Raw genomic sequence first — 57,030 nt, forward strand, 5'->3', positions numbered from 1 at the left:
CACAATCCTCGCTATGTCGTCGCAGAAACAGATCCCATATTGCGGGGATTGAAACCATTCTCTCATTGTGCAGGCGCAGAGAGAGCAAGAATGTCGCAGAAACAGATCCCATATTGCGGGGATTGAAACTGAAGAGGAGGAAGAATAATGCTATTAGGTATATTTGGCGTCGCAGAAACAGATCCCATATTGCGGGGATTGAAACACACTGTCTCTTGTCATCTATCCGCCCCCTATCAACGCGTCGCAGAAACAGATCCCATATTGCGGGGATTAAGTCATGGCTGGACGAGTGGATGTGGTTGGTCCCCTCCCCGTCCACACATTGGGCGCCTCATTACCATATGGATGCTGGGTCAGCTGGTTTGCGGCTTATTAGCTGGTGTCCGTCCTGCGTCGGCCTTACGAGTTCATTGATGGCCTTCTATGCGTGCTTGGCGTCCCATGTGTCCGACTTGGAGTAACGCTCTGAAACTATAACTGCGGACGCGCTCGTTCTCGTTACCGGCTTTGTGATCTGGGGATGGCATGGTTCGATACTGCAGACACGCTGGTTCTTTTGACGAGAGGATTACAAGGGGAGGACGACGTGCCTGGAGTGCAAGTAAGGCGGCTTCCGGTGTCTGTATTAGCGTTAGTCAGACAATGCGTTCGTCGAACCGAAGAGCGATGCCGTCATCAATGTTCGGGGTCATGTCGGGTACGGCCGGCTGATGAGGGATTACGGGTGGGGCCCTCAGGAGTAGAAGATGCGATATCAGTACGGCGCGCGGCTTCTTCAGCAGGGCCCCCGTTCAGTGAGTCTGCCGCACAATTCAGGTCTAGGTCCTGTTCTGTGCAAACCTTAATACTGAAGTGCCTGACAACAAGCCTGGGTTGCGGTACATGGGAACCTACATAGAGGAGATATACACCCCATATGGGCCGGATGAGGTACGGGCACGCCTCAACAGGTGGAAAGACGCTGAAGGCAAGGGATTCAAGCTTGTCCGGTCGGACGCCCGTATGATTGAGATCAAACACAGGACAATCCACTTCATACTCACACTGTTTGATAGCAAGGTCCGTGTGGAGGCTTGGGTAGGGGATCTTACGAAATACTCGATATCACCAAGTGCTCTAGTCGGAGGAATGGCTAGGAGAAGGGGATGGAGATATTATCAGACCCTGAAGTCAGTTCTCTCTGCTGGAGTGGAGCCCGGGTCGCTCATGTGACACACCTGTGTTCTTGGTCCTTCACCACACAGCCGCCCCCGTCGCGCTAGCACTGCAGAGCCAGTTCATAGGCCATCTCCTCAAGACTCTTCATCACACCTGCGTCTACGAGTCCCCTTTCGAGCGGCTTCCTCCCGAGACACTCTCAGTCTTCTTCGGTCGCAGAAGCACATCCCATATTGCGGGGATTGGAACCCAGAGATTCGGGTCGTGGATGGTGGTATCTCATGTGAGTCGCAGAAGCACATCCCATATTGCGGGGATTGAGACATGGCTGAACCGTGGGTGTTGTTGGTCCCCTCCCCGTCCACACGTTGGGCGCCTCATTGCCATGTAGGTGCTGGGTCAGCTGGTCTGTGGCTTATCAGCTGGCGTCCGTTCTGCACTGGCCTCACGATTTCATTGATGGCCTTCTATGTGTGTCTGGCGTTTCATGTGTCCGACTTGGAGTAGCGCTCCTAAGCTGGAACTGCGGGCGCGCTTGTTCTCGTCACCGGCCTTGTGACTTGGGGATGGCATGGTCCGATACTGAAGACAGGTTTCGGGCGGCCGCCAGCCTGCCTTGCCTTGTCACGCAGAGATAGGATGGTCCGATGCTGCGGACAGATTGGTTCTTTAGGCGAGAGGATTACCAGCGGGTGAGGACGACGTGCTTGCAGAGTGACAGGTGGATTGTCAGGTCGCTCAAGTTTCGAGAATTGGCGCGGAGGTCATACGAAGAAGGCAGTCATGATTTTGCAAGCTTCTTCGCTCAGCAGGCTGTCGAGTTCTATGTGAAAGGTCTTCTGATTCGACGGATTGGGGCGAAGGTGTATTCCCACTCGCTTGTGGTGCTGATTGACACTCTTGCGGAGTCGGGTGTTTCTGTGCCGTCGTCGGTGAGGGACTGCATTGAGAGGCTTGGGGAGCACTACATACAGGCTCGCTATCCGGATGCACGGATGACGGACTATAGTCAGTCGGAAGCCAGAGAAGCTCTTCGATGCATGGAGGTGACATTGGATTTCCTTGCCACGGTTGGTTAGGTCGCTCGTCGAGAGGGAAGGGCGGCTCACCGAAGGTTTCGAGGACTTTGTGTGCAGTCTTGGTAAGACGCCGGGGATAAGGTCAGCGGCGGTGCTCTATGGCTCTCGGGCTGATGGTACCGCTAGTCTGCTGAGTGACTTTGACTTGTTGTGGATAGTTGAAGGTGAACCCGACCGTGACGCTATCCGGAGAGAGGCAGTTCGGCGCGGTGTTGACCTCTTCTTGGTCACCGTCAGCGAGCTGAATAACGCACTTGAGAATCACAACAGCATAGTCTTGGATGCGCTGACTCGCGGCCGGGTCCTGTTTGACACATTGGACATGATACCATCTCTCAAGGAGCAGGTCCGACGACTGATTGAGGCGCATGGACTTGTAAGGACCGAGGTTGGATGGACCAGCGTTATTCGCCAGTGATGCTGTCTGAATGCCTACTGCGTGTTGATCACCCCAATGGTGCCACAGGCGATGATGGTGAACCGCACTTGAGGCTGCAATGTCCGCTCACCATGACACTCTTTGTCCTTGGGTCATGCATCTCGTGCTCGAATCTGCTGAGCACATCAGCCAGTCACGCGGTCTTTGGAGTCGTGTCTGTCTCCAGCCTCACTTGCGAGTCTTCCTGAAATTGTGTGTGAGTGCCATCTTCTCAAGAAGAAACGGATGAGTGTCGCTTATAGCCTCTTGCAGCAGAGAGAGGAATGCAATGTGGCGCATTCTTCGACCTGACTCATCGAGGGTCTGGAAAAACCCCGAGGTGACTAGGCGTCTCTCTCGCTACAGCGGAATCATAAACGGTCGGTATTATGCCAAGTATCTCTTGACACGGGGCGTTCCTGTTTCAATCGATCTGGACACGTCGGAAGGGGAGCTCTGGGTGGAACACGACAGGCTTTCGCGGGACTTCAGAAGCGTTCTGTCCGCGGCCGACAGTGCAGGCTCGAACACATCCCCGCTCGAGACCGAAGAGCCGAGCTTTCTGTCGCTCAAATCCGAGCTTGCCCGGAGAATCCTGAGTTCCTGTCACTTCTGCGAGCGCAAGTGTGGAACAGACCGGACGCGCGACGAGAGGGGTTGGTGCAAGCTGGGCGAGGATTCCCGCGTGTCTTCCGCTTTCCTCCACACAGGCGAGGAGGCCCCCCTCATACCCAGCGGTACCATCTTCTTCGCCTCATGTTGCTTCGGCTGCGTCTTCTGCCAAAACGCGGACATCTCTACCAACCCGCGGTCGGGGCGCCTCGTCACCCCCGCCCAGCTGGCCGAAGTTGCCGAGTCGTTGCACGCCGAGGGCGCCATCAACATCAACTATGTTGGCGGCGACCCAATACCCAACACCCATACGATTCTGGCCTCCATGCTCCATCAGCGCGCGAACGTCACGCAGCTATGGAATTCCAACCTCTACTGCTCGGAGGACACCATGCGCATGTTAGGGGAGGTGATTGACGTGTGGCTTCCGGACTTCAAGTACGGGAACGATGAGTGTGCCGAGCGTCTTTCGGGTGTGAAGAGATACTTCGAGGTCGTCTCAAGGAACCACCTGTTGGCATATCAGTCAGGCGAGGTCATCATCCGACACCTAGTCATGCCTAACCACATCGAGTGCTGCACGTTCCCCATACTAGAGTGGGTGGCGAAGAACATGCCTGAGTGCATGGTGAACATCATGGGCCAGTACCGACCTGAACACAGAGTCCTGTCCCGCTCAAGGGACTACCCTGACATTGCGCGGCGCGTCAGCAGCGAGGAGATGAGAATGGCCTACGAGCGTGCTACCGAGTTGGGTGTCTGCTGGGAACCGGTCAGTTAAAACACAAGCTGTTCGCGTCCGGGTACATCTCTGGTCCCCGTAAGTGAGGACTGACTCACCATCACCGCACGGCGATGTGAGACCTGCAGTCTCTCTTCAATCAGTCTCAGTCCCATCACATGAGGTCTCCTTCTGCGGTCTGTTCTTATACTTGAGAGAGGGCCATCTTGCTAGTATGTTTCAATTCTCGCAATACTCGTGATCCTGCCAGAGGCCGGTCACGGTACAGGCCAAATGGCCGCGGCTGGTGGCTAGTCCAGAAGCGCCAACCAATCTACCTGATCTCCCAGTATGAACAGGTGCCGTTACGCATCTTCGTGTCCCGGTGGTAGTCACACCAGACATAGCTGGACGAGACCATGGTGCCATCGGGTTTCCTTGACCTTGCATGAGCACATTCACCACATACTTTCGCCATGTCTATCCCACGTATGCAGTTTTCCTGGTGTCATATGAATCTTCCATGTTTCATTATCACGAGTCCCAGCCTAGTGGAGCACAATTCGCAATGTTCTAATGCACAGGTCTGCTCTCCTCATCTGACCAATCATGTGCCTAGCAGTGCCCGGACTCGTGGCATCACTTGACGGAGACTTCGCAGAGGTGGACTTTGGGGGAGTCAAGAAGCGGGTCTGTGTTGCGCTTCTTCCGGATGTCAGGGAGGGCGAGTACGTCATAGTCCACACGGGATATGCGATTGAGAAGCTTCGGCGCGACGAGGCGGAGAAGACACTGGAGCTGTTCAGACAGATGGCCGAGATGACAGACGAACCTCCGTCTGACAATCAAGACTGACCGTGGTCATGGGACTTCGAATGAGCCATCTGGTCGCAGAAACATCCCATATTGCGAAAACTGAAACGGTGGCAGGCGTACTACCGAGCTCCCGTGTGTATCGACCAACCAATCTCTAGGAATGCCTGGATTGGTCAGCCTTTTTACCACCGAAGGTAACGTATTGCTGCCAGAGAATGTGATCCACGATGCTTCAGGATATTGAGGCAGCCCGAAGGAGAAATGAGAAGAGCCTTCGCGCAGCACTTGAGCGTCTGTTAGCTTACTTCAGACAGTTAGGAGCAGAGCGTGTGGTCCTCTTTGGCTCTCTGGCAAGTGGGAAGGTGAATGAGTGGAGCGATATCGACCTGCTGGTGGTGATGCCTTCGGACAGACCGGGGAAGGAATGGCGCAGGACCATCAGTGGAGAGGTGGAGCGACCGGTAGCTCTCGACCTGCTCGTATTCACCAGTTCAGAGTTGGACGAGAATCTCCCTGCGAGTTCCTTGCTCAGAGAAATCATGGCAAATGGAGTTGTGCTCTATGAGAAATGACATCAGCGAGGCTGCCAGATGGCTGGCACAGGCTGAGGACGAACTCCGCGACGCTCGTCTTCTTGCGGATCAGTGTCGGTTCTATCTGGCTCTGTATCTGTCCCAACAGAGCGCTGAGAGGGCATTGAAGGCGTTTCTTTACAGCAGGGGTATTGGACCTCTCCTGACGCATTCTGTCGCACTGCTCATCGAAACCGCAGCGCAACTCGATAGTGCATTCAGCAGAGTTGCGAGGGCGAAGCGTCTCGACGACTACTACATCCCAACACGCTATCCAAACGGACTGCCCGGAGGCATCCCCTCCCGCTACTTCGATGATGCCGAGGAGGTAGAGGAGGCAATTGGAATGAGCGAGAGCATTATGGCACTGGTCAAGGAGCGGACCGAAGAGTCCAGCCATTAACTCTGGTAAAATGAAGTGTCCCATTGTCATATGCGCGAGTACGCGGTACTCTCCAGTGGTGCACTTGATTGAGCAACGTTTTTGAGGACTCGTCCTGACGACCATGTCCACCGAGATGGTCGAGACACTGGAGTCCGTGATGAGAGAGATACGGTCTCGCATCAATGTGGAGGACGATGCCGTAGCAGTCCCTACGGCCGAGATTGAGGCTCTGAAACGGCACACAGTAGTAGTCATGCCTGCCGGTGGCAAGGGAGATCGGATTCGCTCCGAGACTCAGAATGAGGGCATCAACAAGGTCATGATCTGCGTCGGGGGTGGTCAGAGCATGATTGAGCGGACTGTGTGCGAGTACTCTGCCGCTGGTGTCCGACACTTCGTGGTCCTCACAGGATTCTTGGCAGACAAGGTCGAAGCACATCTTGGAGATGGTTCACGGTTTGGTGTGGAGATCAAGTACTCATCAGACCCTGACGGACGCAAGGTAGGAAATGCAGGAGCGATACTCAATGCGCTCAACAACGGGACAATTGACAGCAGGATGACAGCAATAGTCCACAATCCTGACGACATGATTGTGGGACTGAAGCGACCATGTGCCGATGTCTTTCTTGAGGGACATCTCAGGGCTAGGAAAAGGGGATGCATAGCCACCTTTATTGTCGTACCAGCGACTCCCTACTCATACTCGGGCATGATAATCCAAAAGGGACGCATAACAGACATCGTCAAGTACCCGATGATTGCAGTCCCGGCTCACACTGGTATCACGGTGTTCGACCCTCCGGTCTACGACTACTTCCGTCGGCTCGTGTCGCTCGAGGTGGAGTCGTCATTTGAGAACGTGGTCGCGCCAGCGATTGCCAGAGATGGACTGCTCTATGCTCTTAACATCCCACCAGAGAGCTGGATTCCAGTCAACGACCGGAAGGGAATCGAGGCGGCCAGAAGAGCCCTTGGATGCGCGTAAGTGTCTGCCTGTCGTCGCTAGCAAGATGTAGCTCTCCGATACTCTTAACTCTCCCTGTGCCGGCGGGTGAGAAAGTCGCCCATGCGGGGTCAACCAAAGATGCGGACCGTAATCATCCCCACCATCAATGAAGAAGAGAACATTGGTCGGATTATTGAGGCGGTCTATCGGTACATGGGTGATGAAGTGGCGGTACTGGTCATTGACGACAATAGCAGCGACGGCACACATGCTTTAGTTCAGTCCGCAGCAGTCCGGCATCCTCTGGTGCGTCTGGTTGTGCGAAGGAATGAGAGAGGTCTCGGGACGGCGATAAGAAGAGGAGCTCAGGAGGCGGCCGAAGGGCCAGTCGTGGTAATGGATGCAGACTTCTCCCACGATGTGACGAAGCTCCCGATGCTCTTTGCCGGAATTGAAGAGGGCTACGACGTCGTGGTTGGGTCGAGGTATATGCCGGGTGGCAAGACCGTGGGATGGCCTGCTCACAGGATTCTTGTCAGCCGGGGTGCGATGCTCATTGCGAAACTACTTCTCGGTGCGCCACTGAAGGACTCTATGAGCAACTATGCTGCATTCAGGTCCGGCAAGATTCTTGTCCGTGGGGTCCATCACTCTGGTTACAAGTACCTGCTTGAGGTGCTCGCAACCGTGCCCGGTCTGCGCGTAAAGGAAGTGCCCATAGTCTTTAGAGACCGTACACGCGGAAGTAGCAAACTCGGAGGCAAGACGATTCTGCTGTATCTGTCACTGGTGTTAAAGCTGTTCGCACGCAAACAGAGAGTGCATGTCCGGTTGTCCTGAAATGAGATGGTCACCAATGAGTGTGAAGTTGAACAGACATGTCCTTGTGGCAGACTGCCTGATTGTCCTGTCGCTGACTATGAATATCGCTCTGATTCTACTCATGCGCTTCTTTGGCTCTCTCATGTACCAGTTCTTTCTGGTATTCTATGCATGGGCCGCAGTCTACATCCTCTTCATTGCAGCCCTCATCAACAGGCAACGCTTTCCTGCCAATACTGCCACCTGGCCACGGTTCATAGTGTGTGTCGCTATAGTGTCGGTCGTCGCGACTAGACTGGTGTTCATAGGGATGGAGCACCAGATCTCTCTGGATGCGAGGTGGTACATGGACTTCGGTATGTTCATGAGGACAGGCAATGTGCCTTACTTCGACTTCTACTTTCCATACCCTCCTGTCTTCGCCTACGTGATACTTGTCACCACAACCCTATGGAACAGTGTGATGGCTTTTCGACTCCTTGCAACTGGTATGGATGTCATTGTTGCACTCCTACTGACTCGTATTGCTCGTCACCATGTGGGGCCTTCTTGGTCTCTCGTCGTAGCGCTCGCATACGCGTTCCTTCCAATGTCAATCATCGAGTCTGGATGGAACGGTCACTTCGAACCGCTGGTGAATGTATTCGTCCTCTCTTCGGTCTGGTTCATCATGAACGGACGCTATCGTTGGGCAGGTGTGTCGATTGGGGTTGCGGTCGCGACGAAGTTCTACCCTGCCTTTCTGTATCCGATACTCCTCTTTCGAAGTCCCAGCCGGACAGAGAAGATACAATTGACAGTCTGCGCATTGGTATCCGGGTTGCTGTCACTCATACCGGTGCTGGTAGTGCACTTGGTCTGGCCGGGTCCATCGTCGGTGAACGGCTCCTCCAGCACTGGTCAGTTGCCCACCCCCATGATGACCCTTATTAGAACGCTAACAGGGCTCCTGTCTTCCTCTGGGCTAGTCAATGCTCTTGCCATACTCTTGATAGCGGCCATGTCCATCATGATGTTCAGGGAGATGCAGACCGATGACGATGAGGGCAGGAATAGGCGGTTCAACTGGACCGCCCTTGCACTTGGTGCACTCTTGATCATTCTCGGACTGGCCGCGGCCATATACCCGCTCAGCTTGGAGTCTCGCATGGTCTACTGGCGATATCCCGCGGATGTGGGCATCGTACGGGGAATCACAACCGTATCCTTGGGCAGTCTAGTCGCTCATGAGGCCTATCAGAACCTTCGAAATCGGTCTTCTAGACCTGTCTCACGGGAGTCCATGTTCTTCTTGGCGTGTGGTACCATACTACTGCTTGCCTCAATGTTGCGCGATGTCTTCTACGGATGGTATCTGCTGTGGTCACTTCCTCTGTTCCTAGTCCTGAAGAACCGGAAGCTTGGCCTGACCCTTGTCTTGTGTCTGCTCTTGGTCTATCCTTGCTTCACCCATGACAACTTTGCAGGATTGGGTTTCGACGAGCCACGCATCTGGAGCGACGACCCTGTAAGCTCCTATGGATGGACCGGGAACGTGTCAGGCGTTCCATCCCTTAACACCAGCCTAGTGACATATGGTGTGCTCACGACCAACGACACGACTCGCTTCTGGTTCGACACAACTTCCTTGAAGTCCAGTGAAGTGGAGAATCTCTCGATAGAACTCGTCAGGCAGGTCCAGATACCTCTCGATGTCACAACCGAGTTCGTTGCGCTCATAGCAGCAAGCTGGAACCCTACCTTTGGGCCATGCTCGTTTCTGACTCTCAACTACACCGGGACTGATGGCACGGGAAAGGCAGTCAACGGTTCCATAATCTCAACAACGAACATATTTACAAACCTGACACACATCCTGTGGCGTCATGCCTTTGTGGCTGATTATCCTAGTCTGGTCAATGGCACAATAACCGAGTTGCGGTTGGTGATGCATCCTCAGAAGGCAGTGGGTGCCAGCTACTCTATCGACTTCTTCTATACGACCACCGGCGGACCTCTCAGCCCCGTCTTCTTCGTTTCTGCACCGATGCTATTGGCAGCCAGCTTGGTCGCCTATGTGGTTCTCAGACGGGAGTTCAACATTGGCCTGGGTCCTGAACACGGTTGAGTCTTGTATAGACTAGCACACATACGGTTCTATGAGGCCCGGACGCCCGTGGACACAGGGTGCAGGTTGCAATCGAACACACACTGAACGCTGCACAGGCTTATATTGCCGCCTTCCTGAGGTCTCGCTGGTTTTCGCGTTGAATCCAAGAGAGACCTCACGTCTTAGTCGTGTGCTCGTCTTTGCTGAACATTTCCCACCATTCTTGGGGTCTGACCGTACGGTGTTCGAACTGTCAAGCCGTCTTGCGGACAGGGGTATCAGGGTCCACTATGTGACTACTCAGCCCCTACGGTATCTCCTCGGAGCTAGGCCTCCTGATTGGTCGTACAAGGAGAACTGGACCAAGGGGCCACCAAAGATACACAGACTGATAAGCGCAGAGTATCTTCTTGTGGGTCCACGGGTGGAGCGGCTGTGGCGTCGATTCGTTCCGCTCGCTTATCTCCTGACCGTCGTCTTGTTCATAATGAGGTCTCTATGGACTGCTGCCCACTTCAAGCCAGATGTCATGATAGGAGTGCATGCTACGCCCATCGTCGGTCTTGTTGCAGCGGCTACCTCCCGCATGACGATGTGCCCGCTGCTCATGGGCTGCCCTGACTGGATGACCGCTTACGCTGCGGGACTGAAAAGCAGCAGTATTAGTTCGATTGGTCCTGTGTTTCTTCAGAAGATTGAGACTGCCCTCTATCGCGTGTCTGACCGGGTGTTTGCATCGACACATTTCCTGAAGAGATTACTAGTAAGCCATGGAGTGCGTGGGTCGCGAATCACTGTCATTCCGAATGGTGTCGACACAACCATCTTTCATCCTGAAGTGGACACCTCGGCAGTCCGTGAAAAGTACCGTTTACATGATACGTGTGTGGTTCTATTTGCAGGTCATCTAGAAATATGGGCCGGTCTGTCTCTGATAATCGACTTGGCCCAGAGACTCGATCACGAGGGTATGAGGGCTACCATCCTCCTTGTCGGCACTGGTGACTATGTTTCAGACCTCTTCGCCAAGCTTGTGAAACAGAACCTCGGCCACATGGTAATCCACGCAGGCCTTCAGCCCTATTCGAGTATGCCCGCTTTCGTAGCTGCCTCTGACATCGCACTGTGCATTTTTCCTGATACACCTCTCTCACATGCTGCTTCACCTCTCAAGCTCTTCGAGTACATGGGGGGCGGTAAGGCCATTGTTGCAACCCGGGTGGCGGGGACTCAGGAGGTGGTGGATGACACGCATGCAGTCCTCGTTCCTCCCCGGTCAATCTCGGCAGTCTGCGATGCCGTGGTCCGCCTCTGTGGTGACCCGCGGCTGAGGACTGAACTGGGGTCGCGGGCGAGAGCTCTTGCAATTGAGAGGCATGACTGGAACCATCTCTCCCATCTTTTCATGAGGGAATGCGAGAGAGTGCTAAGACATTGAGAGACCTTTTGTGTAGGAGGCCGCGTCAATGCCATCTGCGATGTTACTGAGGGTTGCAATACTGTCTCCGCTTCCTCCGCAGAAGACTGGAGAGTCGCCTTACACCGAGCGGTTGATCCGAAGTCTGCTCGAAACAGAACGAGTCCGCATTCTTGCCATAGCTGGGCCAGACACATATGGGTTGCAGGACAACTCGGGACGCCTTGAGAGCGCTCTGGTCTGGCGTGGCCAAGACATCTTCTATCCAATACGGTTGCTCGGACTGCTAAAGCGTTGGCGTCCACACCTTCTGCATGTGCAGTTCGGGCCGCATGGTCAGGTCTACGGCGGCATGTACGGCGAGTGGATGCTGTTTCTGCTCCTTCTCTGCAGGTTGATCGGCATACCCACGACAATGACCCTTCACAGCACATTCATGCCGAATCAGGTGCTGAGTCGCATGAGTGTGTCCCACGGCAAGGGGGTAGTTGCACGCTTGGCGGTAATCCTATTCAGGATGTATATGCGTCTTCTTGATTGGAGCACCTCTTCAATCCAGCTCAGCACTGCCAAGATCGACTCGACACTCAGAAGGAGGTTCATTCAGGAGTTTGGACTGGCGCAAGAAAAGGTGTTGGAGATTCCTCATCCATGCAGAACAGATGTGACACCCATGGAGAGAGATGAGGCGCTCAAGAGCCTGCTACTGTCCGGCCGGGACGTGATTCTTGTCTTTGGCTTCATTCGGAGAGGGAAGGGCATCGAGGTCGCAATTCGTGCCATGCCCGCTGTGGCGCGTGCTCACCCCAATGCGCTTCTGCTCATCGCGGGCTCTGCGATTGACATGGACGGACAGAAATACCTCGTGCAACTGAAAGCACTGGTTCGTGAGCTGCATCTTGAGACTCATGTTCGTTTCGACACTCTCTTCATCCCTGAGGAGTCTGTGCGTGCCTACTTCTGCGGATCTCAGGTCTTACTGCTGCCCTATGTCGAGAGTGTTGGTGCTAGCGGACCAATGCACAACCAGGCGGCGTTTGGGGTCCCAATGGTTGCCTCGGACGCCGGATTGCACATGTCCGAGTCTCTAGGCGGAAACATCATCCTATTCAGGACTGGGGACTCGGATGACTTGGCCAGCAAGCTGATCTCCGCTCTAGATTGCAGGACGCATACGATAGAACTGGGGCGAAGAATCAGAGCGTATGCCCTTCGTGAGGGATGGGATGTGGCCGCGAGAAGAACACTGAGCAACTATGCGAAGACACTGCCTCTCTTGAAGTCGATCCGATGAGATGTCTGTGGTTAGGGCAGGTTCAAAAGTCCCTCCTGCTCTGTCTGTGCTGATAAGCAGTTTGTTGGGATGAGAATGCAGTCGACCGCTGTCATAGCACGAGGCACAACTCTGCTTCTCGTCCAGTCGCTCTTCTCTGGCTCTTTCAGACTCGTCAATGTCATGCTGTTGACACGTCTTCTGCCACAGACGGAAGTAGGTCGCATCGCAGTGCTGGCCATCATCTATGGCTATATGCAATTCATGGGGGCGGCCGGGCTCAATCATGCAATGCCTCGTTTCGTGCCCGAACTGGAGAAGGCTGGCGGCAGAGCCCTTCGTTCGCTCTTCGCTGCTTCAGTCTTGGTGATAGTCTTCGCATCAGCGCTGCTACTGGTCGCATTCTCCGCTCTCTCTCCTGCTCTGGTGTCCAGCGGCCTGCTTGATTCAAACCTGGTTTTTCTTCTGTATTGTATCGCGCCGCTGTCTTCGCTGGGTGTCTTCTCCGACTCCTTCCTGCTTGCAAGGTATTCCGTCAGACCTCTGGCGATAGGACGGCTAGTCTTCGACACGATGCGGATGGCTCTCACCGTTATCTTGGTAATCCTTGGCATGGGAGTGGTCGGCGTGCTCCTCGGTTGGTTGGCGGCTGAGTTGTCGGGCCTTGCGGTATTCGTTCCATTCAGCCTGCGGTCGCTACCTTCCAACGAAGGCATACTGAGACTGCGTCCTGTGCTCGCCTTTGCTCTGCCAAGCCTACTCTTTCAGACAATAGACGTCACCATACAGAACACGGACCGCATGGTTCTGCTTCAACTCACAGACCTTGCCTCTCTTGGAGTCTACGACGTGATACTGGGTATGCTCTTCATGCTCAGTTTTGTTGCTCTGTCTCTATCCGTTTCTCTCTATCCCGTCTTGACACGACTCGAGATTGGCAACACCGCTGGGATGCATGAGGCCCCTGTTGTCTCTGCTCCTGCCAGTCTCCTGATACGATATGTGCTGCTCATTCTCCTGCCAGTTTCCATAGTCCTCTCCATGAACGCAGAACGGACCCTGAGTCTAGTCTTTGGCACAAGCTACTCGTCCTTTCCCGGTGCTTCGCTCTCCTTCGGACTGGTGGTTGTGTTCTACTCTCTGTGGGGCGTGACATATGCTCTCCACACCATCTTGAGGTCAATGGACGAGTCTCACTTCTTCTGGTCGGTCGGTCTAGCGGTCATTGGGGTCGAACTACTTGTCTGCTGGTCGCTCGTACAGTGGCTAGGTCTGCTGGGTGCTGCCGTTACAAGGTGTGTCTATATCTCCATCTTGTTGTCAACGGCCCTCACCAGGCTCAAGAGACGGGGTGTGGCTCTCCAGGGACGGCTTGGTACCACAGTGTCACGTGTTGTGCCCGCATCACTGGTAGCGGGGGCGGCATTCTATGTTCTCTCTCCTGACACCCTGCTATCCGCTGCACTGACACTCTCGCTTGCCCTTCTTCTATGCTATGCACTACTCATACTTACCAAAGAGCCCATCCCCCTTGACTTTGTCATTGCACGTCACATACTGCCCAAGAAACTTCACCGTTTCTTGAATTACATTGAAACCAGACAGTGCTAGATTCTCACGGCGTCCTGTCGAGTACAAATCTGTGGCTTCGCTTGATGCATCAACTGGTTTATAATCCGAGCACTATCAACGAGTGGACTACTTGGGGCAGAAAGCACAATGACTGAACTGAGCGAGACCCTCAGAAGTGACTACGAGGAATCTCGCGTGTTTGTCACGGGAGCCTCGGGCTTCGTCGGAGCCTACCTGATTGACCATCTGATTGGACTGGGTGCCCATGTCTACGGGCTTGACCGCAGAAAGTCCCGCGGAACTGACATTGCAAGACGAGTTATGGGTTCGGGGTCCGACCAACTACGCTTTGTAACAGGCGACCTGACAGACATCTCAAGTCTCGCTTCAGCAATTGATCAGTCCGAACCTGATTACGTCTTCCACTTGGGCGCGCAGTCGTTTGTGCCGGAGTCGTTCATCAATCCGATTGTCACACTTGATGTAAATGCGATGGGAACTGCCAATCTGCTTGAGGCCATTCGTCAGAAGGCTGTGTCCCCTACGGTGGTGTTTGCTGGCTCAAGTGAAGAGTACGGTCTTGTCTTCTTCTCTGAGAAACAGTGCCAGCAAGTCACCAAGAAGTACGGCGAGGTGTTTCCGCCCCCAACCACCATCCCAGAGGTTCCCATTCAAGAGACGAACCCTCTCCGTCCAATATCCCCATATGCAGTCAGCAAGGTCGCGTCAGACCACCTGATGCGCAACTACCATGTCACCTACGGTCTGAGAACCGTTGTGAGCCGCGCCTTCAACCACGAAGGCGCTGGACGGGGCGACCAGTTCGTCACCTCATCAATAACGAAACAGGTCGTCAGTATTCTCTATAACGAGACAAGAGTTATTCGGATTGGAGATGTCACATCGTTCAGAGACTGGAGTCACGTTCTGGACATCATCTTCGGCTACTTGACACTCGGCGCAAGAGGAAAGCCGGGTGCAGTCTACAATCAGGGTTCTGAACGAACGAATTCCGTCTTGTCCTATCTGCTCCTGTCACTCTAGATGGTCCAGCTGAAACCGGTCTCGTTGAGACCTATTAGCGGAGATGGTCAGATTCAGAACCCTTCGTCCATGGAAACTGTACGATACTGCGGGCTGGATATGCAACAGACAGCAGTGGACCAAATGATTCTGGATGGGAGTTTCTCTATTGGGCTTGAGAATCACGGACTCGAGATTCAGACTCCAAAGGGTGTTGTCAGGGTTGAGTTCTGTCCCGAGTTATTCCGACCATCCGATGTGCCAATGCTACTCTCTTGCACATCGAGAATCCAGGAACTGGGTTACAGGACACACCACAGCCTGAGAAACATAATCCGTGACCAGGTCAACTACTACCTTGACCGCAAGAATCGGGCACCCTCGGCTGACTGGGCTTGCTATCGTTGACTCCTTCGCGAGCTGTCCTGTGTCGGCTTCTGGCAGCTGACATCCACAATGCCAACACTGTACTGGCGGAACTGCTCGCAGTCCAGCTGAGATTCTCTGCTTCCAGAGATGACTTGAATCGACACTCTCAATCCTAACCCCTTTCCCAGATGGATATCGACTCTATCAGCGTGTAACCGCCGGGGCTTCCCTCAATCTTTATGCGGATGTCTCCAATTGTTACACTGCCGACACTGCAATAGTAGACTTGGTCCTCGAGTCTCATGGCGCATCTGAGGAGTTCTCCCCTGTCGTCCCAGAGCTCGACAGATGTCACTCTTGATGAGATGTTCATGAGCTGCATGAGAATGAATCCTGTACCGATTGACATACCCAGCCCCCCTTCTCCAATCCAGTGTGTGTTTGTGTAGTCAGACTGGGTTCCAATCTGAAGCTGAGGGGTTCCATTGACATTGACGATGCTTCCGCCATTGCTGGCCGTCCATCCCTGAGCAAGCATGTCGATTGTTGAAACTCTGGCATAGGTGGCCGAAGTGAATTCGAAGAGCCGAACTCTCTTCCCTGTTTCCGCGTCTTGGGATGTGGCAACGAGCGTCAGTGACAGTAGAGGATCTGTCATCGTCTTGTCTTTGATAGAACGAAGAGCGGACATGTTGAGCAGGACTGTTGAACCAACCGGCATCCAATCGTAGTACAGCCACTCAAGAGTCCGCCATTGCATAACCGCATAACTGTCGATGAGCAGGTATCTTGCATTGTATTGTTGTTGAAGATGTGCGATGACCTGCGCGGCCTCATGGTCTGGTAGCCCTTGTTTCTCGAAGCCAAACGTCACCGCTTCTCTGCCCGTAACCCACGAGAACTCCCTTGCTCTCTCGACTAAGAATCTGTCACCATCTGTTGGTACTCCTCGAATCATGTTGTTGAGACTGTGCCATCCGTATCGGTGCTCAATCATGACAAGGTCTATTCCTGCCGGAATTGGCACGCAGGAGGGCACAAAACTGAGTGCCAGAATTGATAGGATGATTGCAGATCCGAGCTTGGTCCTGTGACGTGGCAGCCGCTTCATCTCGCGAAGCGTCAGTTCTTGCAGGAACTGGTGAAGCACCAGTCCGAACGGCGCAGAGCCCAGACAGAACATGAATACGATGAAGAGAAAGAAACGGGAGTCGGAGTACAGGTAGTAGTATTGCAGACTGCCCGTGATGCTAGACAGCACTGTCATTGTTCCAGCAGATGTCAGCAAGCCCGCAAGTAGCAGCACAGCTGTAGTGCGTCTCAGTGTTGGCACAGTAAGCGCTACTGCTGCGCCCAATATCACAAAGAAACCTGTGTGAAAGAGCAATAAGAAGACGAACTGTGGGGCAACGTCCAGTGGTGAGGTGTTGAGGACGTTGATGAGTTGACCCACTCCGGGTGAATGGTTTCCAGTGGCCTGTGCGCAGTTTCTCAGGTATGCTGGCCATTGCCAAGCTACTGATGAAATGAGTATCCCTCCCAGGAATGCGATGAGTCCTCCAAAGTCATTGCAATCCAGTGCGTTCTTCCTCCTGAGAACGAGCAGTGACACGAAGAGCATGGACCAGCAGGTGATGAATACTGTAGTGATGGGCTGAAGCACACGGACGGTCAGCACGACCATCATGCACACCTGTAGCAATGCTCCGTTCTGTCTGCTCAGTCCTGCAAAGTACCAGATCAGCAGTGGAAAGATTAGACAGAGGATATAGAAGGTCGTGTACCAGATCTCGTTGATGAATCCTAATGTCACACCGGTCACGAGGAGCCCCGCATTACTCCGTTTCCAAGACTCGCAAGAGACGACAAATGCGAAAGCAGAGAAGAGAAGACTCGTTATCTCGGGTCCATATCCTATGGCAGAATGGTAAATGAACAGTGGATGCAGTGCGATAACCGACGCAATCCAGTTCTCACAGTCCTTGCCAAAGTGGTTTCGGATGATAGTCGCTGTCGGCAACAGGAGGAGGGTCCCTGCAATGAGAAGGACAAAGGTCGGACCGCTAACTGACGGAGGCAACAGCAGCCACGAGAATGCAAACAAGAAGACCAATCCCTGATGACTTATGTACTCGACTCCATTCCATAGTTCTTTCACAGCGCCATCATTGTGAACTGGCACCATGAAGTGTCCGTTCTGCATCTCTCGCGCATATGAGGAGTAAAGGGCCGCATCTGGCGCTATCGCGCCTTGAGCAATCACCATCAGTGCAGCTCGCAGTAGTAACCCGACCAAGAGTGCCACATAGAGCCAGTATGAGTCGCGAATCGTTGGAAGATACGAGATGTGTTCCTGTGCACGATGCCTCTGAAGATGTACCCCTGTTGTCAGCACTACAAGACTGGTCCCAGAAAGCATCCCGGCGAGTAGAGGTATCTGCAGACCCGTCAATAGTGCTAGGTTCCACAGTACCAGTATTTGAGCAAGAACGACAACCAGACCCATGCAGATGCCCATATCACTCCCGCGAAGTCTTGGAGGCAGGTATTGCACCGCCATCGTTCCAGGAATCACGAGCAGCGAAACAAAGCCGAACACGAGCCTTCCGAATGTGGACAGAAGCCCGCAATCGCAGAGATGGTTGAGGGTGAACAGTGTCGCTGTGATTGCAAAACACTCCATCGAACGCAAAGGTGAAACACGGGCCAGCTTACCTACCAGAGTGTTCATTGCTGATTGTGGTTCTCTGTTTTCCATCGTACTCACGCTCACCTTGCAGCTCTGCCAAGTGTGTCCAAGTTGAGCATGGGGTAGTAGGACAGGGTCCCGACAGTGGAGGTTCTATCCGACCTACTCATAGTATCGGTCCTGTTCAGTCCGCATACAAGCGCGAAGTCCGCACCCGTCAAGTTCGTCTCGACTCTTGCATGCAGCCATACAATCCGCAGAATTGACTGGGCTGTGACTGCAATCATACTCTCGACTCCGTCATCAGTCCACTCGCCCGCTCTGCTGAAGGCCGGCAGCTGTTGATTGCGAGTAACGCTTAACTGATGCCATAGTCAGCGCATACAGCAACGACACAGGTGAAACCCTTGAAAACCCTTGTGCTTGGATTCCATGTCTTCCCGCCTCGACTACAGAGTGATGAACTCAATGGGAGAACATGGGCGGCACTCTCGTACTACCTGTCCGAGATTGTGCTTCTGACCCAGTCTTCTGATGCTCGGTTCCACCGAGACCGTGTAGGCAAGGTGGTCCTATACGAGTCACCCAGAACCACATGGAGAGTACTCGACATTGTCGTTTTCATGGTCACCGGCGTCTTGCTGGGCCTTGTCTGCATAGTGAGAGGAATCAAGGCCGTAGTGTGCAGCGAGCTTGTCATTTCTGGCCTGGTCGGCTTCATCGTAAGCCGAGTTGGTCGAATCCCCTTGATTGCTGAAGTCCAAGGCGAGATACTCACAGCCTCGACCCGGTCGTATCCCCTTGAGGGCGTGATACGTGCCATCTCGCGATGGGTCTGTTTGCGAGCAGACCGCGTCCGGGTCGTGAGTCGAAGAATCTTGGACTCCGCAGTTGCAGCAGGGATTCCGCGCCGCAAGCTGTTTCTGATTCCCAGCAAGGTCGACACCAGCGTCTTCAAACCCATTAGCAAGAAGGTCGGAGAAGTCGGCCGCGGTCCTCAGCTGCAGTTCATTGCAATCGGCAGCTTGGTTCCGGTCAAGGGGTTTGACGTCCTCATTCGTGCCTTCAAACTGGTGTTCAGTCAGATTCCCAACGCTAGACTCGAGATAGTCGGTTCGGGAATAGAATTGCGGAATCTCGAGCGGCTCAGAGACAGTCTTGGTCTCTCTGAGTCAGTCTCGTTCAGGGGACGTGTGAGTCACCTGCAGATACCCGCCCTACTTGACAACTCCGATATCTTCGTCTTGTCGTCTCACAGTGAGGGTCTGCCCAGAGTCGTGCTTGAGGCCATGGCGTCAGGTACTCCCGTTGTAGCCACGGCTGTGGGGGGAGTCCCAGAGGTGGTCAGGCACGAGGTCACTGGTCTCTTGGTACCTCACTGCACTCCCGACGATCTAGCAACTGCAATGATACGAGCAGCCAAAGATAAGAGTCTGTGCAGAGCGATGTCGGACAATGCCATCCGACTTATCAAGAAGCAATATGACTGGGACCTCATAATCAGAAGGCAGGCATCATTGATTCTGGGGACTGCTCGTTCTGAATAATAGAAATGGAAGTGGGACTCTTGTCGCTCGCATAAGGCAGCGCTGCAGCCACTCCTCCAGACCAGTCATAACGCTGCCAAGACAACCCCACTTGTCGTGTCTGTGCACTCTGTATATGCAGCCCCGAAACGTGAAACGTTTCCATTGCCACATGAAGACCACAGTGACGTGAGTTCAAGGGCCTGTGTACGTGTTCTAAGGCGCACCAACCCCTCCTCTGGAAGAGTCACACCGACGCGCCGACATGGTGCACTCCAGTGCTAATGGCTAATCTCTTGCCTTCGAGTACACTTGTAGTAGTGGATTCACTAGGCATTCCCAGCGATAATGCATGGCGGCCTTGTTTCTTGCACCGCTTGAGAGTTTATCTCGAAGCTGTGAATCGTGGAGCAGTTCTAGTATCGCCTCGGCAAGTTTCCTAGGGTTGTTTGGAGGTACAATCATGCCATCGGAGTTGTGACTAATCACGTCTCGTATTCCTCCGACAGCAGTGGCCACCACTGGCTTTCCTGCTGCCATCGCTTCAAGAAGCGCGCAGGGCATACCTTCCGATACTGAGGGGAAGACGACAACCTGTGAGACTGTCAAGAGTCGTCTGATTTCATCTTGACTCACCGCATTCAGGAATTCGACGGTGGTCAGTCGATACTCAGATGCCATCTTCATGAGTCGTCCAAGTTCGGGACCCCTGCCGGCGATTGCAACTCGTATTGGATTGCCACCGTCACGAAGGATCGCTGCCGCAGCAATGAGGTCTTGGAGTCCCTTCTGATGCTTTATGCCACCGAAGAACAACACATCATACTGCACATTTCTCTCAGACTGAACACTGAAGAACTGTGCAGACACCCCATTGGGTATCCTTGTCCGTTTCTGGGACGGGACCCCGAGTTGTCCTGCTATCCTCAGCAGGTCGTCGCTGACTACAATCAGGTGGTCAATCCATCGGAGCAGTCCCCGCACTATCCCCCTAAACAGAGCAGGCTTCGTGCATGTGTTCAAGTCGGAGCCATGACTGGTGGCGACGAGTACGGTCTTTGGTCTTAGCAGTTTGAGGATGATGCCTGCTAGCACTGGATAGTGAATCATATGACAATGCACGACATCATAGTGGATGCGCGTGTTCAAGAGAATGTGAGCGAGGAACGAGGCGAATGTGGTCAGATGGAATGTAACGCCACTGAGACTGCCCACTGCGATTCTTGGCGGTCTCCGTACAAGTACTCCTTCAACCAGTTCCTTGTCAATCGTAGATGGAATCCGAGCAGTCAGAACAGTCACTCTGATGTGTTGTCGTGCAAGTTGCTTTGCTTGATTCAGAACAACTGTTTCAGCGCCCCCCATCATGGGAGGAAACAGGGGTGTAATCAGAAGTACCGAGGTTGGCTGAAGTCCTGTCATCGGAAGTACTCCTCCATCCGACTAGTGGCGCAGGTCTTCCTCGTCTTCTGAGCACTCCTTGTCAGATGCTTGCGGTAGACCTCTTCCACTCTCTCAGCAGTTCTTTCCCAGCTCACAGTTTCGCCTAGTACCCGTCCGTTCTGGCCAAGCTGCTTTCTCAGGTTGTAATCACTAAGGACTCTCACAATGCAATGTGCCAATTCCCTGGTCTGATTTGGCTGAACAAGGAATCCGTTTACTCCATTACGGACAAGCTCCGGAATGCCTCCGACTCTCGTGGCAACCACTGGAATGCCCATGCATAGCGCCTCCATCAATGCTGTTGGTCGTCCTTCTCCAACCTCCCTCTTCGTGAATGTCGAAGGCAATACGAACACAGATGCCTTTGCAAGCTCACGGAACACTCCGCTATGCGATAGGCTTCCCGTGAATGTGACAGCTGCATCCAGCCCAAGTCGCTTGACAAGTAGCTTTAGCTCCGGCAGGTCCGGGCCGTCTCCTACAACCGTGAGGTGTGCGTCAGGAATCGCATCTACCACTATCCTCATGGCCTCAATGAGGAAGTGTACTCCCTTCACTCCGCGAAGCCGCCCAACAAAGATGACCTCTCTTGAGCTGTCTCTACGTTTCTGTTCCCACTCACGAACGGACTCCAAATCCACTCCGCTGGAAATGGCACACACTCTATCAGGGTCCACTCCCATCTCTAGGACTTCTGAAGCTATCGCTTCGCTTGTGCCTATTACTGCATCCACCTTGGCAAGAGGGTTCAAACGACGAGGAAGTCTCCGAAACCACCTACTTGGGCGAGGGCTTGAGTGAAGTGTGACAACAGTCGTAGAGCCGAGACTGATTCTGAGAAGAACCGCAAAGACCGCGAGCGGAAACCCTCCGTGGATGTGAACCACATCGAATCTTGTCTTCTTGTGGAGTCTGACGATTAGGCGCATTGCTAGTATGAGGAATAGGGCAATCTTCGCCAGCTCCAGAAGCCTGCGGGGTGTCTGCATGCTAGCCATTGGGTTCACCTCAAACGGAGTCACCTCATGAGTCTCGAGTCCCTGGTGTCTGGTCAGCCCTCTGACCCTGGGCATGACAATCACTACGTCATGTCCGTGCCTCCATTGGGCAGAAGACAAGTAACGAACATGGTTTTCAAGCCCTCCTATCTGGGGGACCATTCGAAGAGTGACTCGGCAGACACGCATCTGTTAACCTCCAGACTCTCCTGGATGACTGCGGACCACATTCGCCAACGAATCAGCATGCTCCGGTCGTGGGTGATTCGAGAGATCAGGACCGCACATCTCTGGTCTTATCTAGTTTGGTGAAGAGGAACCGTCCGTCTTCTGGTTGTTCATCAACCAATCAGTCAAGTATATCAGAGTATCCCGAGTGATACCTGTCAGATGGACTCTGGTCATCAGACCAACAAGGCAGCGTGAGGCACATCCACTGAGTTCGACCACTAAACCTATCAGGGCATGGGTGACAGGAGTGAATAGGCTCTCTTCAAGCCACACCTTTTCTTCTCGATGGCAGAACAGGACTCGAAGGGATAGACCAAGTGAGCCGAATTCACAGTCGCACACGACTGCAGTCGTGGCGGACAAGACTCTACCGATGAGTGGCAGTGTGAGAGTCGAGTTGGCATGGCCACTTTAGGAGGGGCTTCCAAGTTGACTCACGGGGTCGACCCGGCAACGCAGTCTGAAGGCACACCATCCCACACGGCAGTGATGGTTAGGGGTGTAATGCTCCTGACCGCAGGGAACATCATGAGCATGGTCCTGTCAGTACTTACAGCAGTTGTTCTGTCCTTTCTGATACTGCCGTCGTCATTGGGCATTGCATCTGTCGTCCTTGCCTTCTCAGCCCTTTTCATGCAGGTTTCGGACTTTGGGGTCTCGACAGCAGCAGTCAGCCTGAGCAGAAAGCAGTTGCAGCTGGGGCTGCCGGATTCCCAGATGCTGGGTAGCTATATCCTGCTGAAGATGTCATTGGGGTTCATCTGGACACTGGTGTCGATAGTTGCAGCCACCGTGCTCATCATGTCATGCTCCTTCTGCTACTCGACTGTATTGCTAATTGCCTGCCTTGCAGTATTCGGCAATGCAGCAGCGACAATGACGAACACCGTAGCATATTCACACTCACGATTTGATGTTGTACTTGTGAACGAGATTGTCCGGAAGATAGTCGTGCTAGCGTTCCTCTTGATACTGGGCCAACCGCTACAAGCCGTAGGTTATGTCGGAGGAATCGCTGCTTCTGGTTTCGCTGGCTGCTGGTTGTCTCTGTCATACTTGCATAAATCTACAAGAGCCCCTTATTCGGCTGGCTTCTCCCTCGCAGTCTTCAGAAGCAACGCAGGAAAGATGGTTCGGTTTGGATTTCCAATCTTTCTGTCGTCGCTTCTGGAGTACGGTCATTCAACAGTCCCCATATTATTCCTTGTAGTTTTCACTTCTGAAACAGAACTAGGACTGTTTGGATTCGCTCAGACGTTGATGGGCTTCATTCTCATGATGACAGTCAGTGTCGCAAATACCTTATTGCCAGTTCTCTCCTCAATTTCGAGTCCAGTCCAGTTCAGTACTTTGCTATCCAGATCAAATCGCCTAGTCTTGACCTTCAGCACTCCGGCCGCACTCCTAGTCGCTTTCCAAGGCCCCCTGATCATGTCGGTATTTGGTCCCCAGTATGCTGCCAGTGCCTCGATACTCTATGGGTTCGTTCTTCAGACTGCATTCTTTCCCATATTCCACAATCTCAACTCTGCCATTGCAGCTTGGGGAAGGCCACGAATAGCCACCATTAGGTCGTTGATGGTGCTCGTAGTCAACGTAGTGGCGTGCTATCTTCTGGTACCACATCTGGGCGGTCTTGGTGCCGCCCTTGCATCATCAGTATCACTTGTTACTGGAATCTGGATTGGCGGGTACTTGCTCAATCAGGAGAACCAGCTGTTTGATACTTCATATGGCGCAGCTGGGAGGGCCGGGGTAGCACTGCTACCAGGACTTGCAGTCTTGTTCATCTTGGAACGCAATCACTGCCCAATTCCCGTTGTTGGACTGGCCTTCTTGACGGTAGTGGTCACCTATCCCCTAGTTGCGGGAAGGCTCCGACTTATCGGGCATCGTGACTTGGACATAATCGACGAGATGCTTCGCAAGAAATGGCCCGGAAGAGTGTTGCGGCGTCTGATAGCCGCATACCGTAGATTTCTGCCAACGGATTGGCGATCGGACTCAGTACGGTTCCGTGTCGACCGCAGTGTTCTGAACCGCATCATCTCAATTGCTGCAAATGGCAGACCATACGGCGAGCAGTTCTTCGTGGCTGATTCCAAAGATGGCTGGAAACATGTCTACATGGGCGGTTCTGTTGTCGAGAATCCGGCCGCAGTTCGCTCTGGCGAGTGGTGGGTAGTCCGAGGGTCTGAGATTCCGAGTATCATATGTGGGCGCTTGGGTTCATCATGTCAGTACGTAGGCGTTCTGTTTTCCTTGGTCAGCACAAAACTCATCAGAGTCTACTCTCTTGGTCTAGCATCTACTAGTAGCTTCAGATGGGTTGTAGGGACCCACCTGAAGAGAAGTACCGAGTGGACGCATCCTCTTCCAACAGCTGACTCGGCGTCTGTTGTCCATCTGAGTTCAGTTCCTGTCATTGCTGCTCCAGTTGTCTATGTCATTCCTAGTTGCTTGTGGCACGGCTTCCTCCTCTTGCTTGATGTCCTGCACGGAGTGAAGGGATTGGGAAAGGTCTTCCACAGCAGTGCAACGACCCCCAAACAGGATGTGGTTCTGCGATGTAAAACAGCGCGTTGTCCGACTGCTATGGAGTCCTTTGCAGACACAGCTTCTTCAATCACTGACACAGTGAAACGACTGGAGGAAGCCCGGCGTCTTGTCATTGTGTGTGAGGCATGGATGAAGGGCGTCCGCATTGGTACAGCCAAGGCTGGATATGACACTCTGACCAATGAGTGGTGGGTTCATGACGTCTATGTGCGGAAAAGGTATCGTCGAATGGGAGTTGGTCGCCGGCTTGTTCAGCTTGTTCTTGCCCGCCTCCACACGAATTGCCTCAAGCGTGTGTTCATTTCCGTGAACGTCAACAACACTGCCGCATATACTCTCTATCGGTCCTTGGGATTCTCCCGTGATACGGAGTGCCAGCAGTTGGAGTGGTGCTTGAATCTCGAATCAGGCATGACCCCCATCGATAAATCGGTCCGGCGAATCGTCATGAAACTGAATCTGTGACTTTATTTGACACCATCCGGGTGCTGCCCGAGCTGGTGCGCCATGTGCGACAAGTGGCTGCGTACTATGCCGCAATCGCCCTTTGAAAGACGCTCAGATATGTTGTTCCTGCGGTTTCGAGATTGAACATCTCAAGAGCTCTCTGGCGTACAAGTCGAGCCAGGTCCCCTGCTTCTGGGTACTCACTTAGTTTCACCATCAAGCATGCAAGCTGATCTTCATCTTTTGGACGGAAGAGCAGATGTTCAAGCTCTGGACCAAACACCTCTCGATTTCCCGGAGTATCAGAAGCAATCACTGGCTTTCCGCATGAGAATGCTTCAACGACAACCCGGGGGAATCCCTCAACTGGCGATGGTAGTACAAGTGCATCGGATACTGAAAGGCACTCTGGAAGATGCTGGTTTGGCACTGAGCCCACGAATCTGATTACATCCGTCAGACCGAGAGTGTCGGCCATCCTGCGGTACTCCGAAATGCGTCTTGTTTCGGCAGCTGGACTGTGTGGGTGACCCCCTACCATAAGGAGGCGAATCCTGGGGTTCTTGTTCCATGCGCTGGCGAACGCTCGAAGCAGGATTGAAACACCCTTCTGCTCGGTGAGTCTACCCACATAGATGAACACGAAAGCGTCCTTTGTGTACCCCATCTTCCTTCGCCTCTCGTCACCACTCATGGGTACGAAGAGACTCGTGTCTACATAACCATGCACCACACATATCCTATCAATGGGGACTCGCACTAATCTAGCGTAGGTGTACTTCATCTCCTCTGTCCCCGTGATGAGAACTGTGGTATGCCTAAGTGGGACGATGAAGAGCAGCCATCTGATTACGTATGCTGCAAGGCTCCTGAATGAGCTTATCATGGTGGGGCCCGCTTTCAACTCCTCTCTTTCGTGTGTGTCCAGACCACAATGCCACAACACAGTTCTCCTCGAAGTCAGAAACCCCGCGACGACCGTGGCGAGCAGCACTTTACCGACGATGTGACCATATAGGACACTAATCGAGTACTGCCTGACCGCTCTCACGATTCCGACCACCATTGTCAATGGTCTTGCCATGCGGAAGCGAGAATGAGGCAGCTTTACCAAGGTGACATTCTTGTGGACCGCGGACAGACAGAAACATATCAAAGGGGCAATCAAGAAGACCCTCACGCCCCTTCGCGCAAGTTCATTGGCAAGGTCGACAATATGCCTATACGTACTGGCATCGCTGTCGACAAGCCGTTCAACAATCAGACCTATACGCACACCTGCCTTCCTCCTGGGCTCTAGATTGGACTTAGCCTTTTCACTAATGGACTCCTCTCAATGATTCTTATGGATGCTGAACCTGCTCTCTGTGGAAGAACGCTTCGTCCCATGACCCTCGTACTAAGTCCAATGAACGTTGTGAATGGCTGAAGTCTGCAGCCAAAACCCATCTTGAACTGGGTTATTCTGCGCAATCTCGGCTCTTGGAAATCTGCCCCGAACATGTTCAATCTGAGCTGACCGTTCTCATGTCCGTACATGATTGCCGCCCACATTATGGCATCCATCGGTCTATACCACTGACTGCTTCTGTCCATGGCGCTTCCCAGGTACCCCACCTCCGCGTCAGTTATGATGAAAGCGGCTGCTCCAAGGAGTCTTCCATCGGCTCTTGCAGTCACAATGTGTAAGAGGCCTGCGCGGAGTGCAAGTCTATAGGACTGAACATCTCGCTCTCTCAGTTCTCCATAGTAGCGTCCCTTTAGTGACAGATACTGCTCGAAGCTTTCTGCCGACTGAGAATGGTGGACCTCTACCCCTCTCTTTTCAGCTTGTCTCACAGCATTCCTAGTCTTCTTGTCGAGTCCCGCCCATAGTTCTTCTTTGGTACGATTCAGCGCCAGCACAGGTGTAACTCTTGCCTTTGGAACAAAGCCCAGTTTCAACAAGGTTTCAGTCAGATGTTTATCTGCCGAATGGATGTGCACAGCCCACCCATCAATCTGAACCATGCTCTTGGACTCGGGGCACATTCCAGGGATTCTAGTCACTGCTGCTGCTAAGATGTCGGCAGAACGTTTTGTGTCCTGTTGCGACTTCGGAACAATGAGTGGACTTCCCTCAAGCCCGCCCAAGACGAACACTCGTCGACACCAGAGGGGTGTGTGGCCTGCCCATATCAGTCTGCCGAAGACCAATGCAGCCGTTCTGCCCTCATGCTCTACTATCAGTCTGAGTGGGCATGAATTGCTGACTTGTGCGCGACTCTGAATCCAATCATAGTTCGAGGCAATCTCACCCTGACGGCCCATTCTCGCGAGCAAGTTCTCCCACATGCTGCGGCTTCTACAGACTCTCATTGATACTGTTTCTGTCAGGGCGGCGACCTCCTACAGATGTCCTGTCAGTCTATATCTGAGCGCCAAGATTCTAGACCCTATCGACCGGACAAGACGGTAGTGCTTCCGAGGAGATCTCCATCCAAGAATACTCCCTAACACGTCTGGTGCATCCAACCAGTACGGTTCAATACTCAGTCCTTTCCACCGGTCCCCCATTTCGGAAACCGAGAAGCTCTCATATTCGTACTCGCTCAGAACCGCAGCGAGCTTATCAAAACGTTCTACAACCCATCCCCTTATTGACTCGCCGTTTTCAGTCACTGGTTTCCAAGAGTGGGTGGTTACATAGGCAATTACCGGACGGTCCATAACTCTCGACAGGTCACCAAGATACTTCAGTCCCCGAATCATCGCCTTCTCCGCCGTCTGTCTCTCTCCTGCTTGGTTCGGCCAATAGTTCAGACACAGTCTGTAGTTTGTTACGGGGATGACCAATACAGAAGAACTCCCTCTTCTTGTGACATCGTGGGTACTTGGGAAGTACGGAGAGTCGGGCAAGTCGTACCATCTCATGTTCGCGACACGAGAGTTCTTGACTGGCGAGCAGTCGTAGTCAATCTGCAGTCGCTCCAGTACGTTTATCGTGGAGGTAGTGGTGAAGTACCATCCGGCCCTGAACACTCGTACGCGGTGTCCTGCATCACAGAGTGAAGACGCACCTGAGGAGATTTCGTCATATCTTACCTTTGAATCAGTAGAGGTGATATGCGAATGCAATCCTATCTCGTAGCCTTCATCTGACAATGCATCCACTATGCTTGGATATCTCAATGATATCTTCAGATTCGGATCCGCCTGTTCCTGAATGTGAAAGGTCGCTCTGAGGTCCAGCCTGCGAAACACGTCCGCAAGCAGGGCAGTTCCTTTTTTCAAAGCTGGGTTGTGCGCCGAGGCCACGCAGTTACCGAACCTGAAGGAGTCAAACTCCGTATCTACGTCCACTACTACCCAAAGAGGCACACTACTCAGCTCCGTCGATGGCTGTCCTCCAGTCGCGCATCAACTCACAGTTAATAGTCTTGTTCTACGGCCGGCCCTGTTGCAGATGTCAGGTCCGGAGTCTGCAGAGGTGCCAGCATTGCCTGACTTGCAACGAGTGCGGACACTGAAAGCCACCCCTGTGTCAGTCTTACCCATACTGCAAGTGGTCATCACCACCTGCGCAACAGAGTTTCCGCGTCCGGTACTTGAGATTCGCTCCACCTTCTGCAGACCACATACTCCGCAGCTGGACCTCTGCACCAAACCGATTCAACCAGGTGCGGCACCCAGAGAACCCTTTTAAGACGACGCCAGTGAAGAGGATGTACGGAAGTCCAACTCAGGACACGGGCGCCCTTAGTACGAGTTTCCCGAGACCATGAGTATTGCTCGCTATGGACGGAGTTCCCTGAGAGGTTTTATCAGAACATGGAACTGGAGTATACGACTGCGCTAGTGACCGGGGGTGCCGGGTTTATCGGGTCGCACCTGGTGGATAGACTGCTGGACATTGGTTTGGCTGTGAGAGTTCTCGACGACATGAGCAACGGTCACGAAACCAACATTGAGCGTTCCCGTCAGAGAGCAGGATTCGAGCTTGTTGTTGGCGATGTGAGAAGCCAAGAGACGGTTGAAAGCGCGACGAGAAACATAGATGTGGTGTTTCATGAGGCAGCGAAGGTCAGTGTCATGCACTCTGCAAGAGACCCCCGTCTGTATTTCGACGTGAATGTCATGGGGACCCTGAACTTACTTGAGGCCTGCAGAAGGAACGACGTACGAAAGTTCGTTCAAGCATCATCATCGTCTGTGTATGGCAACACGCCTGTCCTGCCCAAGTCGGAAGTCATGCCCACTTCGCCCATGTCTCCCTATGCAGTAACGAAGCTTACACAAGAAACACTGGCTCTCTCATTCTGTCACACATATGGCCTAAACACAACTGCATTGAGATACTTCAATGTCTATGGGCCGCGACAGCGAGGCGGGAGTTATGCGGGGGTCATTTCAATATTCATATCTCGTGCTCTAGCGGGAGATCCCCTACCAATAGAGGGTGATGGCATGCAGAGCAGAGACTTCACCTATGTATCTGATGCTGTTCAAGCGAACATACTGGCAGCGGCCAGTGCCATTTCCAAGGGGCGTGTGTACAATGTGGGGGGAGGAGGTCGAATAACCATCGAGAAGCTCGCAGATGCCGTCATCAGTCATACCCAGTCCAAGTCCACGAAGGTCTTCGGGCCGCGTCGTCTAGGTGACGTGCAAGACAGCTTGGCGGACTTGAAGCGGATTGAAGCAGAGCTGGGCTACAAGCCTGCTGTGGACATCATGAAGGGACTGGCCGCCACAATCGCTTGGCAGAGAGAGGCCTCTGCGGTGAAGACACAAGTATCAATCGAATCGCAACCGAGAGGCGCATAGAGAGTGGTCGTCGAGTCAACAGAAACAACAGATGATTCATCCACGAGTCAGCCGAGCACGGTTCGGACTCATCATATGAAGGAAATGGGGTCAGTGTCTCACTTACCCGCAGCTCGATGCGTGATAGTCATCCCTGCATTCAACGAGGAGTCAACCGTAAAGGAGGTTGTGAGCTCAGTCCCTCGGAAGATACCGGGAAGCAGTAGTGTTCATGTTCTGTTGGTGGATGATGGTTCATCCGATAACACAGCAAGAGAGGCACTGGAAGGCGGAGCTGACAAGATAATCCGGCACAGCAGGAATATGGGTGTTGCGGCAGCAATCAAACACGGGATTCAATGTGCTCTACAGATGGGCGCTGACGTAATCTGTATGATTGACTCCGATGGCCAATTCCTCCCATCAGAAATACCCTTGGTGGTGGCCCCCATCGTTGATGGAACCGCTGATATTGTGATAGGAAGTCGCTTCAGTTCATCGCGTGTGCCTCGGGGAATCTCCTACATCCGGCACTTGGGCAACAAGATCATAGCCAGAATAATGAGAGCACTCACAATGCGGTCTTTGTCAGATGCAGAAACCGGCTTCAGAGCGATTTCTAGACCAGCAGCGCTTGGCCTCAGGCTCATAGGGTATTTCACTTTTACACACGATATGCTCCTTGATGTTGCAGCAAGGGGTCTCAGGATGAAAGAGGTGCCCGTACGCGTGACGTACCTTCCGCATCGACAGTCGAGAGCCGTGAAGAATACGTTCTACTACTCGCTGAGTTTTCTGTCGATAGTACTACTGAAGTCGATACAGCTCTTCTTCCGGTCACTGACTGGTGAATTATCACATGCCAGAAGGCGTGGGTGAGTCAACACCCAAAGTGCGGGCCAGTCTTTTTGACTCTCAAGATCGTTGCGTGGCGACTGGTTGGTTTCTCTTCTTGTGCTTCAGCAGCCCGAGATAGAGCCGCCTGTGGAGTTCAATGTAGCGGCCAGAGACCTGAGTTGCCCGGCTGCGCGCGGCACCTGCCAGTTCGGCTAGCAAGTGCCGGTTGTCGAGTAGCGAGCGCATGGCTTCCGCAAGTTCGATTGAGCTGCCAGGAGTGACAAGTATGCCGTGAACCCCGTTCTTTACAACATTGGGAACGTCTCCCACCGAGGATACGATGACAGGCATTCCTGTGGCCATCGCCTCAAGCACGGCGGCAGGCATTCCCTCTGTCAGTGAAGCCAATACCAAGACATGTGCAGCATGGTACACAAGTGGCATCTGTGAGTGGCTGAATCGACCCAAGTAGTGAATCTTGTCTGACTCTTTCTGCGCGGCGAGCACCTGTGGAAGGAGCTCTCCCCAACCAGCAATCTGCACCTCAAAATCATCCCGATTGGCTATTGCAGCGATTGCATCAAGAAGAACTCTGACCCCCTTCTCGTGTTCGAGACGACCCACATATAGGAACTTGATTCTTCCGCCATATGTGCGAGGCATTTCGGGCGGAACGAAGGTGTCCAGGTCGACGAAGTTGGGAGTGTGAAATACGGGGCCGCGAGTCAAGACCTTAGCCCGACTGACCAACTCCGAGCTAACGCCAAGCACGAACACTGCCCTCGACAGTATCACACTCTTGAGGAAACGAAGCAATACAAGGACCAGACGGGCGAGAAGTCCGTTCCCATATCTAATACGTATTACAGACTCTTCTGATCCAGCCAACCAGATGGCGTACTTTACACCATCTAGGAGTGCAGCCATGTACGATGGCAGGCCTCCGAGGATGGCATTCTCGCTCCTCACAAAGTCCAGTTCATGCAATCGCTTCAGCTTGCATACAAAGGTACCCATTCTTGTCAGGTCTGTTAGGAGATGAAACAGGGTGGGAATCAGCGAGGATGTCATGTTGAGTGGGACCGTATAGACAAACATGGAGTCGGTGAGTCGCTTGCTTAGGAACTGACCCTCACTATTGTAGCCAATGAAGACCACCCTGTCGAATTCCCGTGACAAGCATGTGGCCTCGCTTATTGGCTTTCCGGGCATCCTATCAAGGTCGTCCAATCTCCACTGGCTCAAGATCCCCATTCTGAGAGGCGCCTTGGCTTCAGACCGTGTCATTGATGAAGCAGCCCCCGTGTAGCTAATAGGACTTTTCATATGCCCCAGTAGTCTGGTACACTCGCGAGACTCGTCCGAAGACCGGAAGGACTGTGGATGCACTTCATGAGTACCCACATGTGTGTGCCCGGAGTGTCATCATGATGAAGCATTCTCTGTGTTTCTTAGGCTATTGTCTGTTTCACATGCGTGTCACACTACGCCAGTGTTCTGAAGCCCTATGCAGGCATTCCATCTTCCATATGCACGGGTCTGTTTCAGGTGCCAACTGCAGTGTGAGGTGAAGCTGCTCTCTTGACTTGATGGAGGGCAATATTTAAGTCATCTGTCTTGATTCGGATGGAATGATGCTCAGCGGGCTCTCTTCCCGCCAATCAGCCTCTAGTCATTAGAGATGGACTGCGATGTGCTGGGGGCTGCAGTGGCCGCGCTTTCGAGTAGTAGGGAGATTGTGACTTGATCGCAATACTCGTGATGATTGGGGTTTCTCTCTCAGCATCGGTGAGCCTCGTCTTGGCGTACAGACGGGAGCGGACCATCTGTTTCGACCTCACTTGGCTACACAACTGCGGTGGTCTGCTCAAGACTCTGCTTTGGAGCCTCTGTATCGCTGTTTCCCTGTTCTACATCTCTCCAAATGGGACAAGTTTCACAGAGTGGGGTCACATCGAGTTGCTGCGTCTCCTCTCCACCCCACTATGTCTGAGTCTCGTCCTCTTCTGGCCGGGGTTCTGTCTCATCAATTCTCTTTCGAGCAGGTGCACAGTTTCCTTTGCAGAACGTGTTGCCCTTTCGGTCATCCTGTCAATCTCTCTACAACTGATTCTCACCTGCTCAAGTAGCATCTTGTTCTCTGGCTATGTCGTGTCCTTCGTTCTAGGTGTCACTCTGGCGATGAACTCGGTTGGCGCGGCACTGGCGACCGTTCATGTATTGTATGAGATGTATAGATTCCGTCGGACAACGTTACCTTCTGCTGGTACGCATATTGTCAATGTGTTGGTCTTCAGAAGCTTGGCCCTGTTCTTCACTGCAGCATACGCCTTAACCGCCATACTTCTCATACAGATGGGTTTCAGCTACGGACTGCACGGAGACATGCTGAGCCACCATGGGGATGCACTCAAGCTCCTAGGCCCTAACAGCGCAATCAACCCCTCCGGCTACTATCCCTGGTATTGGTCGTTGCTGGCTCTCCTCTTCAGCATTTCGCCAATCCCCTCACTGAACACAGTGATTCTGCTGGCTCTTCTTTCCCCGCTCCTATATACCCTTGGGTTCTATGCGGCAGTGGAACGCTTATGGAGAACCCCCCTTCCCTCGGCACTTTTGACCTACCTGTTTGTCACATCTGGCGGCTTCGAATGGATTGTCTGGTTGGTTCAAGTGGTCGGAGCAGATATGAACCCCACTGTGGCAGTGTCGTACACAGCTGCGGCGACAATGTATGGAATCATTTACAGTGGTCTGTCCAACTTCTACTACTTCATGCCCATGACGCTAGGTTATCTGGGGCTGTTTGCCGGCCTCCAAATGACATTCACATTTCTCCGAACAGAATCAGAACATCCGTGGCTGTGTCTATTGCTTGTGCCAATCACCATGGTCCTGCTTCTCTATCATGGACCCGAGTTTGTGTACCTAGAGGTCTTCATAGCGTGTGTTTTCCTACTGAAACCTAATGGGACGGGCTTTCTCCACATTCAGGGAGCTGTACTCCTTGGACTGATTGGTACGCTCCTGCTGGTCCTCCTATCCGGGATGTCTTTTGCCACAATCTATCTATACTCTCTTCTAGGCGCGCTTGGTCTGTTTCTTGGACTTCCCTTGATTCTCCTACTATTCAAGCGACTCTCGGTGGCATGGTCAGCCGTCATGAAACAGCTCCCGATATCATTTTCAACATCCCTGAGTCTGTTCTTGAGGGCAGTGCCACTAGGTGTCTGGGTTTCTGCTGTGTTCTACTTTGCTCTGGATCATCCAAGTTTAATATCAACAATGGCGGGATACTATGAAGTAGTTCCTTGGTATCTGTATCCGATACGTATGGGCGTACTTCTTCTGATGTTCACGATCGTCATTCTAACGTATGGTGATAGCAATCGAAACTTGAAGATATCCTTGTTGCCACTGTTTGCGCTTCTTGCCTTTGCCAAGTTGTCGACATACATGAGTTTCAGTCGTATCAGTGCCTACTTGGAAGCACGTTTCTTGACATCGATCTCCATGGTCCTCGCCTTTTCGTTATCCACAGTCATAGGACAACACTGTCTGAATAGTTCCAGTCGTAGAACCACTACCGCTCTTGTCTTCACAGTGCTTCTCCTGAACCCCATGACTCTGTGTCTTCAGGTCTACTATTGGAACGACATGGGGTCCAAGTCTTACACGGCAGTCCCTATCGGTGTTATCGATGGGTTGCAGTACATACGCGACAACGCGTTGCCCGGTGAAGCCGTTCTCGTCCTCAGACAGAGCTATATCCCTCTTCTTGAAGCCATCACCCCACTTGATGGCGTTCCTGTCAGCTGGTTGACCTATGGTTCTCTTGCCGGAAGCGCTAGCCTAGCTAACATACGTGATCCTCTTGCGATGTTCATGCTCTTGGCTAGCTACAACGTCGGTTATGTTCTGAGTGCGCAGTGCGGAAACACGATAGAACCGACATCTGCGATACTTCTGTTTCTACCCTTGCTTCCTAAGGTGTTCGTGAATGACTTTGTGACTATTTATCGCGTGCCGAGTCTTGGTAATCTTGGTACAGGAAATCACTCAATTACCGACATAGGTGGACGCGGTATCGGGTCTGAGCTGGACTACCCTCTCTCTCTCATGGCAGATGGCGACTCGACTTCACTGGAGAACCCTTCATACTGGACGGCGCTTGGTAATGTGACGATTAGTAGTTCGGAAGACTGCCTTTTTGGCTCGAGTAGTCTGCTGCTTACCACACAGACTAACGGCGTAGCCTATCGGCTACTTCCATCCTTGAATGCGAGCTCAGGATTGATGCTCCGCTTCTATCTAAAGTGCAATACTTCAGCATCAGTCATGGTTCGGATAGGCAGTTCCAGTTCGGACTTCTTCTACAGCTATGTAGACACAAACGTACCCAGTTTCAGACTAACATCACTAACAATCGATGAAACGACCTCGATGCGCAGAGCGGGCAATCCAAACCTCAATTCCATAGTCTACCTAGGCCTTCTCGTAATTGGAGAACCTGGTATAGTCCTGATTGATGGTATGACTATCCGCAAGATTGACACAACAACACCAGCCAACTCAAGTCGACTGGCAAGCCTGTTGTTACCTCTTCTCGCATCGGGCACTGAATGTCACTATGCCCTTCATCCGGATACTCATACCTCCCACAGTCTTGTTCTGATTGATGACGACACACCCATCAACATGAGTGCGCACTTTCATGAATGGCTCAAGGATGGCGGGTCGCTAGTTGTCTTTGGAAACGGTCACGACGGATTCGTATTTGACTATCTCAATCTATCATCCAGTGCCCATGTTGACTCCTCCCGCATTCTGAAGATGGGTAACGTGTTAGCGATGCCTTTCACAGTCCGCATTCCGGTCATCGAGTTTGACAACTACAGCATGTATGCACCTGTATCCTACTGGTCTGAGAGCCTTGGTAGTGTGCCAGCTGTCCTAACAAAGGTCATTGACAAGGGTCAGATTCACTACATCTCAGTTGACAGCATACTGGACAATTGGGCGTCGTGCGATAACAAGACTGCGGTACTTGTCCTTCTGAGTGCTATCGTTTCAGACTTGATTCCCAAAGCCAATGTCAGTCAATGGCATTCCCTTTCGGCTCTCAGGAGATATGTAACCCGTGAGCATATTCCGGCCGGATTCTCTCTTGGCAATATCAATCTGCACGGGCCGTTCTCGCTCACGACCTCCTATCTATTCTTGGGTGACACAGCCAACATTTCGTTATTGACTATCATTCAACCTGACAACGAAACCAAGTTCGAGAATGTGAGACTAAGACAGCTGACGTTGCCTGGAATGGAAGCATGCGTGGTACACTCTGAGGGTCCGGCGCAAGTGATTCACACCGACTACGCCGAAACATCCCTCTTTCTGTCCTCCAGCACAGTCACTGTTGTCTTCAACACATCAGACGACAGTCCCGTCTCCTTCGAGTTGTATGATGGCGAGTCTTGTGAGTCCGTCATTCTAACCAATGTTTCATCCATTGTGATGTCCATTGTTGGGGGCACGGCGTTTGCTGCACGATACCCACACGTGAATGTCCCAGGAGGCATGACTCTGTCGAGGCCCTATATACTTGAACAAGTGATCCCGTCACTCACAGCCCGATCCGGCGCAAGCATCAACTTGAGCTGCAACTCAAGTTTCAACTTGCTGTCTCTTGGAAGCCTAGACTACCTAGCATATCTTGAGATTGAGGAAACACCTGACTACTCCTTCGACTACTGGAGTGAATGGTCGAATGCCGAGTTTCCTATCCAAGAGATATCACCTTGGCTATTCCCGGTGACTTCGGTCTTCTTGATATCCCTTGGCATAGCTCTCCCAGTCAATCTGCGTAGGAGAAGAAGATAGCCTGACTCAACTGCCGCATTCTCTGACCTCATGGCACTTGTAGGTGAAGGAGAAGTCGCAGCGGTCACGCAGAAGCTAGGCAATTCATGATTTGTCCTGCAAGGTGCTTGTAATGTCCAGCATCGAAACAATGAGCTTGAGGCGCTCCGATACTGCCATTGGCCTCAAGGACTATTCCCGGTGCGTTCTTCTCGGAGAGCTGGGAATCCTGTGTATCGCTTTGTCAGACTGCGAACTCTCTGAAAGGTCTGTTGCTAGATTCGAGAATGCAAGATGGTTGATTCCATGTACGTGTTGACGTATCGGGTGGTGAGCCAGTATTGAAGTGAGAGAACTGAACCACGCACTCATCAATGACCTTGCTCTCTGGAGGCTATCTCTACTATTCGCGCTTGCATGTGTGCAAATCACAAGCACGGCGGGAGTCCCACTAGCTCCTGCAATCCCTCTGTGCTAGACAGGTGTCCAGCGGTGCTTCTTTCATGTTTCTTGGCATGTCCTCCCGTGACTGGATCATGAGAATAGTGGGATCTCAACACAGAGGTCCTTGAAGACCTGTTCAGCGCTAAGAATGAAGGCGACATTGCTCCTTGTTGAAACCATCTGAGTTCTGTAATCCGGTCTACTAGTCGGTCTATCGAAAGATGCAGGAGCACACAGCTTCTCCATCAGAGAAGACTCGCAGTCAGCGGCAGAGCGAAGCATCCCTTTGGCCAACTGTGCTCCCAAGAACGACTCACAATCACTTGCCAGATAGAGACCACTCCCTGACTCACACAGTCAGTGCTTTGCACCCACCTTTCCCACGCATCGATACTCAAACCCATGTTTCATGACCGCCTCTGTGGTGAACACATTTCTCCCGTCCACGATTATTGGAGTCCGCATTACCAATCTAACCTCTTCCAGATTGAGCTTGACATACTCTTGGTGTTTGGTGACAAGTACCAAGCAATCCGAGCCCCGCGCGGCCTCCGTCAAGTCCTTCATTATCTCTGTTGGGGCCAGTTCCCACTCGGTCACATACGGATCATGGAGCCTGATCTTGACGCCCCTTGACTGTAGTGCCAGTACGAGGGGACCGGCAGGAGTGTTTCTCGTGTCGTCTGAGTTCTCAAGATATGCCACCCCAAGAACAGTGACGATGGAGTTCCTCATCTCACGTCCTCTTGCCGCCAGTGCGTTTTCGATCAGGTAGGCCATATGAAGCGGCATGTGGTCGTTTATCCGCCTTGCCAGCGAGATGAACTCGGGCTCGATCTTCCAGTCTCCGTACTGATAGAGACCGTGTCTGAGGAGCCATGGGTCCTTGGGAAGACAGTGGCCCCCAACCCCTGCTCCGGGTATGTGCATCATCCTGCTGGGCAGTTCGTTGACGAGGGAGATGACCTCATAGACATCCACGCCCATGCTCTCGCATACCATTGCCATCTCGTTTGCAAACGCAATGTTCACATCGCGGAATGCGTTCTCAATGGTCTTGGAGATCTCTGCTGTGAGTGCTGTCGTCTTTCTTATCGGTGCCTTTACAATCCTTGAGTAGAGGTCTGCCGCGCGCTCGGTGCTCTGGGGGTCTACGCCTCCGACCACACGTGGAAGGTTCACAATGTTATGGATGAGCTTACCGGGCATGACCCTTTCATATGAGAAGACAATGCCGAAGTCCGCGCCGGCAGTGAGTCCAGACTCCTCCTCGATGATTCTCTGCACGACATGCTGAGTAGTGCCGGGAGCAACCGTCGATTCCACGACCACCAGAGCACCTCTCTTGATTCGTTTCCCTATCTGGTGACAGACCTCGCGCAGAGAGACATACTGTGGGATGTGCTGTGCGTCCGTGGGAGTCTGCACGTCAATCAGTATGACATCGGCATCACACAAGACGTCGGGATTGTCCGTCACTCTGAACGTGCCCTTGGTATGCACCCTGTGAAGCAGTTCGTCCAGTCCGGGCTCTACTCCCTTGAAGGGCGACTCCCCGGCGTTCAGAGTGTCAATCTTCCAGCCCGAGCGTTCAGACCGCCGCTGGAGCCCGGTGACATCATGACCATCCACATCTGCCAGAAGAGCTGCCACTGGGATTCCCACGTATCCCATTCCTATGACGACAATCTTGGTCACCATCTCACAGTGCTCCTGTGTCTGGGCATCTGGCTTGGTGATTCTGAGAAAAACCTTGTTCTAGGAGACCTACGACGCTGATAGAGGGATGTGAATCAGCACAGACAGAGTCGGAGCACTGGTCAACGGTCGAGAGGAACCTTGGTTCCAACGGCTCTGACGCCATGTGCGCCCTCATTATGGCATCACTCTTCAGAATGCGTTCAGAGTCTATCTTGTAGTCCAACCGGTGTGTCTTGAGCACTCCGGTTGAGTCTGCTGGCCGGTGCAGACAGAGGTGTCTGCATAGGACAGCGAATCATAATGTGGTCATTCTAGTCTTGCCACGCATTGGACCTACCCGAGTGTGGCTGCGGTCATGTGGAGTCTTTCAACAGGTCTCTCACATGAAAAACCCCGAGCACATTCGTTCTTCCCGGGGTGTACTTTGTACCCGAGGTGAAGACGATGTCCTTGCTGCTGTCAATCAGTCCCTTTGCGCAGACTGCCCTGACAGACTCCTTCACGAGGTCGTCGACACTGTCATGTTCCAGGTCGTATCTGACAGGGAAGACGCCCCACAAGAGGCGCATCTTCCTCATGACGGTGGGGTTTCGGGCCACTGCATAGATGCTGCAGGGTGGCCTGAACTTCGACAGCCACCTTGCGGTAAAGCCACTTCTTGTAGCCGTGACGATGCTGTCCACCTTTCCGGGGAGTAATGTGACTGCCCCATATGCCATGTTGGCAATGACCTCGACTATCATTCGCTTGGGTGAAGTGAGGTCAATTGGGTCTACCGGGGTGATTCTCTTCTCAGCATTCGTGACTATGCGATTCATCATCCTCACCGCACCCACGGGGTCGAAGCCTGAGGCGGTCTCAGCGCTCAGCATCACAGCATCTGCCCTATCAAAGATGGCATGGGCGACATCGCTGACCTCCGCCCGCGTTGGCAGTCTCTCGTGGGTCATCGACTCGAGCATGTGTGTCGCCACGATTGTAGGCCTTGCCCAGATGTTCGCCTTTCTGATGAGGTCTCTCTGCAGCACTGGCACCTGTTCTATGGGCACCTCGATTCCCAGGTCTCCTCTGGCCACCATGATCCCATGGCATTCCTCAAGGATGGCGTCGTAGTTGTCAATGGCCAGCCTGTGCTCTATCTTGCATATCAAGTCCGCGTTCTTCGGACCGTTCTCCTTCAGAATCTCATTGACCCTGCGCACCTCTGCCGCTTCGGTCACGAACGAGAGAGCAACAAAGTCCGGCTCCAGTCCTGCCGCAAAGTCGAGGTCCTTCAGGTCCTTCTCAGTGGGGATGCCGCATGAGAGCTTGATGCCTGGTACGTTGACTCCCTTTCTGCTTGAGATTGGGCCCCCGTGTGAGACCTTGGTGACAACTTCTGTACCCTGTACCTTCGTCACTGTGAGTCGCACTATGCCGTCGTTGATAGCAATCATGTCCCCCGGTTTCACATCTCTAACAATGTCCTTGTGCGAGATGGACACCCGCTCAGCATCACCCACAAAGTCCTCTGTTGACAGGGTGAAAGTGTCACCAGTCTGTAGTGTAGCGGGCTCCCTCATCTCTCCAATACGTATCTTCGGTCCTTGCAGGTCCATCAGGATGGCAATGCTCTCGTCTAGTGAGCGGATTGTGTCGAAAGTCTTTCTGTGTGATGCATGGTCATCGTGTGACATGTTGAGTCTGGCCACATCCATGCCCGCCTCAATCATCCCCGCGAGAATCTCCTTGCTTCTAGAAGCGGGACCAATAGTGCAGACAATCTTCGACCGGGTCCTCTCTGACTTCTCCGTCATTGGTGATTTGCCTCTCTGTGACAGAAACAGCGATGGTGCTAATCCTGTGAATGAGATATATGCTCATCGGACACATGAAGACTCAAGCATGCAGATGACCAGAGGTGTCAGCTACGGTCTCATGGTGTGCGGATACACGATTCGTCCCCGTCCCCGTCATGGAGGACGAACATCCGATGCCTATGCCGAACAGTGGACCATCGATGAGTGTGGACCTCGGCGTCCGTGTGCTGGCGGTCCTCCGACACATATCACACCGGGGGGCGTATGATGGAATGGAACAGTCTGACCGCGCCGAGTCTCTTCGCCAGCATGAACAACGCTATCTTGAGCCCTTCTCTCCAGCTGTTCGTGGTACTGCCTGCCATCCTAGCTCTATAGCGAATGGGCGTTTCGGCACAGCGGAGTCTTCTGATTCGAGCCTCTATCTTGATCTCTGCCGAGAACTCCCAGTGAATCCCCTCGAACTTCATCTTGTCGATACTGTCGCGTCGAATCAACCACATCCCTGACTGCGAGTCATTGAAGCCAGTGTTGAAGAGGAGATTCATCACCCGTGACAGAACCCTATTGCCCAAGTTGTGAGACCATGTGAATGCACAGTCCTCATGGACTTGCAGACGGTCCGTGTTGAGGAAGTCCAGATTCAGGGCCTCAAACACCGTGACAGCTCTTGGCAGGATGTCCAGTGGATACGTGAGGTCAGCGTCCAGTGTCACGATTAGTCTTCCTCTGCATCTCTTGAAGCCAGCGATGTATGCTCGACCGTAGCCTCGTCTTGGTTCGACCACTATGATGGTCCTGTCCGGGAGCGTTCTCAGGTTCCTAATGGTATCTTCCGTCTCCCCTCGCCGTGGAGTATAGGGTATGACAACTTCGAACTGCTCTCCCACCGCGGTCTCCGCAGCCTTGGCGGCCTCCCTGACAGTGTCTGCAAGAGCCTCCTCTACCCCGTATGTTGGTATGACGACTGAGAGAAGAATCGGTTTCGTTACATCTTTCGACATGATTCAGCCCAACTAGGCCACATCACCCCACAGTCTACTCATATCCATGTTGCTGTCGCTGCTGGCGACTCGTGCACGAGTCATGCATGTACTACTTGGTGGAATGGAGTGCGGGGTGACAGCCTTGATGTGACAGAAACCGGACCTACAACTTGACCCATCACACGGTCATCGCATTCCACCACATCCATATGCATCTCTTCCTGCAGGAGTCTACCTGTTCGCGTTTCTGAGGATTGTCCTGCAGTATCGGCTCATAGCCTCCGGAACACTGCTGGTCTTCGACGGTCGAACGGATGCGTTCCTCTGGAAGTCATGTGAGTCCCTCTGGCATCAATGATACCGCGGCATTCCTCAAGGACTGCATCGTTACCAATGGCCTGTGTGTGTGCTCTGTCTTGCATATCAGCTCAGCGTTCTTTGGACTTGGGAACACATTATCTGACAGAACTCGGAAAGTCTTATTTGAAAGGGGAAGTCAGCCTCCCTGAAGTGACGAGAATGAGGAACGATGAGGCGTCTTATCTGAGTGATGCACTGTCCGACATGATAACGCCCGGCAAGGGCCTCTCTCTTGGACAGAAGGCCCACCTGATGAGGGTGGCCGCATTCGATCCTATCAGAAGCATAGTCAAGAACATGACAGGCATGGCAGGTTACGGAGTCAGACAGCTGTACTACAGGAAGTACCTGCGACGGATGGGAGAGGGTTGTATAATAGACCCCTACGTATTCATCGAACCTCCGGACAGAGTATCGATTGGCTCCTTCGTGATGATAGATGCATTCTCTCGACTTGAGGGGGGCAAGGGAATCAGAATTGGCAATCGATGTCATATAACGTCGGGGTGTGTTCTGAATGGCGGAGGGGGCATATGGATTGGCGACAATGTGGCGATAGCATCCGGTTCAAAGATCTACAGCGCGACAGACTCTTGGGGCGACGGAAAGAGAATGACCGCAATGGCGCCTCGTGCTGAGAGAGCAGTTGTTGAAGGCACGATTCGAATCCATGATGATGCGTTCATCGGACTGAACTCGATAGTACTGCCCGGAGTGACAATCGGGGAGGGTGCGGTAGTTGGCGCAGGTTCAGTCGTTACGAAGGACATTCCACCCTGGAAGTTCGTAGTGGGTTCCCCTGCAAGGGTCATTCAAGACAGACCGCCTATCAGACTGGAGTGAAGGGAAGCGTTCAGAGTGGTGTCCTCGCCATCTCAAACAGGCGTACGCTCCTGCGAGTAGGATCCGCCGAATTCTCACGGTAGACTGTACCACTGACACGATAGACAACAGACTGATTTCCCGGACCCGAGGTAGTGACCACACCGAACTCAATCTCCTCTCCCTCTGCGTATTGTGCTGTGAGAAGGGGTCTCAGTACATATATGCGGTCAACAGTGTACAGGTCTATCAGAAGATAGTCGGCCTCAAACTGAATGCTGAGTCTGGCTATCAGCAGAAGCACTGTTGTCACGTCTGTCGGGACTTCCTGGATGACCATGACTACTGAAGTCCGGTTGTGGACCCAAGCGAACTCTCTGGCACGGTCAGCTATGACTCGGGCCCCGGGCGGGATGTCATCCACAATGGTGTCTAGACCATACCACCCGTATCTTTGAACTGGGTTGACGTAGGAGAGACCCGTGTATGCTACCAGATACACCGGCGTCAGGTTGACAAACAACAAGATGAGAACGGTCCTGAGGCGTTTCCTGTCCGGTCTGGATGACCTCAGCTGGGTGGGGAAACCCTTGTCATAAGCAAGTGAGACAAAGCCTCCTGATGCGACGATTGTGATCATGAGAACCGGGAAGAGGAAGAATCTCCCACTTGTGAAGAGCTGCTCGAGAATGAGTGGTTCAAACACATGAATGACAGGCAGTGTTCCCAACAATCCGAGAAGAGTGACGACAGAGAGTGAACGAACTGTATATCTAAGGGTCCTCGAGGTGATGACAATTACGAACAGGGCAAGGACAGGTAGTAGAGAATGAAACGCAAGAAAGCACAGAAAGCGCAACATGTACTCTGGACTGATGGGGCTTGTCAGTGAGACAAGAAGGGTTGACGCACCGAAACCCGGAACTGCACCCTCCGACTGAAGGTTACTGATTTGAGATGGGATGTGGAGGAACTCCTGACTGACCACAAGAGACAGGAAGAGCGGCCATGACCTGTACCAATCAGGCAAAGACAACCCGAGTCTACGGGGTAGGATGAAGAGGGCAAGTACTACCAACCAGACGAAAGCGAATAATGGGACTTCATGAATGACCATCCTTGCCAGTAAAACGCACGAGACTGAGACTGCAGAGATGGCCCCCTGTAATCTCTGTTGGGGGCTCATAAGGATAGGACCGACTGCCAGAATCATGCAGGTCACATAGTAGTTCGCGAACCAGACGAACTCTATCATTGCTACCAATACACCGAGCAGGAAGAATGTGCCTCGACTGCCGGGTTCGGCTCTCAGTATCAATGCAACCGCGTATGCGAGGATTGCAAGTGTTGAAATCGAGGGGCCATATCCTACGCTAGAGAAGTAGACCATGGAGGGGGAGATTGCGACTATGCACGCCGCAAACAGTCCAGCTTCTCTTGAGAGGAAGTGCGCCGCGATTTCAAAGGTGGGAAACACCACCATGCTCCCTAGAATCAGCGTGAGAAGCATCGGCGCGCCGACTGTAGTAGGGAGTAGCATCATGGAAATGGCGAAGACATACCCTATCCCCTGATGCCAGATCTCATGGGTTGTCGGAGACCTCTGGAAGACACCCTCGTCGTTCAGAAGATTGCTATGAAACACTCCTTGTTGGATGGAACGCGCATAGTCCGAATACACGCATGCATCAGGGGCAATAGAGGACGAGCCTAGGAGCATGAACAAGACCCTTGTGACTAACGCCAGACAGAAGGCATAGAACAGGTATCTCTCAACTGAGGACCATTGCCTCTTCCAGTAGGATACTGTCGCAATGGATGCGGTCCGGGGAGAAACTGCAAGCATGAATCCACCCAGTATCGGGATAGAAACCCCCAAGAACACCCTCAAGGGTACAGTCAGGCCTAGGAAGAGGGAGAGAAGGAACTGGATATGGACGATGAGAATCGCGACAAGAGTCCCGAGGAGGACCGAGAGACCGGGAATGGACGGAATCGTGTCATGCAGGAGAACCCGGAGCGTGGTACCCGGAATCAATATGACCGCAAGGAAACCTGCCACTCCGTTGAGTACCAAGAGGACTGGACTACCTGCAGGTGCAGGAATCGTAATGAGTATCCCTACCGTGATGAGATGGGCGAAGAAGACGAGGCATCGTCTGAAGTGGACCCAATGTTTCTTCTCGGAGGGCTCGGGTTCCGTGCTCATAGTCCGCACCAGCATACAGTGAACATCATGTGATGTGATTCTGCATCGCTTTCACGGTCGGCGCTTCTGTTTCATGGGTTCTGCAGTTGATGGTCATCTTCAGCTGAGGAAACACACGTCACCCGTTAGCACTAGACTTATAGTCATTCCCCATGCCAGACTCAGAAGTATCAGGCGCATGGAAAGTAGAGAGATAGCACTAGGGCACATAGTCTTTCCCTATCAGTCGAGGTGCCCAGTTTCCAAGAGGTGGCGAATCTGCTCACGGATGACCGCTCAAGTCAAGAAGACAGGTCCGGCAGGACCGGCATGGCAGTGGTCAGTGGCCTCGGTGCTGCCATCAGTATCCTGGTGTATGCTGCGGTGTCGCGGTCGTTCTCTCAGATAGAACTGGGACTCTACCAGGTCTCTGTGACCACAATGAACCTGTTGCTAATCCTCGGGCTCTTCGGATTCGAGTGGACAATTCCCAGGTTTGTTGCAAAAGCACGTGCTCTTGGTGATGCCTCAATGGCACGAGACGCAATAGTGAAGGGACTTGCGTCCACAGCTGCAATCTCGTTGGGAATAAGTGGTGTCCTCCTACTGGCAATCAGTCCTCTCACAATACTGCTCTTCAACAGCACGAGCATGGGTATTCTTGTCCTCCTGCTTGTGCTGATTGTCCCCATCGGTAACATGGCAACCTCGCTGGGTTCGGTCCTCCAAGGATTTGAGCGCTTCAGAGTACTGGCAGGTCTGACAATTGGTTCAAGCGTCATCAGGGCGTTCTCGATTCTTGTTCTACTGTATATGGGAGTCTTATCAGTTCTCATTGGTTGGCTTGTGGGGTTTGTATTCCTCAGCATGGGGTCAGCAATAGCTGTACAGCGAATTGCAGGACGAGTCTTGAGCAACACTGCAGTAGCTGAGTCGGGAATTCCGCTGATGGCCCTTCTGACATATGCAGCTCCGCTTGTGGGATATCGTATGTCGAACTACCTGTTGGACTCACTTGATCAGTATCTCGTCCTCGGATTTGTGGGCGTTGAATCCCTAGGACCGTACAGTGTCACGGTAATGGCAACGTCAACACTGTCTTTCGTATCATACTCGGTTCTGTTCACGATTCTGATTCCGAGACTCACAGTTGCAGCGACCAATCTACCAAGCGAGGACTACTGCGCATACGAAACCAGGATTGCACGGGTCTGCTTCCTAGTCCTTGCACCGTTCTTCGTTTCGATGGTGGCACTCTCCTTCCCCATCACTGAGATTCTGAGCGGCACGCAGTATCTTGGAATCGCACCGGTCCCCACTTCGATTGCAGCGATAGGTCTCGTACTGCTACCCGTGGTTGTTGTCAAGATGGTCTCACTGGTATCCAGAGGAAGAACACTGCGTCTGTTTGCAGCATTCCTCCTCAGTTTCTCTATAGAGATTGGGTGTGGTATTCTCCTGATACCGACATGGGGACTTGTCGGTGCCGCATCATCAAGAACACTCTCAATGATTTGCCTGTGTGTCATGTTGGTGCTTCAAGACCGCGACACGGCAAGCCACTCATCGGCGGTGATACTTCGCAATGTCGCGAGCTGCATACCTACTATCATCTCTCAGTATGTTGTCTATGTATTGTTGGGATACTCCCTGTCTGGTTTCATCATGGCATTCGTGATAGGCCCTGTAGTATACGTGGCCTGTCTACTGGCCATTGGGGGTGCGACGTTGTCTGATGTCGGAACCGTACTCAATCACATCCCAAACGGAGCTCTGCTTAGCAGGCTGCTACTCCCGCGACTGAAACGCCTCACAGAGAAGTGACTAGACTCGTTTCTCATCTCTTGAGTCTTGCTTGGCACAGCAACCCTTTTGTTTGCTGGTCATTTCATGGCCGTCCGGCATTGCATACATCTGGTCCGGCATGACCAAGAAAGACCTACGGTGCAGACAGATGGAGAGTTTCAACAAACTGGGGCCTGTTGCGCGATGGGTGTTGAGGCCCCCGGCCGTCTGTGGCGTCTCCTCTGCTGCATGGGTTCTGCTGATTGTATCAGCACTGTGGCGCTTCAGCGAACTGCTCAATCCGGCGTATAGTTTTCTCTGTGCACCAGACTTCGTGAATCATCTCCAGTCGTCCGATTACTGGTTCTCGGGCAGATGGTACGATGCAGGATATCCGCCCCTCATACCCGTACTCCTCCGCCCATTTCTATGGTCCGGATTCGAGTTCTTGGTATACAAGGTCCTTGCAACGAGCTTCATCGCTCTGGTTGGTCTGGAAGTCTACTTTCTCATCAAGCAGTTGACTGCCTCGGACTTCTTCAGTACCCTTGGTTTCTTGGGTACATCAATGTCTGGTATGCTCTCGGACCTCATCTCATTTGGAGGAATCATAAGACTCGCAGGAGTCATCTTCGCTCTGGGGTTCGCCATCGCATGGGGACGGTACCTGGTACAGAAGACAAGTAGAAGGTTCGTCATCGCTTCTGTGATGGTGCTTGGAGTCATGGCGTCGCATCTGTTTGTTGCACTCGTGTTCGGCCTATCACTCGTATTGTACTTCTTCGTCGACACCATATGCAATAGAGGAGAATGGTCGAACAATCTAAGGAGGCTGTTCTTCCTCATTCTACCCTCACTCATTGTCATGCCGTACTACGTGGTGGCCGCAACAAGATTTGGGGGCGGAGAGGCCCAACCGGTCACTGATATTGTTAGCTCGACATCAATGGCATTCAGTCTGCTAAACGACAATTTCCATGGCCTCACCCTCGTAACAATCCTCGTTACTGCGGCTGCACTACTCGGCATCTTCGTCGAGTCTAAGAGCAGAGGTCAGCAGCGCTTCATTGCTTGCATGCTTGCTTCTTCAACCTTCTTTCTGACATTCCCATATGCGTTCAGACCGCAGATGCCTCTTCTAGTTGCGTTGATGCCAATCATCATTCTGTCGATGAGCCTCCTCTCTTGGTCACTTCCATTGATCTCGGACTTGATAGTGAATCGCACGAGACATGGTGTAGGTCGAGGAGTCAGTCCGCTCATCAATTTCATCGCGCCGCTTCTGCTCATCGCACTGATCACGGTGCCAACCATTGCTTTTCAGGGACAAGTTCTCGCATCCTATAGCCCACACGCCCCGCAGCCCTTCGACATCAACGCGAGCACTTGGCTGGCACATAATCTGGCAGAGAACGAGTCCGTGATCTCAGTGGGATTGTTCAACGGCTATTGGTATGAGTACTTCAGTCATCGTACCACATACAAATCCGTGATGGGGCAGTGGTGGCGGGCTCAAGACTTCACATTTGAGTCAGAAATCATCAACGGCCGAGATGCTGCAAGAGTCGTGTCGGGACGATACCTTCTGGAGAGCAAGTCGGCTCAAGTGGCTGTCACTCCGAGCGTGAAGAGCTTTGGCCCCCAGCTGTGGACGAACCTCGGAGAAATGCACCGGATGCTGTCGTTGGATAGCATTCTTATCCGTGCTGGAAACGCCACTCACAACAGCACGATAGATCTGGTCGGCCTAGACTGGCTCTTTGTAGAACAGACTGCGACGAGCATGTCATTCGCTGTCCACTCCGAGACCATTGATGCAATCGTGGAGATGCAGCTCGAAGGCTCAGATGTTGAGTGTCGAGTCTTCTCGTCCAGCTACATGAACATCTCAACCATCAGTATAACTATCCACCCTGTCGGAGCATTCAGCATCGCTTCGGACTCACCGCAGGAGGACGGAATCGATGTGACCTTGATAGACTCACAGTTCTCACAGTCACATGCGGTTGCGTTCATGCTCACACCGAGTCCGGAACAGAACTCGTGGGTAGTGACCAATGACAGCATATTCGTGACAGCTTCGACCAACGAAGTGGAGTTGCTCAGCACTCTAAAGGTATCGATGCCAGTCGTCTATCAGAGCGAGATTCAGGGTGGTATCTTCCATGACACCACAACATCGGACCTTCTCAAGACCGTAGGGGCCATCATAGTCAGAACGCTCCTGCTACCAGAGAAGTACGAGGCATTCATACCATTTGTCGAGGCGATTCCGACCTTCAATCTTAGCGCAGAGTATCATGATTCTATGGGCAATGCGGTTGTGAGAATCTTCTCAAGGCACTCGCCGTTGCCAACCCCCTGTCTGCGAATCGCACTGCAGAACACATCGTCGTCATGTTGGTGTCTCCCGACAGTCGACGTCCTCCAAGAACGAAGAATCACCACTAGGTGGGGCACATGAGAGTGATTCACATAACCCCGTACTTCCCACCTCATGTGGGAGGGACAGAAACACTTGTGGCAGAGATAGCAAAGTGGCAGGCGCGAATTGGGCATGACGTCCTCATCTGTACATCCCGATGCCCGAAGAGTGCTCCAGCACATGAGGTCACTACTGATGGAGTAGAGGTAGCAAGGCTGAAAGCACTGGAGGTCTTGGAACGGCCGCTTTGCCTCGGGATTGCGCGATTCCTCGGGGAGCAAGAACACCCTGATGTGATCAATCTGTGGACACCGTTCCCTCTGACAGATGTCTTGACCATGAGATACGCGCATGGACATGGCATTCCTCTGGTCACAACCTATGTTATGGATGCAATAATGGAGAAGCTGTTCGGGATTGGCCTCTTGGGCGCGGCAGCCACAAGAGCATACAACACCTTCCAGATTAGACACGTCGTCATGAGGTCGGACCTTGTTGTCACACTCAATCGGACCTATTACAGAAAGAGTCCCTATCTCTCAAGGTTGCCCGAAGAGATTGTACGTACTGTCCTCCAAGGCACGGACACAGAGAGGTTTCATCCATTCCATGGAACCTATGGTGAACTTGCGGACATCAGGAACAAAGGCGGAGTGGTGTTCCTTGCACTTGGGAGACTAGTGCCGTACAAGGGCATTCCCTACCTCATTAGAGCATTCAAGAAACTTGCAGACAAGTATGACAATGTGCATCTTGCAGTCGCAGGAAGGGGGCAGCTCAAAGACACACTGGTGAGTCTGGTCAGGAGACTGAATCTGACCGAAAGAGTCGCGTTTCTCGGATTCGTGCCTGACGACGACCTACCCAATCTGATGAACACCGCGGATGTCATCGTGAGCTCAGCTATCAACGACCTCGAGAATGTACCGATAGCGGTACTTGATGGCATGGCATGTGGAAAACCGGTGATTGTCACAGATGTGGGTGGCGCAAGAGACCAGGTGAAGGATGGGGTTGTGGGACTGCTGGTCAAGCCTAAGAGCGTTGATGCATTGTCAAGCGCCATGGAGAGGCTTCTGAGGAATGAAGAAGAACGAAGGGCCTTCGGGGATGCAGCACGGAGATATGCGGAGACCATATCTTGGAAGAAGATTGCAGAGATGGCCCTCTCAGTATATGCGGAAGTCGTTGGTCACCGGGACAAATCACCGGACTCCATAACACGAAGAGAGATGCAGAGATTGCCAAAGGGGTGAAAAGGCGACGAAGACAGCACTGGTAACCGGTGTGACAGGGCAGGACGGGGCATACCTATGCAAGCTTCTGCTCGAGAAAGGATACAAGGTCTATGGGGTTTATCGTAGACTCTCCACGCCGAATTTCTGGAGACTGAAGAGCCTAGACATACTCGACAAGGTTCGGCTCATTCGTGCAGATCTGAATGACTCGTCTTCGCTGATGGAAACGGTCCGGACTGCGCAGCCTGATGAGGTATACCATCTTGCCGCTCAGAGTTTCGTGGGGGTTTCCTTCGAGCAACCCATCTATACTGCGGAAGTCACAGGCGTAGGGGTCACCAGACTACTAGAAGCCGTCCGGCTGGTGGTCCCTGGTGCCCGATTCTATCAGGCCTCGACCAGTGAGCAATTCGGTAACAGCGGGAACGCTCTCCTGTCAGAGGAGAGTGCGTTTGCTCCTGCATCTCCTTACGCAGCTGCCAAGCTGTACGGATACTGGATGACCAAGATATACAGGCAGGCCTACAACATGCACGCGTCGAATGGTATCCTCTTCAATCACGAGTCGCCGCTTCGTGGACTGGATTTCGTGACTCGTAAGATAACCGACACAGTTGCGAGAATCCATCACAATCTCACGGGTGAACTCAGACTCGGAAACACAAGCACCATGAGGGACTGGGGATATGCGCCAGAATACGTCGAGGCAATGTGGCTCATGACGAACCACGATGAACCTGGCGACTATGTGGTGGCCACCGGAGTTGCGCACTCGGTTCAGGAGTTTGCCGAGGTGGCATTTGCGTGTGCCGGCATGGACTGGAAAGACTACCTGAGAATAGACAAAGGACTACTGCGACCCCTGGACGTTCGCGTACTGCGGGGTGACGCGACCCGTTGCAGAGAGACTCTTGGTTGGGCGCCAAAGACTTCATTCGAACAGCTGGTTGAACTCATGGTCAAGGCAGATATCGACCGCTGGAAGCGTCATCTTGACGGAGAGGATGTCATCTGGGATGCTCCAACCCACTGTGATAGTCAGCCACTCGATGGGAGCCAAAGTGGGCACTCATGAGGATGCGGCCGCTGTCCAGAGGCTGTGCAGTATTGGATACCACTCGTGATAATCATGTGACTGCATGCAGGAAGGGAGGCCTTCAAGTCCACTCGCATTTCAAGGAAATCTGAGGAGTGGTTCCAGTGCCTCCTTGTGGGGACGATAGGACTCCTGTGTCCAGCTCTGTCAGATTAGGAATGAGCGGTCTCAGTCCACTCTCTGACTGCCTCGATTACCTGCTGTTGTTGACTGCGCTGCAGAGTGGTGCCAGATGGCAATGACAGTCCGATTCTCGATATCCTCGATGCAATGGGAGTCAGCTCCACATCTGTATACAGATTATGGATTGATGGTTGTTCATTGCACGGAATGAAGAGTGGGCGGGTCTCGATGCCTGCCTTGTCCAGATGTGACGCCAATCTAATCCTCTTGTCCTCGGACTCGAGAAGAATCGAAAACATCCAGTAGACGTTCTTTGCCCAGGGCTTTGTCATCTGGTAGGAAAGCGTCGGCATCTCATCAAAGGCGATGGAGTAGGCCCGGGCAATCTCCAGCTTCTTTGCGATGAACTCATCTATCCGGGTCATCTGGGCAAGACCAATCGCCGCTTGGATGTTGGTCATCCTGAAGTTGTAACCAATCACTGGATGCCAGTACTTCCTGTCCCTCGGCATTCCGTGATTTCGCAGCATCTCCATTCTCTCTAACAGCTCGTCATCACTTGTAGTGACCATCCCTCCCTCGCCAGTGGTCACTATCTTGTTTCCATAGAAACTAAAGCATCCAATATCACCAATGCTTCCGACTCTTCGTCCCTTGAACTCAGCTCCATGTGCCTCAGCTGCATCCTCAATGACATAGAGACCGTGTTTCTCTGCCACCTCTTGAATCAAGTCCATCTGACACGGGTGTCCGTAGAGATGAACCGGCATTATGGCCTTCGTCTTCTTGGTGATCAACCTCTCAAGCAAGTTGGGGTCCATACACCAGCAGGACTCATCAGAGTCAATGAAGACCGGACGTGCTCCAAGATGAATCACTGTCGCCGCCGATGCCATGAATGTGAAAGATGGAACGATGACCTCGTCGCCAGGACGCAGGTCGATTGCTGCTAACGCCAGAGAGAGGGCGACTGTGCCGTTGCAGGTTGACAGCGCGTGCTTTGAACCACAGTGGGCTGCGAAAGTGTCCTGAAACCTCCGGACATAGGGACCAGCACTGGACACCCATCCGGACTCGATTGCATCACGGACATACTCCAATTCAAGTGGCCCAAGTCTTGGTTCTGCAATGGGAATTGAGTGCGTGTTTTCGCCCCTCAATGGAATTCACACTCCTATATCGGTTCTTACTAGCCCTGAATACGAGAGGAACACCAAACAGACTGTGGTTCTGTTGATAACTGTATCGTACGGATGTGTTTCAAGAAGGCGACGTCTGCGATGCATGTAGACAGTCTTGCAAACGCACGCATCGAAGGGATGGGCAACAGTGCTGTGTCTTGGGCGCAGCAAGACTCGCGCGTCCAGTCCAGTCTCGATACCATTTGACTGTTGCTGAGTACTGTCCATTGGAGGCGGTCCAAGTCTGCCTCGGTATTGGCACTCAGTCAATCAGGTTTATGGTTGGAAGCGGCCAAGAGGCTGTTCATCAGTCTTCGCAGTTGTTGCCGACAACGATGTACTTGAGGCAGGCCCAGGGATTCGATTGATGAGAATGGCGAAGCCCAAATACGGAGTTGCGTATCTCTCCTCCTGAGGACTCCAACGTCCAGAAGCTGTACTCGGTACTTGCACGACTTTGATGACATTGATTCTCCCCCAATCCGAATTCATGGACGACTATGGCAACCGTGGTTCACGAACCAGACTGAGACTGGAGACCGTCCATCTCACGCACGCACGGACGGAACAGCATAAATTCATCTTGGTGACTCCCCACTGCACGGTCCTGCGACCAGCAGTGTCACGATGTGATAGCAATGGTCAGTTTCAAGTCAATCAAGGCTATTGAGATACTGGACTCACGAGGCAACCCGACTCTCATGACGCGAGTCACCCTCTCCGATGGCAGCTTCGGTGTGACAAAGGTCCCGAGTGGAGCATCCACGGGAACAAACGAGGCCCTTGAACTCCGGGATGGTGGTAAGCGGTATGGTGGCAAGGGCGTACTCAAGGCAGTGGAGCATGTCAACAACCAGATCGCAGCTGCGATGATGAAGGTCGACCCCCTGTCACAGAGTGCAGTTGACGAGGCTCTGCTGAAGCTTGACCCGAGCAAGGGGAAGTCGAAGTTGGGCGCCAACGCAGTCCTGTCGGTCTCAATGGCTACTGCAGTCGCTGCATCTGCGCACCTGAAGATGGAGCTGTTCGAGTACCTGCGCACTAGGGTGTTGGGTCTTGACAGGCGGTACCTTCTCCCTGTACCGATGTCCAATGTCATCAACGGAGGCGTTCATGCAGGAAACAGCCTTGCCATTCAGGAGTTCATGATTCTCCCTGTAGGTGCCGATGATATGGTAAGTGCGATTCAGTATCTGAGCGAGGTGTACCATGCACTTGGCAAGCGGATGATTGCGAAGCACGGCAGGATGGCCAAACATATCGGCGATGAGGGTGGCTACTGTGGCTATGGGCTTAACTCGACCAGTGACGCCTTCGAGCAGATCATGGGCGCAATTGTGGATGCTGGCTACAGGCCCAAGGAAGATGTCGCTCTCGGGTTTGATGCCGCAGCGAGCAACTTCTTCAAGGATGGAAAGTATCAGATTGACGGTCGGTCACTCGACGCAGGAGAACTCGTGGACTTCTACCTTGACCTCGAGAAGACTTTCCCAATCGTGCTGGTCGAGGACCCGTTCAACGAAGATGCCTTTGATGACTTTGCTGAGTACACTGAGAGAACCCGTACACAGGTGGTCACTGATGACCTGACGGTGTCCAACCCGGAGATCGTGCGCAAGGCGATTGGCATGGCGGCGGGCAACTCGCTTCTTCTGAAGGTCAATCAGATTGGCTCTGTCACAGAGGCCATCGAGGCTGCGAAAGTGGCATATGAGGCGAACTGGGGCGTGGTTGTGAGCCATCGGAGCGGTGAGACCGGTGACTCGTTCATTGCTGACCTCTCGGTGGCTCTGTCGACGGGACTGATAAAGACGGGAGCCCCGGCGCGCAGTGACCGGGTAGAGAAGTACAACAGGCTCCTGGAGATCCATCACATCCTGAACGAGGAGTACGGGTATCCCGGTCCACAGTTCAGGAGTGCATGGAGGCGGTTCTGGACATGACTGCCAAGAGGACCGCAGTGCTTGTTGTGATGGATGGTCTCGGAGACCGGCCTGTCAAGGAACTTGGAGGTCGCACACCACTTCAGGCTGCAAAGAAGCCTAACTTGGACCGGTTGGCGAAGGAGGGCCAGAACGGCCTCATGAATGTGATTGGTCCGGGCATCATCCCCGGAAGCGACACAGCCCATCTCGCACTCTTCGGCTATGACCCGTTCTCGACCTATCCCGGCAGAGGTCCTCTAGAGGCACTGGGGGCCGGGCTACCATCAAGACCGGGTGACGTCGCCTTCCGGTCCAACTTCGCCACCGTTGACGCACAGATGGTCGTCTTGGACCGTCGTGCAGGACGTGAGTTCTCTAAGGAGGAGGGTAAGGCGTTGCAGGACGCGATCGATGGCCTGAAGATTGACGGGTTCACTGTCCACTTCATTCATACCGTTGAGCACAGAGGAGCACTGGTGCTAGAGGGCCCGGGTCTGTCGGACAAGGTGAGCGATATCGACCCGCACACCGAAGGGAAGAAGGTCCTGACCTGTCAACCACTTGAGCCAGCTGCCAAGAAGACCGCTGAGGTCATCAACAAGCTTGTACAACTCAGCTATGAGCGTCTCAATGACCTGAAGGTGAACACGGAGCGGAAGAAGAGAGGGGTGTCTCCTGCAAACGTGTTGCTGCTTCGTGGACCGGGCCAACACAGGGAGGTGCCCACCCTGCAACAGCGCTACGGCATCAGGAGCGCGGTGATTGCAGGTGGTGCGCTGTACATCGGGACCGCCAAGTACGTGGGAATGGAACACCTCACCGTGACTGGCCAGACGGGGACTATTGACACCAACTTCGAGGGCATTGCTGACAGGGCTATCAAGGCGGTCGAGTCCGGCTACGACTTCGTGTTCGTCCACATTAAGGCAACAGATAACGCGAGTCACGACCACAACGCTCGACAGAAGATGCTGGCGGTCGAACGCACAGACGGTCTGATAGGCAGAGTCGTTTCCGCTGTGGGCGGCCGAATCGTGCTTGCTGTCACTGGTGACCACACGACGTCTGTAGAGCTGGGTGAACATGTGTGCGACCCGGTACCGTTCCTCTTGTGGAGCGACTTCGTCCGACCCGATTCAGTCCGCTCCTTCTCGGAAACTGATGCAGCAGATGGTGCTCTGCATACGATACGTGGGGTGGATGTCCTACCCCTTCTTCTGGGCTACTCGGGACACATCGACAAGTTCGGTGCGTGACTCATCTTCAAATGACCGTTCGTCACTGACCGCACAGAGCCGATTGCAGGAGTGTGACTATATGGGCTTCACCGCACAATTTGACGTGGAGTACGGGGGACGCACGGGGCTGCTGAACACGGAGGCACTGGTCATTGGACCTCTAATGGCCTCCATCACATGGTCCTCTATGCTCACATCCAGCGTCGAGTCGTCTTGGGCATGGCACTGGCAGTACTCGCCGAACGGTACAGACTGGTCCAGCAACTCCTCCTCTTCCTCAGCAGTGGTCCTCTCTCTCTGGGCGTGCTCTTGATCGTCACATAAGGCTGTCCGTGTTCGTGCTGCTGTCAGTGATGCGACCAGACCGCGTAGAGCTGGTTTCGTTGCTGGTGCTCATCTCCCTGATGTCTACCCAGTTGATTGTCATCCCCGCACCCGGATTCGTGCTGCTCGCGCTCTTGTGCAAGTATAAAGACCACAAGTACGCGTTCCTCCTGTTGTCGCTCATTGGTGTCATAAAGGAGGTCATCGGTTTCGTAGCTCTGATTACGCTCTTTCTCTACGGCAGCCGGTCAAGAGCAGTACTCGGTGGAGTGTTGATGGCGGGCACATATGCTCTTGTGTGGCTCGTGATGGGCCCGTCCGACGCAGCACCGGGAGGCACACCACTGTTCACGCCATTCTATGTTGTCCAGGTGCTCCAGACCTCTTGGGCAATCTCAGCAGCAGTGTTCACCGCCGCAATCCTGAGCGCTTTCGTCATGGTCGTTCGGGATCTCAGAGGTGTTGCGGTCCTCATGGTCCTTGTCGCACCTATCTTCTTGTTCGGATTTTTCTGGGAGCCGCAGCTCTGGTTGCCTGCCATGATCGTCCTGCAGTATCGCGCAAGATGTCTGCAGCCAGGTATGCCTTCAAGAGCATGTACTGAGGAAGATCGGCATGATTGCACAAGTGGGCTCGGCGTTTCGCCGCAGGGTTAGCAGCAGCTGCCCAGAAGTCGGACAATCTTGGACATCACTGCGTGGTGCATATATACCTCCGTGCGGGAACTGAGAGCTCGAGGTCGG

General features: G+C 53.1%; 41 protein-coding genes, 1 pseudogene and 1 CRISPR repeat array. Of the genes and pseudogenes, 29 read left to right on the top strand and 13 right to left on the bottom strand.

Annotated elements, in window-relative coordinates; genetic code table 11:
• The first annotated feature begins 17 nt into the window (after window positions 1-17).
• Window positions 18-280: direct repeats of the CRISPR family, unit length 37 nt; unit sequence GTCGCAGAAACAGATCCCATATTGCGGGGATTGAAAC.
• Between the two features lie 605 nt (window positions 281-885).
• The 15 genes and pseudogenes from HXY34_04690 to HXY34_04760 all read left to right on the top strand — a co-directional run bounded on the left by HXY34_04690 (window position 886) and on the right by HXY34_04760 (window position 15,317).
• Window positions 886-1,215 carry a hypothetical protein gene (locus tag HXY34_04690; protein NWF95415.1) on the top strand — a complete coding sequence of 110 codons (330 nt, stop codon included), beginning with the start codon at window positions 886-888 and terminating at the stop codon, window positions 1,213-1,215.
• Between the two features lie 7 nt (window positions 1,216-1,222).
• Window positions 1,223-1,552, top strand: a complete 330-nt coding sequence (locus HXY34_04695) for a hypothetical protein (GenBank protein NWF95416.1) — start codon at window positions 1,223-1,225, stop codon at window positions 1,550-1,552.
• 334 nt (window positions 1,553-1,886) lie between these two features.
• Window positions 1,887-2,240 carry a HEPN domain-containing protein gene (locus HXY34_04700; GenBank protein NWF95417.1) on the top strand — a complete coding sequence of 118 codons (354 nt, stop codon included), beginning with the start codon at window positions 1,887-1,889 and terminating at the stop codon, window positions 2,238-2,240.
• Complete coding sequence (locus tag HXY34_04705; protein NWF95418.1) at window positions 2,224-2,658, top strand: nucleotidyltransferase domain-containing protein; 435 nt, start codon at window positions 2,224-2,226, stop codon at window positions 2,656-2,658. Before HXY34_04700 ends, HXY34_04705 begins: the two co-directional genes overlap by 17 nt.
• A gap of 289 nt (window positions 2,659-2,947) precedes the next feature.
• Window positions 2,948-4,051 carry a radical SAM protein gene (locus tag HXY34_04710; GenBank protein ID NWF95419.1) on the top strand — a complete coding sequence of 368 codons (1,104 nt, stop codon included), beginning with the start codon at window positions 2,948-2,950 and terminating at the stop codon, window positions 4,049-4,051.
• A 549-nt stretch (window positions 4,052-4,600) separates the two neighbouring features.
• Window positions 4,601-4,846 (top strand): HypC/HybG/HupF family hydrogenase formation chaperone, encoded by a 246-nt coding sequence (locus tag HXY34_04715; GenBank protein NWF95420.1) that lies wholly within the window; start codon window positions 4,601-4,603, stop codon window positions 4,844-4,846.
• Window positions 4,847-5,034: 188 nt separating this feature from the next.
• The gene (locus HXY34_04720) at window positions 5,035-5,379 is read left to right on the top strand and encodes a nucleotidyltransferase domain-containing protein (protein ID NWF95421.1); all 345 of its coding nucleotides are present in this window, start codon (window positions 5,035-5,037) and stop codon (window positions 5,377-5,379) included.
• On the top strand, window positions 5,369-5,782 hold the full coding sequence (locus HXY34_04725; protein ID NWF95422.1) for a HEPN domain-containing protein: 414 nt from the start codon (window positions 5,369-5,371) through the stop codon (window positions 5,780-5,782). The genes HXY34_04720 and HXY34_04725 overlap by 11 nt, the downstream gene beginning before the upstream one ends.
• Before the next feature lie 103 nt (window positions 5,783-5,885).
• Window positions 5,886-6,752 carry a hypothetical protein gene (locus HXY34_04730; protein ID NWF95423.1) on the top strand — a complete coding sequence of 289 codons (867 nt, stop codon included), beginning with the start codon at window positions 5,886-5,888 and terminating at the stop codon, window positions 6,750-6,752.
• An 81-nt stretch (window positions 6,753-6,833) separates the two neighbouring features.
• Entirely contained in the window at window positions 6,834-7,553 is a 720-nt protein-coding gene (locus tag HXY34_04735; protein NWF95424.1) for a polyprenol monophosphomannose synthase, read from the top strand.
• Between the two features lie 16 nt (window positions 7,554-7,569).
• Window positions 7,570-9,642 carry a DUF2029 domain-containing protein gene (locus HXY34_04740; GenBank protein NWF95425.1) on the top strand — a complete coding sequence of 691 codons (2,073 nt, stop codon included), beginning with the start codon at window positions 7,570-7,572 and terminating at the stop codon, window positions 9,640-9,642.
• A 139-nt stretch (window positions 9,643-9,781) separates the two neighbouring features.
• On the top strand, window positions 9,782-11,062 hold the full coding sequence (locus HXY34_04745; GenBank protein ID NWF95426.1) for a glycosyltransferase family 4 protein: 1,281 nt from the start codon (window positions 9,782-9,784) through the stop codon (window positions 11,060-11,062).
• A gap of 28 nt (window positions 11,063-11,090) precedes the next feature.
• The gene (locus tag HXY34_04750; protein NWF95427.1) at window positions 11,091-12,335 is read left to right on the top strand and encodes a glycosyltransferase; all 1,245 of its coding nucleotides are present in this window, start codon (window positions 11,091-11,093) and stop codon (window positions 12,333-12,335) included.
• Window positions 12,336-12,404: 69 nt separating this feature from the next.
• On the top strand, window positions 12,405-13,925 hold the full coding sequence (locus HXY34_04755) for an oligosaccharide flippase family protein (protein NWF95428.1): 1,521 nt from the start codon (window positions 12,405-12,407) through the stop codon (window positions 13,923-13,925).
• Window positions 13,926-14,033: 108 nt separating this feature from the next.
• Window positions 14,034-15,317 (top strand): annotated as a pseudogene (locus HXY34_04760) (GDP-mannose 4,6-dehydratase).
• 133 nt (window positions 15,318-15,450) lie between these two features.
• Here the strand turns inward: HXY34_04760 and HXY34_04765 are convergent.
• Both HXY34_04765 and HXY34_04770 read right to left on the bottom strand, forming a co-directional pair.
• Window positions 15,451-18,036, bottom strand: coding sequence for a hypothetical protein (locus tag HXY34_04765; protein ID NWF95429.1), 2,586 nt, complete (start codon window positions 18,034-18,036; stop codon window positions 15,451-15,453).
• An 11-nt stretch (window positions 18,037-18,047) separates the two neighbouring features.
• Window positions 18,048-18,254 (bottom strand): hypothetical protein, encoded by a 207-nt coding sequence (locus tag HXY34_04770; protein NWF95430.1) that lies wholly within the window; start codon window positions 18,252-18,254, stop codon window positions 18,048-18,050.
• A gap of 120 nt (window positions 18,255-18,374) precedes the next feature.
• On the opposite strand from HXY34_04770, the gene HXY34_04775 reads away from it, so the two are divergent.
• A complete protein-coding gene (locus HXY34_04775) occupies window positions 18,375-19,514 on the top strand; it encodes a glycosyltransferase family 4 protein (GenBank protein ID NWF95431.1) in 1,140 nt (379 codons plus the stop codon).
• A gap of 267 nt (window positions 19,515-19,781) precedes the next feature.
• Here HXY34_04775 and HXY34_04780 read toward each other — a convergent pair whose 3' ends face one another.
• Both HXY34_04780 and HXY34_04785 read right to left on the bottom strand, forming a co-directional pair.
• Window positions 19,782-20,915: a glycosyltransferase family 4 protein gene (locus tag HXY34_04780; GenBank protein NWF95432.1), complete on the bottom strand. Its 1,134-nt coding sequence runs from the start codon at window positions 20,913-20,915 to the stop codon at window positions 19,782-19,784.
• Window positions 20,912-22,096, bottom strand: a complete 1,185-nt coding sequence (locus HXY34_04785; GenBank protein NWF95433.1) for a glycosyltransferase family 4 protein — start codon at window positions 22,094-22,096, stop codon at window positions 20,912-20,914. The genes HXY34_04780 and HXY34_04785 overlap by 4 nt, the downstream gene beginning before the upstream one ends.
• A gap of 498 nt (window positions 22,097-22,594) precedes the next feature.
• Here HXY34_04785 and HXY34_04790 point away from each other — a divergent pair, with 498 nt between their 5' ends.
• Window positions 22,595-25,189 carry a GNAT family N-acetyltransferase gene (locus HXY34_04790; GenBank protein NWF95434.1) on the top strand — a complete coding sequence of 865 codons (2,595 nt, stop codon included), beginning with the start codon at window positions 22,595-22,597 and terminating at the stop codon, window positions 25,187-25,189.
• Between the two features lie 64 nt (window positions 25,190-25,253).
• Here HXY34_04790 and HXY34_04795 read toward each other — a convergent pair whose 3' ends face one another.
• The 3 genes from HXY34_04795 to HXY34_04805 form a co-directional block, all read right to left on the bottom strand.
• Window positions 25,254-26,447 carry a glycosyltransferase family 4 protein gene (locus HXY34_04795; GenBank protein NWF95435.1) on the bottom strand — a complete coding sequence of 398 codons (1,194 nt, stop codon included), beginning with the start codon at window positions 26,445-26,447 and terminating at the stop codon, window positions 25,254-25,256.
• 20 nt (window positions 26,448-26,467) lie between these two features.
• Complete coding sequence (locus HXY34_04800; protein ID NWF95436.1) at window positions 26,468-27,493, bottom strand: peptidoglycan bridge formation glycyltransferase FemA/FemB family protein; 1,026 nt, start codon at window positions 27,491-27,493, stop codon at window positions 26,468-26,470.
• Between the two features lie 66 nt (window positions 27,494-27,559).
• Window positions 27,560-28,444, bottom strand: a complete 885-nt coding sequence (locus HXY34_04805) for a hypothetical protein (GenBank protein ID NWF95437.1) — start codon at window positions 28,442-28,444, stop codon at window positions 27,560-27,562.
• Window positions 28,445-28,981: 537 nt separating this feature from the next.
• Here HXY34_04805 and HXY34_04810 point away from each other — a divergent pair.
• Window positions 28,982-29,977 (top strand): SDR family oxidoreductase, encoded by a 996-nt coding sequence (locus HXY34_04810; protein ID NWF95438.1) that lies wholly within the window; start codon window positions 28,982-28,984, stop codon window positions 29,975-29,977.
• A 120-nt stretch (window positions 29,978-30,097) separates the two neighbouring features.
• Entirely contained in the window at window positions 30,098-30,835 is a 738-nt protein-coding gene (locus HXY34_04815; GenBank protein ID NWF95439.1) for a glycosyltransferase family 2 protein, read from the top strand.
• A 36-nt stretch (window positions 30,836-30,871) separates the two neighbouring features.
• Here the strand turns inward: HXY34_04815 and HXY34_04820 are convergent, their stop codons facing one another.
• Window positions 30,872-32,023 carry a glycosyltransferase family 4 protein gene (locus tag HXY34_04820; protein NWF95440.1) on the bottom strand — a complete coding sequence of 384 codons (1,152 nt, stop codon included), beginning with the start codon at window positions 32,021-32,023 and terminating at the stop codon, window positions 30,872-30,874.
• A 513-nt stretch (window positions 32,024-32,536) separates the two neighbouring features.
• Here HXY34_04820 and HXY34_04825 point away from each other — a divergent pair.
• Window positions 32,537-36,673 (top strand): hypothetical protein, encoded by a 4,137-nt coding sequence (locus HXY34_04825; protein ID NWF95441.1) that lies wholly within the window; start codon window positions 32,537-32,539, stop codon window positions 36,671-36,673.
• Window positions 36,674-37,453: 780 nt separating this feature from the next.
• Here HXY34_04825 and HXY34_04830 read toward each other — a convergent pair.
• The 3 genes from HXY34_04830 to HXY34_04840 all read right to left on the bottom strand — a co-directional run bounded on the left by HXY34_04830 (window position 37,454) and on the right by HXY34_04840 (window position 41,600).
• A complete protein-coding gene (locus HXY34_04830; GenBank protein NWF95442.1) occupies window positions 37,454-38,797 on the bottom strand; it encodes a nucleotide sugar dehydrogenase in 1,344 nt (447 codons plus the stop codon).
• Between the two features lie 353 nt (window positions 38,798-39,150).
• The gene (gene pyk, locus HXY34_04835; GenBank protein NWF95443.1) at window positions 39,151-40,593 is read right to left on the bottom strand and encodes a pyruvate kinase; all 1,443 of its coding nucleotides are present in this window, start codon (window positions 40,591-40,593) and stop codon (window positions 39,151-39,153) included.
• A gap of 251 nt (window positions 40,594-40,844) precedes the next feature.
• A complete protein-coding gene (locus HXY34_04840) occupies window positions 40,845-41,600 on the bottom strand; it encodes a glycosyltransferase family 2 protein (protein ID NWF95444.1) in 756 nt (251 codons plus the stop codon).
• A gap of 639 nt (window positions 41,601-42,239) precedes the next feature.
• On the opposite strand from HXY34_04840, the gene HXY34_04845 reads away from it, so the two are divergent.
• Window positions 42,240-42,785, top strand: a complete 546-nt coding sequence (locus HXY34_04845; protein ID NWF95445.1) for an acyltransferase — start codon at window positions 42,240-42,242, stop codon at window positions 42,783-42,785.
• Window positions 42,786-42,795: 10 nt separating this feature from the next.
• Here HXY34_04845 and HXY34_04850 read toward each other — a convergent pair whose 3' ends face one another.
• The gene (locus tag HXY34_04850; GenBank protein NWF95446.1) at window positions 42,796-44,973 is read right to left on the bottom strand and encodes a hypothetical protein; all 2,178 of its coding nucleotides are present in this window, start codon (window positions 44,971-44,973) and stop codon (window positions 42,796-42,798) included.
• A gap of 231 nt (window positions 44,974-45,204) precedes the next feature.
• On the opposite strand from HXY34_04850, the gene HXY34_04855 reads away from it, so the two are divergent.
• The 4 genes from HXY34_04855 to HXY34_04870 all read left to right on the top strand — a co-directional run bounded on the left by HXY34_04855 (window position 45,205) and on the right by HXY34_04870 (window position 51,475).
• Window positions 45,205-46,776 (top strand): oligosaccharide flippase family protein, encoded by a 1,572-nt coding sequence (locus HXY34_04855; protein NWF95447.1) that lies wholly within the window; start codon window positions 45,205-45,207, stop codon window positions 46,774-46,776.
• A gap of 130 nt (window positions 46,777-46,906) precedes the next feature.
• On the top strand, window positions 46,907-49,201 hold the full coding sequence (locus HXY34_04860; protein NWF95448.1) for a hypothetical protein: 2,295 nt from the start codon (window positions 46,907-46,909) through the stop codon (window positions 49,199-49,201).
• The gene (locus tag HXY34_04865) at window positions 49,198-50,418 is read left to right on the top strand and encodes a glycosyltransferase (GenBank protein ID NWF95449.1); all 1,221 of its coding nucleotides are present in this window, start codon (window positions 49,198-49,200) and stop codon (window positions 50,416-50,418) included. Before HXY34_04860 ends, HXY34_04865 begins: the two co-directional genes overlap by 4 nt.
• Window positions 50,419-50,437: 19 nt before the next feature.
• Window positions 50,438-51,475 carry a GDP-mannose 4,6-dehydratase gene (locus HXY34_04870; protein ID NWF95450.1) on the top strand — a complete coding sequence of 346 codons (1,038 nt, stop codon included), beginning with the start codon at window positions 50,438-50,440 and terminating at the stop codon, window positions 51,473-51,475.
• 173 nt (window positions 51,476-51,648) lie between these two features.
• On the opposite strand, the gene HXY34_04875 is transcribed toward HXY34_04870, so the two are convergent.
• A complete protein-coding gene (locus HXY34_04875) occupies window positions 51,649-52,779 on the bottom strand; it encodes a DegT/DnrJ/EryC1/StrS family aminotransferase (protein NWF95451.1) in 1,131 nt (376 codons plus the stop codon).
• A 659-nt stretch (window positions 52,780-53,438) separates the two neighbouring features.
• Here HXY34_04875 and eno point away from each other — a divergent pair.
• The 4 genes from eno to HXY34_04895 all read left to right on the top strand — a co-directional run bounded on the left by eno (window position 53,439) and on the right by HXY34_04895 (window position 56,943).
• Window positions 53,439-54,743, top strand: a complete 1,305-nt coding sequence (gene eno, locus HXY34_04880; protein NWF95452.1) for a phosphopyruvate hydratase — start codon at window positions 53,439-53,441, stop codon at window positions 54,741-54,743.
• Entirely contained in the window at window positions 54,740-55,981 is a 1,242-nt protein-coding gene (locus HXY34_04885) for a 2,3-bisphosphoglycerate-independent phosphoglycerate mutase (GenBank protein ID NWF95453.1), read from the top strand. Before eno ends, HXY34_04885 begins: the two co-directional genes overlap by 4 nt.
• Before the next feature lie 159 nt (window positions 55,982-56,140).
• Window positions 56,141-56,287 (top strand): hypothetical protein, encoded by a 147-nt coding sequence (locus HXY34_04890; protein NWF95454.1) that lies wholly within the window; start codon window positions 56,141-56,143, stop codon window positions 56,285-56,287.
• Between the two features lie 26 nt (window positions 56,288-56,313).
• A complete protein-coding gene (locus HXY34_04895; protein NWF95455.1) occupies window positions 56,314-56,943 on the top strand; it encodes a hypothetical protein in 630 nt (209 codons plus the stop codon).
• Window positions 56,944-57,030: the final 87 nt, after the last annotated feature.

The organism is Candidatus Thorarchaeota archaeon, assembly GCA_013388835.1.
Classification (GTDB): Archaea; Asgardarchaeota; Thorarchaeia; order Thorarchaeales; family Thorarchaeaceae; genus JACAEL01.

Excerpts from the sequence above, each read along its gene's own strand:
- HXY34_04710 (NWF95419.1), top strand. The coding sequence starts at position 2,948 with ATGTGGCGCATTCTTCGACCTGACTCATCGAGGGTCTGGAAAAACCCC.
- HXY34_04725 (NWF95422.1), top strand. The coding sequence starts at position 5,369 with ATGAGAAATGACATCAGCGAGGCTGCCAGATGGCTGGCACAGGCTGAG.
- HXY34_04755 (NWF95428.1), top strand. The coding sequence starts at position 12,405 with ATGAGAATGCAGTCGACCGCTGTCATAGCACGAGGCACAACTCTGCTT.
- HXY34_04715 (NWF95420.1), top strand. The coding sequence starts at position 4,601 with ATGTGCCTAGCAGTGCCCGGACTCGTGGCATCACTTGACGGAGACTTC.
- HXY34_04765 (NWF95429.1), bottom strand. The coding sequence starts at position 18,036 with ATGGAAAACAGAGAACCACAATCAGCAATGAACACTCTGGTAGGTAAG.
- HXY34_04830 (NWF95442.1), bottom strand. The coding sequence starts at position 38,797 with ATGGTGACCAAGATTGTCGTCATAGGAATGGGATACGTGGGAATCCCA.
- HXY34_04780 (NWF95432.1), bottom strand. The coding sequence starts at position 20,915 with ATGACAGGACTTCAGCCAACCTCGGTACTTCTGATTACACCCCTGTTT.
- HXY34_04840 (NWF95444.1), bottom strand. The coding sequence starts at position 41,600 with ATGTCGAAAGATGTAACGAAACCGATTCTTCTCTCAGTCGTCATACCA.
- HXY34_04865 (NWF95449.1), top strand. The coding sequence starts at position 49,198 with ATGAGAGTGATTCACATAACCCCGTACTTCCCACCTCATGTGGGAGGG.
- HXY34_04845 (NWF95445.1), top strand. The coding sequence starts at position 42,240 with ATGACAGGCATGGCAGGTTACGGAGTCAGACAGCTGTACTACAGGAAG.
- HXY34_04730 (NWF95423.1), top strand. The coding sequence starts at position 5,886 with ATGTCCACCGAGATGGTCGAGACACTGGAGTCCGTGATGAGAGAGATA.
- HXY34_04785 (NWF95433.1), bottom strand. The coding sequence starts at position 22,096 with ATGGTCCCCCAGATAGGAGGGCTTGAAAACCATGTTCGTTACTTGTCT.
- HXY34_04690 (NWF95415.1), top strand. The coding sequence starts at position 886 with ATGGGAACCTACATAGAGGAGATATACACCCCATATGGGCCGGATGAG.
- HXY34_04750 (NWF95427.1), top strand. The coding sequence starts at position 11,091 with ATGCCATCTGCGATGTTACTGAGGGTTGCAATACTGTCTCCGCTTCCT.
- HXY34_04890 (NWF95454.1), top strand. The coding sequence starts at position 56,141 with ATGGTCCTCTATGCTCACATCCAGCGTCGAGTCGTCTTGGGCATGGCA.
- HXY34_04810 (NWF95438.1), top strand. The coding sequence starts at position 28,982 with ATGGAACTGGAGTATACGACTGCGCTAGTGACCGGGGGTGCCGGGTTT.
- HXY34_04770 (NWF95430.1), bottom strand. The coding sequence starts at position 18,254 with ATGATTGCAGTCACAGCCCAGTCAATTCTGCGGATTGTATGGCTGCAT.
- pyk (NWF95443.1), bottom strand. The coding sequence starts at position 40,593 with ATGACGGAGAAGTCAGAGAGGACCCGGTCGAAGATTGTCTGCACTATT.
- HXY34_04735 (NWF95424.1), top strand. The coding sequence starts at position 6,834 with ATGCGGGGTCAACCAAAGATGCGGACCGTAATCATCCCCACCATCAAT.
- HXY34_04740 (NWF95425.1), top strand. The coding sequence starts at position 7,570 with ATGAGTGTGAAGTTGAACAGACATGTCCTTGTGGCAGACTGCCTGATT.
- HXY34_04885 (NWF95453.1), top strand. The coding sequence starts at position 54,740 with ATGACTGCCAAGAGGACCGCAGTGCTTGTTGTGATGGATGGTCTCGGA.
- HXY34_04860 (NWF95448.1), top strand. The coding sequence starts at position 46,907 with ATGGAGAGTTTCAACAAACTGGGGCCTGTTGCGCGATGGGTGTTGAGG.
- eno (NWF95452.1), top strand. The coding sequence starts at position 53,439 with ATGGTCAGTTTCAAGTCAATCAAGGCTATTGAGATACTGGACTCACGA.
- HXY34_04720 (NWF95421.1), top strand. The coding sequence starts at position 5,035 with ATGCTTCAGGATATTGAGGCAGCCCGAAGGAGAAATGAGAAGAGCCTT.
- HXY34_04850 (NWF95446.1), bottom strand. The coding sequence starts at position 44,973 with ATGAGCACGGAACCCGAGCCCTCCGAGAAGAAACATTGGGTCCACTTC.